This is a genomic window from Pseudomonas sp. 7P_10.2_Bac1, assembly GCF_025465935.1.
In the GTDB taxonomy this organism is placed as follows: Bacteria; Pseudomonadota; Gammaproteobacteria; order Pseudomonadales; family Pseudomonadaceae; genus Aquipseudomonas.
On sequence record NZ_JANLNV010000023.1, the window covers coordinates 57,672 to 115,225 of the forward strand.

Sequence of the window (57,554 nt, forward strand, 5' to 3'; positions counted from 1 at the left end):
AAAGCGGAGTGACGTATGGACACGTCACTCCGCTTCTTCATCGAATTATCTGCGCGCTTTTAGTGGACACACTAAAGCTGTAGCTTACAGAAAAAGGCTTTTTGGGTCTACCGCTAAAGAGCCGAAAAGGCAGAGGAATGCGACAGGTCATCGCTTAGCGGTTGAAAATTGGACTGTTGCAGACTCAACAGTCCAATTTTACTGAAGAAGGCTCAACGCAGATCGAGCACATCCTGCATGTCATACAGACCAGGCTCACGCCCGTCGAGCCACTGGGCTGCGCGAACAGCGCCCTTGGCAAAGGTCATTCGGCTGGAAGCCTTGTGGGTAATTTCCAGACGCTCACCCTCCGTTGCAAACAGCACCGTATGATCACCGACCACATCACCGCCACGAACGGTCGCAAAACCAATCGTCTCGTGCTCACGTGCGCCGGTATGACCTTCACGGCCATACACCGCGACCTTTTGAAGATCTCGGCCTAGCGCATCGGCAATCACTTCACCCATGCGCATGGCCGTGCCCGACGGCGCATCAACCTTGTGGCGATGATGCGCTTCGATGATTTCAATATCCGCATCATCACCCATCACTCTCGCCGCCATGTCCAGCAGCTTGAACGACAGGTTGACCCCGACACTGAAATTCGCGGCAAATACAATCGGTATGTCTTTAGCCGCCTCAACCAGTAACTGCTTTTGTGCAGCATTCAAACCCGTGGTGCCGATCACCATGGCCTTGCCTGCCTTACGGCAAACAGCCAGGTTGGCGAGCATGACCTCAGGCAGCGTGAAGTCGATCAACACATCGAATTCATCCGCCACGTTTTCGAGGCTAGCAGACAGCGGAACACCAATACGCCCAAGCGACACCAGCTCACCCGCATCAGCTCCCACCAGCGAACTGCCCGGACGAACAATCGCCGCTGTCAGCCCACACACCGGCGAACGCTGCTGAACCGCAGTAATCAGCGTTTTGCCCATGCGCCCGGCAGCACCCATCACAGCTATACGCCGCATGCCCAGCTCCTTATAAGTCGCCGAAGAAACGCTTCACGCCTTCGAACCAACCGGTTGCGTTTGGCGAATGGCAGCTATCGCCTTCCAGTGTCGAGCGGAACTCTTCCATCAGCTCGCGCTGACGACGGCTCAACTTCACCGGCGTCTCAACCACCACACGGCACATCAGGTCCCCGACGCCACCACCACGCACAGGGGCAACGCCCTTGCCACGCAGGCGGAATTGCTTGCCGGTTTGTGTCCCTTCAGGGACTTTTAGCTTGACCCGGCCATCCAGGGTCGGCACTTCAAGCTCCGCACCCAACGCGGCGTCTGCAAAGCTGATAGGCACTTCGCAGAACAGATGCTTGCCATCGCGCTGGAAAATCGCGTGCTCGCGCACCTCGATCACCACGTACAGGTCGCCCGCCGGGCCACCCTGTACACCCGCCTCGCCCTCACCAGACAGACGGATACGATCGCCAGTATCAACACCCGCTGGCACTTTCACAGAAAGGGTTTTGTATTCTTCTACGCGGCCTTCGCCATGGCAGCTTTCGCACGGATCAGAAATGATCTTGCCCTGACCATGGCAACGCGGGCAGGTCTGCTGGACAGAGAAGAACCCCTGCTGCATGCGCACCTGGCCTATACCACCGCAGGTGGTGCAAGTCACAGGCGAGGAGCCCTTCTTGGCACCCGAACCGTCGCATGGTTTGCAATTAACCAGCGTCGGTACACGAATATTGACCGTGGTACCGCGCACAGCCTCTTCCAGGTTCAGCTCCAGCGTGTAGCGCAAATCGCTACCGCGCTGCGCGCCGCCCCGGGAGCCGCCACGACCACCGCCAAAGAAATCACTGAACACATCCCCAAAAATATCGGAGAAGTTCTGGCCACCAAAACCAGCACCGCCGCCACCCATTTGCGGGTCGACACCCGCATGACCGTACTGGTCATAAGCAGCACGCTTGCTGGAATCAGACAGCACTTCATAAGCTTCGTTAGCCTCTTTGAACAGCTCTTCAGAGGCCTTGTCGCCCGGGTTACGATCCGGGTGATGCTTCATTGCGAGACGACGATAAGCTTTTTTCAGCTCGACCACAGTGGTGGTTCGTTCGACACCCAATACTTCGTAATAGTCGCGCTTTGCCATAATTCTTTGCACTCTCAAGGACGTTTGGAAGAACCCTCCCGAGCCTCACCAAACCCGCTAAGCCTGAACAAACAAGGCTCAACTCACGTCTTTTCAACGATATTGGTTTCTGATTAATAGCCAATGCACTGGCCGACAAGAGCGGTTACCTCGGGCAGAAAAACAAATAAGTTCCCGCCTCAACCGCAAGCATCCGAGCTTGTCGCATGCTGTAAAAATTCCCTTGCTCCAGACACGCCAACGCGGGAGCAAGCTCCCGCGCGGCGACATCCTACCAGTCACCGCCTATGCACGGTTAACCGGCCGACCAACAAGCGATTACTTGTTGTCTTTAACTTCTTCGAACTCAGCGTCGACAACGTCGTCCGCTTTTTCAGCCGAATCAGCTGGCTTGGCCGCAGCGTCTGCCGGATTCGCTTGTTCTGCATACATTTTCTGTGCCACTGGAGCAGACACTTTCGACAGTTCTTCAACCTTGGCTTCGATAGCCGCTTTATCATCGCCTTTCACAGCGGCTTCAAGAGCAACCACAGCAGCTTCGATTGCAGTTTTCTCTTCCTCGGTCACCTTGTCGCCAGCATCGGCAACCATTTTACGAGTCGAGTGCACCAGTGCGTCGCCCTGGTTGCGTGCAGCCGCCAGCTCTTCGAACTTACGGTCTTCTTCAGCGTTGACTTCAGCGTCACGCACCATCTGAGCAATTTCGTCCTCGGACAGACCCGAGTTCGCCTTGATCACGATGGACTGGGACTTGCCAGTCGCCTTGTCTTTCGCGCTAACGTTCAAGATACCGTTAGCGTCGATGTCGAAGGTTACTTCGATCTGAGGCACGCCACGTGGAGCAGGTGGAATGTCAGCCAGGTCAAACTTGCCCAACGACTTGTTCTGCGCTGCTTGCTTACGCTCACCTTGCAGCACGTGAATGGTCACAGCGCCTTGGTTGTCGTCAGCCGTCGAGAACACTTGCGATTTCTTGGTAGGAATCGTGGTGTTTTTCTCGATCAGTGGAGTCATCACGCCACCCATGGTTTCGATACCCAGGGTCAGCGGGCTTACGTCCAGCAGCAGAACGTCTTTAACATCACCGGCCAGTACCGCGCCCTGGATAGCAGCACCCATTGCTACGGCTTCGTCCGGGTTCACGTCTTTACGTGCTTCTTTACCGAAGAACTCGCTCACTTGCTTCTGAACCAGAGGCATACGAGTCTGACCACCAACCAGGATCACGTCGTTGATCGCGCCAACGTCGATACCCGCGTCTTTCAGAGCCAGACGGCAAGGCTCGATGGTGCGTTGAACCAGGTCTTCAACCAGCGATTCCAGCTTGGCGCGCGAGATTTTCACGTTCAAGTGCTTAGGACCGGTGGCATCTGCAGTGATGTACGGCAGGTTCACGTCAGTCGACTGGCTCGAAGACAGCTCGATTTTTGCTTTTTCAGCAGCTTCTTTCAGACGCTGCATTGCCAGCGGGTCACCTTTGAGGTTCATGCCGGTTTCTTTCTTGAACTCGTCAACCAGGTAGTCGATCAGACGGATGTCAAAGTCTTCACCACCCAAGAAGGTGTCACCGTTGGTTGCCAGCACTTCAAACTGGTGCTCGCCATCAACTTCAGCAATTTCGATCACAGACACGTCGAAAGTACCGCCACCCAAGTCATAAACGATGACAGTGTGGTCGCCTTTCGCTTTGTCCATACCGTAGGCCAGAGCCGCTGCGGTGGGTTCGTTGATGATACGTTTTACGTCCAGACCCGCGATGCGGCCGGCGTCTTTGGTCGCCTGACGCTGGCTGTCGTTGAAGTAGGCAGGAACGGTAATCACCGCCTCAGTCACTGCCTCGCCGAGGTAATCTTCGGCGGTTTTCTTCATCTTCTTCAGAATTTCAGCCGAGATTTGCGGCGGAGCCATTTTCTGGCCGTTTACTTCTACCCACGCATCGCCATTGTCAGCCTTGACGATTTTGTAAGGGACCATCTGAATGTCTTTTTGTACAACTTCTTCGTCAAAACGACGACCGATCAGACGCTTCACCGCGTACAGGGTGTTATGCGGATTGGTCACTGCCTGACGCTTGGCCGACTGGCCAACCAGAATTTCGCCATCGTTGGCGTATGCAACGATCGAAGGCGTGGTACGCGCGCCTTCGGCGTTTTCAATAACTTTAGCCTTACCGTTTTCCAGAACCGAAACACACGAGTTGGTGGTCCCGAGGTCAATACCGATAATCTTGCCCATGTTCACTCTCCCTAAATTTAAATTTTGTTGCCGCAGCAGTGATGACTAACTACGGCACTGCTTAACGCTTGACATCTAAATGGGGGCCTTGCGGCCGATTTCAAGCCTGCTCGTCAATCGATGGCGAAACCGGTGCTGGCGCCTTGCTGACTACGACCATAGCCGGGCGCAGTAAGCGGCCATTGAGCTGATAACCCTTTTGAAACACCTTGAGCACGCTGTTGGGCTCCAGATCAGCGCTTTCCTGCATGGCCATCGCCTGGTGGTGCTCGGCATTGAAGGGTTCACCGTGCGGATCGATCGCTTCCAGGTGATAACGCTTCAGGGTGTCCTGGAACATTTTCAGCGTCAGCTCGATCCCTTCACGCATTGGGCGAATGTTCTCGTCATCCGGATTGGACAGCTCAAGGCCGCGCTCCAGGCTGTCGATTACCGGCAACAGATCGCCGGCGAATTTTTCCAATGCGAACTTGTGTGCTTTTTCAACGTCCTGTTCGGCACGACGGCGAACGTTCTGCACATCAGCAGCCACACGCAGAGCTTGATCATTAGCCGTAGCCAGTTGCTCTTCGAGCTCCTGCACACGAGCCGCCAGATCAACGCCTGCCACATCAGCAGCCTGATTGGCGTCTTGGTTCTGCGTATCCATAGTCTGTTCGTCTGCCATAGATTTCTCCTTTCAAACTTCGTCCGCGAGTTCGACTCGCGCTTCTGCCTCGGTATATGGGGTCGCAATTTTCAGGTTCAAGAGCCAAAAAGCACTAACAATCGCCTTTTAATTCCTCAACTCACCCCGCCCGTCCATTCAAAACAGCTTAAAAAAGCCTTGAAGCCAAGCAAATAGAACTAAGCACAGCCATTGTCAGCGCGAAACAAAACACTGTATAAATAACCAGACATTACGTTTTGGAGCAGCTCCTATGCTGGTGCACCTGTCCGTACACAACTACGCCATCGTTGAACATCTCGATCTAGAGCTGGATCGCGGTATGAGTGTAATCACTGGTGAGACCGGCGCAGGGAAATCGATCATGCTGGATGCACTGGGCCTGACATTGGGTGACCGTGCAGACCATGGCGTGGTTCGCCCCGGAGCCGAAAAAGCCGACATCCTGGCCACCTTCGACCTCCAGGACATTCCTGAAGCCCAGGCCTGGCTGGCCGAACGCGATCTTGAGTCCGATGGCCCGTGCATCCTGCGCCGCGTAATCACCGCCGAAGGGCGCTCGCGCGGCTACATCAATGGCACGCCATGCCCACAGGGTGATCTCAAGGCTCTGGGTGAACTGCTGATCGACATTCACAGCCAGCACGAACACCAATCACTGCTCAAGCCAGACACTCACCGCCGCCTGCTGGACGAATACGCCGGGGCTACCGATCTGGCGCGCCAGGTGCAATTGGCCGCCCAACGCTGGCGCCAGACCCGCCAGGCGCTTGAGCATCTGTCCAATTCCGGAGATGAGCAGCGCGCTCGCCATCAATTGCTGAGCTACCAGATCGAAGAGCTCGAAACCCTGTCGCTGGGCGAAAACGAGCTGGAAGAGCTGGAGCAGGAACACAAAAACCTGACCAACGCCGAAACCTTGCTGACCATCTGTCGGCAAGTGGTCGAACAATGCAGCGAAAACGACTCCGGCAACGTGCTCAATGCGCTGACCGTCAGCCTTAATCGACTGGCGAGCATTCATAACAATTCTGGCTCATTGAACGAAGCAACCGATCTGCTGGCCAGCGCTCAAATCCAGGTGGAAGAAGCCGTGGGCGAACTCAATCGCTTCATCGACCACTTTGATGCCGACCCGGGCCGCCTGCAGTACCTCGAAGAGCGGCTCGACACCATTTATTCCCTGGCACGTAAACACCGGGTACAGCCGACAGAAGTTGCCGCCCTGCAACAAAACCTGCTCGACGAGCTTGAAACCCTGAACGCCAACGATGAAAACATCGAGCGCATGACCCACGAGCTGACGTCTTATGCTCGCCACTACCAAGAGTGCGCCCGCGAACTGAGCAACCTGCGCAGCCATGCGGCGATCCGGCTAAGCGGCGCCGTAGAAGAAGAAATCCAGCGCCTGGGGATGCCTGGCGGCCGCTTTGTGATCGAACTGCGCCCCCACACCGGCAACGACCCGATGCCACATGGCCTGGAACAGGTAGAACTGCTGGTCAGCGCCAACCCAGGCCAACCGTTGAAGGCACTTGCCAAAGTGGCCTCTGGCGGCGAACTGTCACGGATCAGCCTGGCGATCCAGGTCATCACCGCACAGACTTCACGGGTTCCCACCTTGGTATTCGACGAAGTGGACGTGGGCATTGGCGGCCCCACAGCCGAGATCGTAGGCCAGCTACTGCGTCGCCTGGGTGAGCGCGGCCAGGTGCTGACAGTGACTCACTTGCCGCAAGTGGCAGCGCAGTGCCATCAACACCTGTTCGTGCACAAGGTCCGCGAAAGCGAGACAACCCGTACAGCCGTCGCAAAGCTCAGCAAAAAAGAACGTGTCGAAGAAGTGGCCCGCATGCTTGGCGGTATCGACCTGACCAAGGAATCGTTGGCTCATGCCAAAAAAATGGTCGTCACCACAAAGAATTTGGCCGCTTAACGACGAACGGTCATAAAAAATTACACTTTAGAAAGCACGAAGGCGACTCAGAGGTCGCCTTCGATCGTTTCGCGAACCGAAATCCGCGTGACATGCTTATTTAGCTGACTTGCGTACGTACAGTACCAAGTTGTGATCCACCAGCTCAAAGCCATGCTTGGTGGCAATGGCGTGCTGCAGCTTTTCGATCTCTTCGTCGAAGAATTCAATCACTTCGCCACTGTCCACGTTGACCATATGGTCGTGGTGGCCGCCGTCGGCATCAGCCAGTTCAAAAACCGCATGACCACCATCAAAATTGTGGCGGATCACCAGCCCTGCTGACTCAAACTGGGTCAACACACGGTAAACCGTGGCCAGACCGACGTCCTCGCCAGCCTGCATAAGAGCCTTGTAAACATCCTCGGCGCTCATGTGACGCTGCTCGGCAGAATCAAGCATTTGTAGAATTTTGACTCGTGGCAGAGTCACCTTAAGTCCGGCCTTACGTAGTTCGCTATTTTCAACCATGGTTAGCTTTCTCGCGGAAGCGGCTTCGCAGCTTCTCTTAATACGGGTATGATCGGCGTTTACGTTGTCCCAGCCAAGATAGTGGAAGTCGCCCACCGATGCAAAACACCAAGCTCTTGCTAACCAGTTTCACCTTTGTGGGACTGCTCGCACTCGCCGGTTGTTCATTCCCCGGGGTTTACAAAATCGACATCCAACAGGGCAATGTCGTCACGCAGGACATGATAAACCAGTTGCGCCCGGGAATGACCCGTCGCCAAGTGAAGTTTATTATGGGTAACGCCCTGCTGACCGATACATTCCACCCTGATCGCTGGGATTATTTGTATAGCCTGCAGCCCGGCGGCGGTGAACGCCAACAAGAACGCATCAGCGTTTTCTTCAACCAGAACGACCAGCTCGTCAGCCTGTCAGGTGATTTCAAGCCTGGCGTAAGCCGTGATGAAGCGATTCTGGGCAAGGAAGGTCCAACAGAGGTGATCACACCGAAGGACCCAGAACCAGCCCCAGCCGAGAAGAGCGAGGTTCCTGCAAAACCAGGATCGTTGCTCGATCAAATCCAGAAGGACGTCGACGGTGTCGAAACAGTACCCGTCCCGACACCCACCCCTCTGGAGACCCGCGACCAATAATCGGTCGCCGCAAAAAAGCCCGGCATGCCGGGCTTTTTGCTGTTTGCGCTAAAAAAGCAACCTATACGCCACTCAACCGCTTGGCCTCTGCCGCTTTGGCTGCGCGTTGGCGTCGGATCTCTTTAGGATCCGCCAGCAACGGGCGATAGAGCTCAATACGGTCGCCGGGCTGCACAACGCGCACCTGCGGGTCCATGACCTGCTTGCCAAAGATCCCCACCGGGCAATGTTCGGCATCCAGCTCAGGAAATACTCGGCTAATGCCTGACGCCAGCACCGCTGCCCGCAGCGTAGTGCCCTCAGGCACTGTCAACGCCAGCAACTGCTGGCGATCAACCGCGGCATACACCACCTCAATCGCAATCACGGGCTCAGCCATACAGCTGCTTGGCGCGCTGGCAAAAGGCATCGACCAACGTATTGGCCGCCTGATTGAACAAAGGCCCCAAGGTCGCCTTGACGATCGCCCCGGCGTAATCAAAGGTCATGTCCAGGCTGATCTTGCAGGCCTTCTCGCCCAACGGCTTGAATACCCACAGACCGTGCAGCTTGGTAAACGGCCCTTCTTCCAGGTTCATCTCAATCGACTGCCCCGGCGTTAGCGTATTGCGCGTAACAAAATGCTGGCTCAAGCCACCTTTGGCGACGCCCAGGCTGGCGCGCATCAGCGACTCAGTGCTTTCGATGATCTCGGCCGATGAGCACCACGGCAAAAAATCCGGATAACGCGCCACGTCGTTAACCAGGTCATACAAAGCCTGCGCCGGATACGGCAACAAGGCAGATCGTTGGATATGGGTAGTCATGTCAGCGTTACTTCCACAGCTGGGCGGCAAACACCATCAGGATGCCGAGTGGCGCCACATAGCGCATCAAGAAAAGAATCAGGACGGACAAGGGCAGCATGATACGCGAGGTAAGAAATTTCCGTCCAAGCACAAAAAATGAGCGTCTATTGTCCGGGAATCAAACTACGTGCTCAAGCACACAGCTTGACCGTAGCCGACTCGCTCGCAACTGCCTATAATGCCGCCCCTATGGCTAAACAGAAGAAGCACCCCACAGGGACCATCGCGCAGAATAAAAAGGCGCGACACGATTACTTCATCGAACATCGGTTCGAGGCTGGTCTGGTCCTGGCCGGCTGGGAAGTAAAAAGTCTGCGCGCAGGCAAAGCACAGCTGGTCGACAGCTACGTGCTCCTAAAAGATGGTGAGGCCTGGTTGCTCGGCAGCCACTTCACGCCTTTGACGACAGCCAGCACGCACGTTATCGCAGACCCGACGCGCAGCCGCAAATTGCTGCTCAACAAGCGCGAGATTGAAAAACTGTCTGCCTCCGTGCAGCAGAAGGGTTACGCGTGCGTCTGCCTCTCGCTTTACTGGAGCAAGCACTTGATCAAGTGTGAAATTGCCCTGGGTAAAGGCAAGAAGGAATACGACAAACGCCATACCGAGCGTGAGCGCGACTCTGATCGCGAGCTGCAACGTGCGGTGCGCAACAAGGGCAAGGAAGACTAAGTCCAAGCCCTGTACGTGCAGGAGCGAGCTTGCCTCGCGATCTTTTGATGTTTAAAAGATCGCGAGGCAAGCTCGTTCCTACAGGTCATTTACAACCCATTACGCCGCTCGGCCCGCGCCACGCGCTGAACTTCCTGACGCACTTCCTCCAATACTTCCTGCACATACGTGATATGGCGGCTTGCAACGCCGCGCGCATCTTCAGCCCGACCTTCAATGATCGCCAGATACAACTCGCGATGCTGACCAATCAGCATGTCGCGCGTTTCACTGCGCTGCTTATACATGCCACCGATGTTGGTCACCACGTTGCCCCTGAGCAAATCAAACAGCCCCCGGATCGTGTGCAGAAGCACCGCATTATGGCTCGCCTCGGCAATTGCCAGGTGAAAGCTGGCATCGGCCTCGCCCTCCTCGGCCCGACTGACTTCATCAGCCCGCGCATAACAATCCTGCAAGCGCTCAAACGCAATGCGCAGCCGCTCACGGTCCATCTCGGTGGCCCGCAAGGCCGCGTAATACGCACAAGACGCCTCGAGGGTATGACGAAATTCCAATAAATCGCGCTGTGCGTCGGGATTGCTCTCCAACAATTGCAGCAGCGGATCACTGAACGTCGACCCCAGCGAAGTCGCCACATAATTTCCACCGCCCTGGCGGCTGACCAACAACCCTTTGGCCGCCAGCTTTTGAATCGCCTCACGCAACGAAGGGCGCGACACACCAAATTGTTCCGCCAGCGCACGCTCAGCCGGCAAGCGCTCACCTGCTTTCAACGTGCCCTCAAGGATCATGCCCTCGAGCTGCTCGACAATATCGTCCGACAAGCGGCGCTGACGAATCTGATCAAACCCCATAACCACTCTCCACACACCCGACCACACGGCGGGCCCTCTATTCTCGCCGATCGACGTTCGCCACACACCTATCAGAAAAACCGCCTTTTACCCCATCAGTTGCGCGCCCCCCTCAACAGATCGACTAAAGATTTAGGGGCGGCAAATTGACACACACCACACAAGGCTTTTAACCTAGCCCACAGCGATTGTAAATTGGTAATACCAATTATCCAAATACACTCAGCCGCATTGACCAATAACAATTAGGGGCCACCCCATATGCAAACCTGGCAACAGCTTTACAGCCCGCTCGGCAGCCTCGGCTTGTCCGCACTCGCGGCCGTTATCCCTATCGTATTTTTCTTCCTGGCCTTGGCTGTGTTCCGTCTTAAAGGGCACGTTGCTGGCAGCATTACGCTTGCCTTGTCGATTCTGGTAGCGATCTTCGCTTTCCAGATGCCTGTCGACATGGCCATTGCCGCCGCAGGTTATGGATTTGCTTATGGCCTCTGGCCAATTGCCTGGATCATCGTTGCCGCGGTGTTCCTCTACAAGCTGACCGTCAAAAGCGGCCAATTCGAAATCATCCGCAGCTCCGTTTTGTCCATTACCGATGACCAGCGCCTGCAAGTGCTGCTGATTGGCTTCTGCTTTGGCGCGTTCCTCGAAGGCGCTGCTGGTTTTGGTGCTCCAGTCGCGATTACCGCCGCCCTGCTAGTAGGCCTGGGCTTTAACCCGCTGTACGCAGCCGGCCTGTGCCTGATCGCCAACACCGCCCCGGTGGCATTCGGCGCCCTGGGTATTCCGATCATCGTTGCAGGCCAGGTCACCGGTATCGACGCCTTCAAGATCGGCGCCATGGCCGGGCGCCAACTGCCGTTGCTGTCGTTGTTCGTGCCGTTCTGGCTGGTATTCATGATGGACGGCCTTCGCGGCGTGCGTGAAACCTGGCCGGCAGCCTTGGTAGCGGGCTTGAGCTTCGCAGTCACTCAGTACTTCACCTCAAACTTCATTGGCCCCGAACTGCCAGACATCACCTCGGCACTGGCCAGTCTCGTGAGCCTGACCCTGTTCCTGAAAGTCTGGCAGCCAAAACGTACCGCCGGCGCGCAGATTCCAGGCGTGACCTCTGACGTTATCGTGACCGCCAGCGCAGGCGGCTTCGGCAAACCGACCAACCTCATGGTTTCGCCTTACAGCCTGATGCAGATCCTCAAAGCCTGGTCGCCGTTCCTGATTCTGACCGTACTGGTCACCATCTGGACCCTCAAGCCATTCAAGGCCCTGTTCTCACCGGGCGGTTCGATGTACAGCTGGGTGTTCAACTTTGCGATCCCGCACCTTGATCAATTGGTGATCAAGACTGCACCGATCGTCAACACCCCGACGGCGATTGCTGCCGTATTCAAACTAGACCCAATTTCGGCCACCGGCACCGCGATTTTCTTCTCGGCACTGATCTCGATGCTGATCCTCAAAATCGACATCAAAACCGGTCTGACCACGTTCAAAGAGACCCTCTACGAACTGCGCTGGCCGATCCTGTCCATCGGCATGGTGCTGGCCTTCGCCTTCGTCACCAACTACTCGGGCATGTCCTCGACAATGGCCTTGGTGTTGGCGGGCACGGGCGCTGCGTTCCCGTTCTTCTCGCCGTTCCTGGGCTGGCTGGGCGTGTTCCTGACAGGCTCCGATACTTCATCGAACGCTCTGTTCAGCTCGTTGCAAGCCACCACCGCGCACCAGATCGGCGTCAGCGACACCCTCATGGTGGCCGCCAACACCAGCGGTGGCGTGACCGGCAAAATGATCTCGCCACAATCCATCGCCGTCGCCTGTGCGGCAACCGGCCTGGTAGGCAAAGAGTCCGACCTGTTCCGTTTCACCCTCAAACACAGCCTGTTCTTTGCCACCCTCGTTGGCCTGATCACCCTCGCACAGGCCTACTGGTTCACCGGCATGCTGGTGCACTAACAAATAGGGCTATGGTTACACCGTTGAAAACGCCGGGGCACGTCCCCGGCGCCACACCTTTACTACCCGGTCTGCCTTGCGGCTGAAGAGGGTTTCAGCCACAAGCGTGGATCTATAACCGGGACCACCCGGAGACGCCTGATGAGCGAGCTTTTTTACAATGCCGTGCCCAACGCGACCCGTGTCGCTGCGCCCCTTCCTGTCCCGCGCCACTACCCGGTGCAAAAACCGCGCAAGGTCTATCTGTTCGGCACCTGTGTCGTCGATCTGTTCTTTCCCGAAGCCGGGATGGACGCCATTCACCTGATCGAACGCGAAGGTATCGAGGTGGACTACCCGCAAGGCCAAAGCTGCTGCGGCCAACCGGCCTACACCTCGGGCTACACCGACCAGGCCCGCGCCGTGGCCCGCGCACAATTGGCGCTGTTTGCCGACGATTACCCCGTGGTCGTGCCTTCCGGCTCCTGCGCCGGCATGCTGCGCGAACACTACGAAGACCTGTTCAAAGACGAGCCGCACACCTTGAAAAAGGTCCACGCCCTGTCCGAACGCACCTATGAACTCACCGAGTTCCTGCTGTTCGTGTGCAAGGTACAGTTCAAGGACCACGGCGCCCCGATCAAAGTCGCCTTGCACACGTCCTGCTCTGCCCGCCGTGAAATGAACACCCACCTGCACGGTCGCGAAATGCTCGCGCAACTGGGCAATGTCGAGCGCATCGACCACAGTCATGAAAGCGAATGCTGTGGTTTCGGTGGGACGTTCAGCGTGCGCATGCCAGATATTTCTGGCGCCATGGTCATCGACAAGACCCGCGCCCTGATTGAAACCGGCGCGCACCAAGTCCTGACCGCCGACTGCGGCTGCCTGATGAACATCAACGGCTCGCTCGAAAAACAGCAAAAAGCCCTGCGCGGCCAACATCTGGCCAGTTTCCTGTGGCAGCGCACAGGAGGTGGGCGATGAGCGCCAGCACACTGATACCGGCCGTCGCCATTGAAGAAGACTTCCGCGAGCGCGCCCATGAGGCCCTGGCAGACAAACAACTGCGAAACAACTTTCGCACCGCCATGGACTCGCTGATGACCAAGCGCGCGGTGTCCTTTAGCAATGCTCACGAACGCGAGCATTTACGCGCCCTGGGCAACGCAATCCGCGCGCGCGCCCTGTCCAAACTCCCTGATCTGCTCGAACGCCTCGAAGCCAACCTGACCCGCAAAGGGGTACAAGTGCACTGGGCTGAAACCGTCGAGCAGGCCAACGACATCGTACTGTCGATTGCCCGCCGCCGCGCCGCCAAGCAAGTCATCAAAGGCAAATCGATGGTCAGCGAAGAGATGGAGATGAACCACGTGCTCGGCGCACAAGGCATCGAATGCCTTGAGTCCGACATGGGCGAGTACATCGTTCAACTCGACAACGAAAAACCGTCCCACATCATCATGCCCGCAATCCACAAGAACGCCGGGCAAGTGGCTGACCTGTTTCACGACAAGTTGGGCGTGGAATACACCAAAGACGTTGACCAACTGATCCAGATCGGTCGTCGCGTGCTGCGCCAGAAATTCTTTGAAGCGGACATCGGCGTGTCCGGCGTCAACTTCGCCGTGGCCGAGACCGGCACCTTGCTGCTGGTCGAAAACGAAGGCAACGGCCGGATGTCGACCACCGTGCCACCCGTGCACATCGCCGTCACCGGGATCGAAAAGGTTGTGGAAAACCTGCGCGACGTAGTGCCACTGGTGTCATTGCTGACCCGCTCGGCCCTCGGCCAGCCGATCACCACCTACGTCAACATGATCTCCAGCCCGCGCAAGCCCGACGAACTCGACGGCCCCGAAGAAGTGCACCTGGTCTTGCTCGACAACGGCCGTAGCCAAGCGTTTGCTGACAGCGAACTGCGCCAGACCCTCAACTGCATTCGCTGCGGTGCCTGCATGAACCACTGCCCGGTCTACACCCGCGTCGGCGGTCATACCTACGGCGAGGTGTACCCCGGCCCGATTGGCGCAATCATCACCCCGCACATGGTCGGCCTGGGCAAAGTCCCGGATCACCCCAGCGCGTCGTCGCTATGCGGTGCCTGTGGCGAAGTGTGCCCGGTAAAAATTCCGATCCCGGCGTTGTTGCGTCGCCTACGCGAAGAGAACGTTAAGTCGCCTGACTCCGTGCCCCGCATCATGCGCGGCCAAGGCAGCAAGTACTCACGCAAAGAGCGCCTCCTCTGGAACATGTGGGCCAAGCTCAACAGCTCGCCCGCGCTCTACCGCGTGTTCATCAAAGCCGCTACCCGCCTGCGCGGGCTGACGCCTAACAACGTAGGCCCGTGGACACAAAACCACAGCGCCCCCAAACCCGCCGCCCGTTCGCTGCACGACATGGCCCGCGAACACATGGCGAAAAAGTCGGGAGGCTCGCAATGAGCGCCAAGCAAAATATCCTCAATAAACTGCGTCACAGTCTGACAGGCACCACACCCGTGCCTGACAACTTCGACGAAGTACTGGTGACCGAGCCGTGGACTTACCCCCCGGAACAACGCATTGCGCAACTGCGCACGTTGATGGAAGCCGTGCACACCGAAATCCACCTCACCACCGAACACGATTGGCCCGCCCTGTTGGCACAATTAGTCAGTGATCGCCAATTACCAAGCCTGTTGATTGCCCCCACTACGCCGCATGGGCAGAGAGTGACGGCACATTGGGCACAAAACCCCACGCTGCCCACCCTCAAAGCCTACGATCGCCCGGTAGAGGAATGGAAAGCCGAACTGTTCAACGACACCCCGGCCAGCTTCACCACAACCTTGGGTGCAATTGCTGCGACCGGCAGCCTGATCATGTGGCCCACCCCTGAAGAACCACGCCTCATGAGCCTGGTGCCGCCGGTACATTTCGCGCTGCTCAAGGCCAGCCAGATCCGCGACAACTTCTATCAAGTACAACGCGAAATGAACTGGGCCGCCGGCATGCCGACCAACGCCCTGCTGGTTTCCGGCCCGTCCAAGACAGCCGACATTGAACAAGTATTGGCCTATGGCGCCCACGGTCCGAAAGACCTGGTGGTATTGATTCTGGAGGATGCATGAGCCTGCCTGTCGCGTTTACCCGTGATGCCGAACGGTTGATACCCCAAGACCGTCGCTTCACCGACCCACTCTCCACCCTGGCCTTCGGCACCGACGCCAGCTTTTATCGACTGATCCCCAAGCTGGTGATCCGTGTCGAATCCGAAGACGAAGTGGTCGAACTGCTGCGCATGGCCCGTCGCGACCAAGTGCCCGTCACCTTCCGCGCGGCGGGCACCAGCCTGTCGGGCCAAGCCATCAGCGATTCAGTGCTGATCGTGCTCGGTGACAACTGGAACGGCAAAGTCATTCGCGAACAAGGTGCGCAAATCCGCCTGCAACCGGGCGTGATCGGCGCCCAGGCCAACGCCTGGCTGGCGCCGTTCGGGCGCAAGATCGGCCCCGACCCGGCCTCGATCAACGCCTGCAAAATCGGCGGCATCGTCGCCAACAACGCCAGCGGCATGTGCTGCGGCACGGCGCAAAACACCTACCACACCCTGGCCGGTATCCGCGTGGTCCTGGCTGACGGCACCCGGGTGGACACCGAAGACACGGCCAACATCGCCGCCTTCCGTCAAAGCCACGGCCCCATGTTGGAACAACTGGCGACATTGGCCCGCGAGACCCGCGCCAATGCTGAACTGGCTGCAAAAATCCGCCACAAATACCGTCTGAAAAACACCACCGGCTTGTCGCTCAACGCCCTGGTCGATTTTGATGACCCGCTGGATATCCTCAGCCACCTGCTGGTCGGCAGTGAAGGCACACTGGGCTTTATCAGCTCGGTGACCTACGACACCGTGGTCGACCACCCCAACAAAGCCTCGGCGCTGATCGTCTTCCCTGACGTAGAAACCTGCTGCAACGCGGTTACCGTGCTTAAAAGCCAACCCGTGTCCGCCGTTGAACTGCTCGATCGCCGCAGCCTGCGCTCAGTGCAAGACAAACCCGGCATGCCCGCGTTCGTCAAAGAACTGTCTGACAATGCCTGCGCCCTGTTGATCGAATCCCGCGCGGCCAGCCAAACCCTGCTGCACGAACAACTGGCGCAGATCATGGCGTCGCTCGCAGACTTTGCGGTCGAGAAGCAAGTCGACTTCACCGAAAACCCCGGTGAAAACGCCAAGCTCTGGGCCATTCGTAAAGACACTTTCCCGGCTGTTGGCGCGGTGCGTAAAACCGGGACCACCGTCATCATCGAAGACGTAACGTTCCCGGTCGAGCAACTGGCCATCGGAGTAAACCGCCTGATCGAGCTGTTTGACAAACACCACTACGACGAAGCGATCCTGTTCGGCCACGCCCTGGAAGGCAACCTGCACTTTGTCTTCACCCAAGGCTTCAACAACCCCGAAGAAGTCGCCCGCTACGAAGCCTTTATGGACGACGTGGCGCAACTGATCGCCGTGGAATTTGGCGGCTCGCTCAAAGCCGAACACGGCACCGGTCGCAACATGGCACCCTTTGTTGAGCTGGAATGGGGCAGCGACGCCTACCAGTTAATGTGGAAACTCAAGCGTTTGCTGGACCCGCAAGGCATTCTCAACCCCGACGTGGTACTCAGCGAAGACCCGCACATCCACCTCAAACACCTCAAGCCGATGCCGGCCGCCGACGAGATTGTGGATAAGTGCATCGAGTGCGGTTTTTGTGAGCCCGTATGCCCATCAAAAGGCCTGACGCTCAGCCCGCGGCAACGGATCGTGATCTGGCGTGACATCCAGGCCAGAAAACGCGCCGGGGTCGACACCCGCGAACTGGAAAAAGCCTACGCCTACCAAGGCATCGACACCTGCGCCGCCACCGGCTTGTGCGCCCAACGGTGCCCGGTGGGCATCAACACCGGCGAACTGGTGAAAAAACTGCGTGCGCAAAACGCCACTCACGTCAAAGCCGCCGACCTGCTGGGCAACCACTTTGCAACCACGCTGCAAGGCGCGCGCTTCACCCTGCATGTAGCCAATGGTGCGCGCATCCTGCTGGGCGCGCCGCGCCTGGGCAAAATGTCCGCCGCGTTGACCAAAGCCAGCAAAGGCCGCGTGCCGCTCTGGACCAACGCCATGCCGCAACCCGAGCGCGCAATTCGCTTCAGCCCGCCAGTCAAAGATGCACGCCCGCGCGTGGTCTATCTGGCGGCTTGCGTGTCACGCGTCATGGGCCCGGCTGCGGGCGACAAAGAACAAACCTCACTGCTCGACAAAACCCGCAATCTGCTGGAAAAAGCCGGTTACCAAGTGGTCTTCCCCGAGAACATGGACAGCCTGTGCTGTGGCCAGCCGTTTGCCTCCAAAGGCTATAACGAACAAGCCGAACACAAACGCCAGGAACTCATCGGCGCCTTGCTGCACGCCAGCCGTGGCGGGATCGACCCGATTTACTGCGACACCAGCCCCTGCACCCTGCGCCTGGTCCAGGACCTGGGCGAAACCCGCCTCGACCTCTACGACCCGGTGCGCTTCATCCGCACCCACCTTGTGGATAAGTTGAACTTCACCCCACAAACCGCCCCCATCGCCGTGCACGTCACCTGCAGCACACAGCACTTGGGCGAAAGCCAGGCGCTGATCGACATTGCACGATTGTGCAGCACCCAAGTAGTGATACCCGAAGGGATACATTGCTGCGGCTTTGCGGGTGACAAAGGCTTTACCACCCCCGAACTGAACGCCCATTCACTGCGCACCTTAAAAGACGCCGTGCAGTATTGCAGCGAAGGAATATCGACCAGCCGCACGTGTGAAATCGGCCTGAGCCAGCATGGCGGTATCGACTATCACGGCCTCGTCTACCTGGTAGACCGCGTCAGCACCGCCCGTAATCTTTGACCTACCAAAATCGCGATCCCGCGTAGGGGCTGCCGCAGACTGCGATGTGTCTCGGCAGCAACTTAGGCTGAAGGAGCAAGCTTGCCTCGCGATCTTTTGACGTTAATCTTCAAACCTGAAAACGCGCCTGCTTGCACTCAGGCGCGTGCTGCTCTAGTGCGTCGTCAACCCATCCAGCGACTTATCCACATACGCCTTGGCCAGCTCCACCAAGTGCATGCTCGACAACACCAAACTGCGCGCATGCCCGCTTAAACCATTCCCCGCCTCACTCGCCGAAGCACCCGCGCAGCGCAACAAGTCTGACGCTTGGGCCAAAGCCGCTTCTAAATTGACACTGTCCGGGATGGCATACGTGGCCTGATCCACGTGCCGTGGAGACTTATGGTCTTGCAAGTAGTAATTGAGGGCGCGTTCGGTGGCTGCACGGTCCAACGACACGGCATCACACTGAGCAGCAACAAGCGGGGTTAAAACAGGCGGATCAGGGACAATCTTGTTCATGAGCACAACTCCAATTTCATTAAAGGAGCTGTCACCTGTCGCTACTAAACGATGGGGTGGCAGCCGTACGCAGGTTAGTAGACCGGTGAATTTGGCAAAACCGGCGCGCTCGAAGGCGCCCTGCGCACGGCCACCATAAAACGCAGGCCGTAAAAAAGCGCCTTGCGGAGGTGGCGCCTTGCGCCAAATTCACATCGTCGGGCTACTAAACCCAACCGCTGTTTTGCAGCGATGGGCCGAGACTATGCCCCGGACTGGACAGGCGCAAGCGAACGAGAGTTTCTAGGAAGTTTCATAAGAATGAAAGGGATCGGGCCTACGAACCGGCTAAAAACGCCCTCTTTTTGGGCACAAAAAAAATCCTTCAATACTGGCTAAATACAGGCAGAACTTCAGAGCACGGCTATAGTCAATTGGCTTAACGTCCTTACGTTCGGGCATAAAACCGAGCCCGGAGCCACCGGGCCTAACTGTGCACAAGGAGCTTTCCCCTATGAAACGTACCGCTCTGGCTGGTCTGATTGTTTGCGCTTCGCTGTTGGCCTCCCCTGTGTTTGCGGCAGAAGACCTCTGCCAGATCAACCTTCAAAAAATCGACGACACGATGGCAACCCTGGTTGCCACCAGCGAGAACACAGACACCAACCTGAAAGATGAGATCCAAAAGGCCAAAACTGAACAGGCTGCTGGCAAAACTGAAGATTGCATCGCGACGACCACCCAAGTCTTGCAGCGGCTACAAGACCTCACCAAGGGCGGCGAAGGTAAGTAAGCCCTTGAGGTTGGCCTTCTGCGCCGAATTGGCGTAGACTGCGCAGCTTGCTGGTTAAGGCCAGCAAGCATCGGGGCCGTTTAGGATTCGACGCTGGTTGCGAAACTCTAGGTGCATGCCGAGTTGGTAACAGAACTCGTAAATCCACTGTTGCAACTACTTATAGTTGCCAATGACGAAACCTACGAGGGTCAAGCTCTCGCAGCGTAAGCTGCCTTAGCCATCCTCCTGGTACCTTCGGGTCCAGCAATCACTAGGGGATGCCTGTAAACCTGAAGTGATTGTCATATAGAACAGGATCGCCGTGCAGTACGTTGTGGACGAAGCGGCTAAAACTTACACAACTCGCCCAAAGCACCCTGCCCTTCGGGTCGCTGAGGGTTAACTTAATAGAAACGGCTAAGCATGTAGTACCGACAGCGGAGTACTGGCGGACGGGGGTTCAAATCCCCCCGGCTCCACCAAATGTAAATCCAGAAAGCCCCGGAATCGTTAGAGATTCCGGGGCTTTCTGGTTTAAGGCCAACCACACCGTCCCACACTTCGTCCCACACTGCACATTCCTCTTTCAAGCCACAGCTTTCCTCTTCGACCGCTCACCCCATCTCACGATCTCGCCCCCAAGCTCGTATCAGCATCGATGCGGAAGCCCGACCTCCTGAGTTCACCGGCTCACTCTTCTGGGCGGCGTGCCCCTTTCTAGGATTCGTCCCTTCTGACGCACATCTCCATCGGAGATGCGGCAGGCTTAGCAGTGCCCAGGATCACCTGATCTAGCGAAGAACCGTGATAGGCTCAAAGCTAGGATGAGCAGATCCAAAGCGGCCTCATAGGAAGTGACAATGGATAATGACAATCGACCGAATTCAACCATCCAGCGATACATGGATTTCTTCAAACTGGAATCGTTATTAAGAACAAAAAGTCTCTATGTCCCCAAAATGAGCGAGTTCCCAGACAAACTTGAAGGAGGGTTGAGTGCTGGCGATTACCTTGAACTTACGAACGATGCGGCTTTGATAGACCTGGCACTCAATGGAGCGTGGCCTTCAGCCGCACCCAACCAAGGTAATCCTAATGACACTTCTGAAACTCTGAGCGCCATACGCACCCGCGAATTCAAAAGTATCTTTGGCGACGTCTATAATGACGAAGCAGTCAAGTTCTTTAAAAATGCTCGCGAATGGATATATGTAAATTGTTGGCACGCATCACCCCATGAATGCGTTGCCATGTGGCAATTGTTTGGAGGGAAAAACTCTGTCTGTGTGGTAAGTTCGATTTCGAAACTAGAGGCAGTAGGAAAATTTGATTCCAACGAGGCGTCTCATGCCATCGTTTCCAACGTCGATTATATTGATCACTTTACAACAACAACGCCGGGACTGGAATTAACACCCTTTATTTCAAAAGCTAGGCCATATAGCTTTGAGCGTGAAGTCCGACTAATCGCATGGGATCGAAGCAGCAAGCCACTGTTAGCCGACCACAACCCGAAAAAATTCATACATACCCTACCATTTGAACTTGAAGAGCTTATTGAAAAAATAATCATATCTCCGACTGCCGATGATGAGTTCAGGGAAAAAGCAATACGCATATGCCAAGAGTATAAAGTAGGCCACCTTATTACTCCCTCGGCATTAGAAGATGAGCCTATATTGGATATTTATGCTGCAATGGCGCGTTTGTATCCCGAAAGATGAACAACTTCCGGAGGGTCAAGGACATAACCGCAGGCCGCAGCCGAGGCGTAGCGAAGGATCGGGCGAGGATTATGGCGAAGCGCATCCTTGACGCATGATTACTCGTAAACTATGCGAAGGGGGGTGAGGTTTCCTCACAACCCCTTCGCCTCCAGGGCGAGTCCTGGGCGGGGCGTCCGAAGGGGCGCGACTTCGATGCGCCATCGCATGGCGCGAGCGAACGTAACATTGGAACAATGTGTAGTGAGTTACACATCTCAACATGTTATTGCATGCCAATACACTCCATCCGCATAATATATTTATATGCTGTCAAAAAAGGAGTGTTCCGCAATGAAATATCTGAGCAAACATCAATCCGACCTGTGGGCACAAGCGGGCAATGAATTTACGCCTGCAAGATTAAAGGAAGAAGTTAGCGAAATAATAAAGTGGGCACCTGGCTTACAACCCTGTGGTGAATACTATTTAATTCATCGAGATAAATTTTCCGAAACATCTTGGCAGGCAATGTTAGAGATAGAAGATTGGGGAATGGCCAAGAGAAAAAATTATGATAAAGACGCCTTACAAGTAGACGCCTCGCTTTTAGACTTGATAATGCAAACAATTAAACTCGTGCTCGAAATCCTGCTTAGCACGACGATCAACCGCAGCGCATCCAAGAAACCCAGAACCCCGCACGACAACCAAATGAGTTTAGAGCCATGTACTCTATAATCCGCACAAAAAAGCTAAAGAGTTTTGGCGCAATCTCCAGATCATCCAGGCATACTTTTAGAGAACAACCCACACCTAATGCTAACCCACAGATGTCACAACGGAACAGGATTGTAGGAGCCAAAACAACTGACGAATTACTGGTAGCCTTCAAAAATTCCCTGCCAGAAAAACGACGCACTGATGCAGTTCTATGTATCGAATATATGATTACTGCTTCTCCTGAAGCCTTTAAGCGGCACGGCGGCAATCTAAACGATCTCGGCAATGGATATTTTCGGGACGCTCTATCATGGCTGCACCAACGACATGGCGCAGCTAATGTTTTATGTTCAGTGGTACATTTAGACGAGTCAACTCCGCACCTTGTAGCGTATGTGGTTCCTCTGACGAAAGAAGGAAAACTCAGCGCCAGAGAGTTTTTGGGTGGGCCCAAGGTTTTACGAAGCCTGCAAGATAGTTTTCACGCAGCCTGTGGCGCTCCAAGGGGCCTGTTGAGAGGCATTCAGGGTTCGAAAGCAAAACATGACAAGGTTTCAGCATTCTACACGGCACTAACCAGAGCAGGCGAAGCTCCAAAACTAACTTCCTTAGACTACGTCTCAAAGGCCTTGGGCCATGAAACTGAGGCTTGGTCACAAGCAATGACACTCGCGGAGGCAAATACTCTAGGACTCACTCTAGAGCGCCGAAAGAGGAAGTCTATGGATGCAAAGGGAAAGGCGTTAAGGCAACGTGAAACGGACATTGTCGAAGCCGAACAAGCGCTAAAGCGCAGGGATGAGGCTCTGCAGGATCGTGAGCATCGTGTTGCGGAAAGCTGGCTAAACAACGCCAACCTCCTTTCAAAGCTAGAAGCTGAAAAAGCAAGGGCGGACGGAATGCAGAGAATTATCGACCGCCATGTTTTTTCCAACCATGAGCGGTCAATAAGAGAATCGTACATCACAGGGAAAGACGCTGCCCCGTCACCGAGCTTCGCAAGGTAGTAAGTTCCACTTTTCTACGGCGAACATTGCCAACTCATGGAGGGCACTGTCCGTCCAACCTGGGTACTTGCGGAGGCCAAGCATTTTGATGAACAGGCTTTTGTTATTTCCATCCAAGCTTTCATAACCACCCAAGCTAACCTTCCAATATTCCGTGCCCCAATACCACGACGCATAGGCTTTGGAGAACCAATGCGAAGCTCCACCGTCCGCAGCGATAAATACCTTGATCTCAGCCAAAGCTTCTTCAAAAGTTTGCGACATATCTCATATCCTTACACTACTTGGCTAACGTCAAGATTTCGGCTTGATATAGAAGGACAGCGCGCCCGCCCTTCTCGGAACTATATTAATAACTGTAACCGCCTACAGTTATGCTTTCTCAACCTGGTACCGCCCCATTGTTCTGATAACTTCCCCTCCGATTCGCAACCCGACAGGTCGGCAAACCTCTTCCCCGAAAACGTTCAAGCTTTTCTCTTTAATCACCATAAGCGGCGCATCCCCATCCACCCTAGTAATCAAGTCAAGATTCTCGAGCAAGAACTTCAGCCCTGTTTCGTTCCGCCAAATATGCTTTTCCACTATTCTCCCCAAAGCACCATGTAACGCTTGCAACTCTTCTTTTTTAATCTTATTAATTGCGCGAATCAGCGAAAGGACTTTCTTCACGCCAAACACTTGATACTGGCGTATCCGCATCGCTTGTAATGCCGCCCTAACTCTTTCCCCATTTCTTACTGAGGCAAGATCGGAGGATTCTCGCATTTCATCCTCAAGAACCACATTCTCGCCAACTTGTTCTCCAATCACAGCAGAATCGAATCCTTTGGCGAGGTATTTGAAAATGTAACTGGAAGCGCGGCCGATAGCGGGGTCTCCACGTACAACCTTCATCTGGCCATAGGTTGCGAACTGCTCTTCACTGGTCGAAACAAAACACTCCATCACATCAGACATAATGAAAACCAACATATGCCAATGTACCGCTCCATCCTTATGGGTTTCCGCAATTCGAATTCCAAAATAACTTTCAATACCTGTCTTAATACCGCGCTTGCTTAGCAACGCCCTGACTCTCGACCAACCTGACGCGATGTATAGGTGGCTCGCTTTTACACCCAAATCCGGATTGTAACTACACTTCCCCTTCAGTGGATTTGGATGATATTCGGGAGGTGCAGTGTAGGTTACAAACAACCAACCCATCCCACGCTCTTCCGCAATTGCTTCAAAGTTTTTAGAAATCCAGTAAAGTTCGTTGAAACGATTTGCCGCTGCCTTATTAGCGAGGTCATACATCGAAATTTTCTGCCCTGTGAGGATATTGACCACAGCTTTTCCAGATAGAAATTTTTCGGTTTCGGCGGCTTTTGCGCGTGCCCTTGAAACTGTAGAATTAGAAGCGTAATTCTCGGCATTTGAATTACCACCGCCTACAATTCGATGTTTAGCTTCGTAATTCAATCTGGCAATATCAGCGTGCTGCTGAAGCCGACGCCTCCAGAAGCTCCGCGCTCTAGATTTTGCATCAACGATTGCGGTCGTCTTCCCCCTGATAACCACATTATAAAAGCCGGTGATCAACTCGACGAACTCACCACAAACTTTGTAATTGCGAATAGGGCGTCCGATGAAATATGCCGCCAGATTAATAGCCAGAAGTGAAATTTGCTTTATTGAGAGCACATGAAGTGGTGGCAAATCACATTGTCGAGCCTCAAGATCTGACTCTCCCTTTGAATCAACTTCGACAAGCAAGTTAATATTATCGAGCACAGGAAATCCTTGTAGTTCTACTTTTCCTCCGTGACTACTTGATGGGCAGGCTATATACCGTCGTGGTATTGCCGCTAGAAGCCAAGGCTGTGATCGCCCTAGCAGAGTGAAGCAATGTACTTAGCGGAGACCACCACGATGGCGGATGAAAGCCTCGACCTCTTCATCCATCCACCGACTCGCCCTTCCAATCTTGATTGGGGCAGGGAATTCTCCATCCTTGATCATTTTGTAGAGCTTTGTTTTTCCTGCCTGAAGCCTCGAGGAGACATCTCGCATACGCAAAAGTGAAGCCATCAATCTTTCTCCTTGTGGGCGCCACACATCGGCGGGAGGCATTCTCAAAAAAAAACCTCCCCACGTAAAGAATTACTTGACAAGAGTATTCGCAGAGGATACCGATAAAATCGGAAAACCAATCAAATACCCTTGAATTTGGCCGATTTACCGTTCGTCTGAAATATTAGGCAGATTTCATGGAGAGTCGCTAGGGGCGCTAGGCTCGGCGCTCTGCGCTTTGACCCCCGTTAGATAGTCGCTCCACAGCTGCATTGCCTCCCTACGTCTTGATAGTAAATTGCCCCGCCTGTATGCAGCCTCAACATTGCTCTCGATGGCATGCGCCAACGCCATTTCTCGCACCTCCCTTGCGACCGTATGCTCTTCGCTCAGATAGTCTGTGAATGTCGACCTAAAACCATGAACGGTTGCCTCCCCTCGCCCCATTCGCACGAGTAACGCTTTCATGGTTCTTCCTGACAATGGCTTGCCGGGTTTGATACCTGGGAAAATGTAGTCTGCGTCTAGGCCTCTTACGCGAGCGAGCACTCCAAGTGCCTCAGCGGTTAGCGGCACGACATGTATGCGTTTTAGCTTCGTTCTGGTAGCCGGAATCGTCCAAGTTGCCTCGGCCATATCGATTTCTGCCCACAAGGCGCCGAGCGTTTCGTTCGTCCTTACAGCTGTATGAATCGTGAACTCCAGCGCTCTCGCGCTCAAAGCCGTTTGCGTTGCCACCCTAGCGATAAAAGCGGGCATATCTCTGAAGGGCATAGCCGGGTGATGCACGACCCGCTCACTCTTCGGTACAGCCGGCAAAATCGTTGCTAGGTGGCCTCGCCAGCGAGCAGGATTTTCCCCGGCGCGGTAACCGCGAGCCTTGGCATAATCCAGAATGTTTTCCATCCTGCTTCTCACCCGAGTTGCCGTCTCTGTTTTAGTTTTCCAGATCGGCTGTAGGATCTGCAGGATCTGGTCTGTATCTACAGCATCAACATCTTTGTCACCGATTATCGGAAACGCAAAACGCTCTAGGGTGTCCGACCACTGCCACGCGTGCTTAGCGTTCTTCCACATGTGCTTTCGACCGTCGATGAACGCGATTGCACACTCCTTGAAGGTACGACCGCCCGCTGCGCGCTGAGCCGCTTGCCTAGCTTCTTCCTTTCGGTTCATTACTGGATCGATGCCACTCCGAGCAAGACGCTTTTGCTCGAGAGCCATTTCGCGCGCTTCCTTAAGCCCTACTGCTGGGTATCCACCTAGACCAAGATCTTTACGCATGCCTCCGACTTGATAGCGAAGCACCCAAGACTTTGAGCCGCTCTCCCTAACCACCAATCGCAACCCATCCCCATCCTCATAAGAGCCTTTTTCAGTAAGCTTCTTAACCTTCAGCGCTGTCAGCTTGGCCACTCACACCTCCTTTGCACCACATTTAGTCCCACACTAAAACGCGGATTGAAACATACCATGGCGAACGTCAGCGACCTAACACATCAGTAAAACCTAATAAAAACAATAGGTTGAGAACAATATAGAACATAAGAGAACTCATATTCGCATCCCCCCGGCTCCACCAACTTTACATCTAAAGACGTCCACGGACGTCTTTTTTTGTGCCTGAAATTCAGCAAAATCAAGGGTTTAAGCGCTATTGGGCTCCGTAGAGGTTTTCTGAGTTCCAGCCGTTTGGGTATTCCAAATGGTATTCCAAATGGTATTCCAAGCCATCCGGTGCTATTTTTTGGAATACCAAAACGGTGTCAGAGAAAGCTCTCATGCCTGCTCCAGCCCTTCGCCTCTCCGACCGCCAGCTCAAGGCAGTCAAGGCAAAAGACAAGGATTACGTCCTTAGCGATGGTGACGGCCTTCAGCTCCGAGTCAGGAGCAATGGCTCGATGCTGTGGAACTTCAACTACCGCGAGCCGGTAACCAAAAACCGTATCAATATGGGGCTGGGCACGTACCCAGAGCTCTCATTAGCGAACGCAAGCATCAAGCGGATCACCCGCTGCCTGATCGAATGGCAACTGCACACCATGACCCGCCCTGCCGAAGCGGCTACCACTCGATGGGCAGACATCGACTTCGACAAACGCATCTGGACCATCCCGCCGGAGCGCATGAAGAAGCGTCGTCCGCACACCATCCCGCTGACCGAACAGGCACTCGCCTTACTGGAGGCGCTCAAGCCCCACAGTGGCCACAGGGAATACGTGTTCCCGGCAGATAGAAACCCGCGCACCCACGCCAACAGTCAGACTGCCAACATGGCGTTGAAACGCATGGGCTTCCAGGACCGCTTGGTCAGCCACGGCATGCGCTCCATGGCCAGCACCATTCTCAATGAACACGGCGACTGGGATGCCGAATTGATCGAAGTAGCACTTGCTCACGTCGACAAGGATGAGGTGCGCAGCGCCTACAACCAAGCGGATTACATTGAGCGCAGACGGCCCATGATGAACTGGTGGAGCGACCACATTCAACAAGCCGCCACTGGTAGCCTGTCCGTCTCGGCGGTTCAAGCAAACCGTGGCTTGAAAGTCGTATCGATACGCTAGCCGACCACCAACTTAAGCAGAGGCCTCAACTGTGTTGCCACTGACCGAAAATTGACCCAGTAAAGGCTTGTTCTTTGACCAACACAATCACTCCCTCTTAGAAGATCAATTGCAGTTCCTACCTGTACGTAAGCCACCAAAATTTTCAATGAATCAAGGGCAATTCAACGCCACCTCTTAGATACAATGAAACCATCTTTTAAACTGCTGATAATTCAATTTATATCAGGACTTTTTTTCATCAAACACAGTAAGATGATTTCTATTAAACTGTTCAATCCCATAACGCCTTAACCTTTCCAACCACTCTTCCGCCACTGTTCTGGACACACCCAGCTCCATGGCAGCCTCGCGCAGCAGTGAAAATTCGGTTCGTAAGGTAGTTGGCATAATTCCCGGATCATCGGTATTGACCAATACTCTCACCGGTCCGCGCCGCAAGCCAAATAGGTTAAATCTGCCGCCATTTTCCAGCAGCGATTCATTTGGCGGACTCCAGCGGAAAATCGGGTGCTCTTTATGGTTTTCCAACCGCGCGATGTAGACATTCGACGTAGGATTAGTCTCGATGATCAGTCCCATCTGGTCATATTGATCAAGTAAGTAATCCTGCAGGGCGTGCATGAAATCTAATTCTGGACGAGTATCTACGTCATCGATAATTCCACGCACCGGCTTAGCATGCCCTGCATACAGCGCCTGACCGTCCCACTCAGAACCCATTCTCACCATAACCAATGGCAGCTTGCTCTGTGCCGCCATGTGCGCGTGACGGTAACGGTAAATGCGAGCTGCTGTGTCTGACGGATGGTTAATCACTGCGGCATCAGGTACTGCACACCGCTCGCGTTCGCTTCTTGGTTGATCGCCATAAAGCTTTTGCCAAAGATAATGACAGTTACGGCGCAAGCACCAAGCCCGATGTAATTCTGAGGGAGACACTGATACTAACCCAGGCAGTGGCTTAGCATTGCCATCGCCTTCCTGGTGATCTATGTCCAGCTCAGGTGGCTCAAGCCAAAGGGTGAAGGGAAAAATGCGCGCAATACGTCGTTCAATGATGGGCAGCACCTGTTGCGCCAACGGCAAACGGCCACTCAGCGTCGTTGCGTAATGCCAAAGCCAAACCAGATTATCCAGATGCTCATCCAGAGGGACGATCATCTCGCCCTGCCGCTCCACCCACTGTGCGGGTTCGATCCCCAAGGCCAGAGCATGTCCCAGGCGATCACCATCGCGCATTTCACAGAAGCGCACCGTTTCGTCAATATGACGCATGCCGGACACGGGATGAGCATAGTCCTCGCCCGCGTGGATACTTAGATGAAAACCGCTGCCGGCCTGTTCTCCGTCAGGACGCGATACAAAACCCTGACGCAGCCAACGTAACATGGGAGAAAACCACTCGATACGCAGGTCGTTTTCATCGCCTGCCACGTCCAGTCCGCGAAACCAGAGCGCCGGCTGGAAATGAAAGTGCTGATTGAGATGGCCGCCCAGAAATTCCGGCAGACTCCAGCCACTCTGCCGCGACAGACCTGCAAACAAATCGTCGGCACTTTTCCAGAGCTTCTCCATATCTGCCCTGGGTTCTTTGCCATATGCACGTTTTTTCTTTTGCGAGCGTGAAAAATGGCCACAAAACTGCCAACGCTCCAACGATTGCAGATATTGCCCAGCAGCCCCCTGGAAACTAACTTCATGTTCTCCGAAAATATAAGGCGGTACTACCCCGTGCTGCTTACTTTGCCTCGCAACTGCCGCAACGAATGTAGTTACAAACTTCGGCGAAAACGTACCTGGCCCTGACTTCACTTCGACCACATCGCCCTTATCCACCAGTAATCGGCGCACGTTATCCTGCAAGGCACCCTTGCTACCACTCCGCAAAGGCCCCTGAAAGTAACGTTCAACGAAACGGGTCAAGCCCTGACCATCCATTATCAGCCGTCGGCGTACATCATTAAGCATCTGCAGCCAGCACAATATGGCAACACGCGACTGCGGGATAACCTTGGCATCACGATACAAGCAGCATAGGTAGAGCATCAGCCAAAGCCATCGGTTGGCACAACCACGCATCATCGCCTGGGCAAACTGGCGACATACCCACAATGCAGAACCTACTGGCTCTTCTGCATGTCTTGCTGCTAGCAACCCCCAGTCCGGCAGCTTTTCTTTGATAGCCATAGGGTCATTCAGCCGCGTTGTAATATCCTGCTCAACAACAGAGAGTTCCAGCAGTTGAATCAGCAAATGCCGCATACGTTTCAGCAGCTGGTTTAGATGCTGCTTCTCCTGCTTGAGCCAATCTGCATCCCTATCACCTTCCTTTACCCCGCTAAAACCATCGGCATTCAACAGATAGTCACCCAAAATGACACTGTCGGCCGCAACCCCCCCTAGGTGGACATGTCCCTCGGCATGCGGTAAAGCTGGGTTGGGTGGTGGCGCAAAGAATGGTGCCTGCGCCAACACTACACGGCAGATATCCAGCTCCTGTGGCTGAGGATTCTCGTTCAGCCAGACACTCAAATGCCAGGCCACCAGCAGTGTCGGGTCCAGTTCCGCCGCTAGTCGCGCATAGGCTTGCACCTCGGTCTCGCGGTAGCAGACTAAATCACCATTGCGTAGGAGCAACTGGTCGATCAAGTAATCCAACCAAGGCAACTCAGGCCCGACAAACAGCTTGGCATCGCACAACCGGTCCATCAGTCGGTGTACATCGTTCAGGCGATAGCGGCGTGGGTACCGCGCGTCCAAAGTATCAGCTAGCAACTGGTAGCAGTCATCCTGCAAAGCATGCCACCTATCTTGTGCTATGCCCTTCGGTGGACTGAGCAACTCAGTCCACAATCGTGCCGCGAGCCGATCGCTGCCATAAAAGCAGCCAGTGGCGTGCTCTGAAAGTGAACGGTTCAGCATCAGCTGAAGCTAGCCAATAGTCTTTGGTTTGCCTTAACCAGTGTCCTCAACTCACTAGCTTTAGGGTATAGCTGAGTCATTTCAGTAATTATTTCCTGGCGATTTTCTTCCGAGCGACGACTCAACTCACTCTCCAAGAAGTTCTGGGTCAAGCGATCTGGCGCAGTGACACCAAGCAGGTCACATAGCCACTCCTTCGCGCTCAATTTTTTGACTACTTTGGGCCACGCAATGACTGACACCTCATCTAGCCAAAGCCTAATAGGATGATCTGCTAGGAAGAAGCTGGCCGTACGGGTGCCGGCACCATACTGGCGTTTAGCAAGTGAGTCGGGAGTGTCTTGACCTCGTTGACCTTTGGTTGGCGCAAATGGCAAGACGTTCACCTTAAAATGGTCATTCTGCTCAAAATTGTGAGGCGAATTGAGATTGACTGTAGCCACCACATCCGGAAGGCCAAACAGTAGGCCTTTTTCAAAGCTGCCAAAGGCCGACCAGGTGGCATAGAACACCATACTCACTTTATCCAGTGCAGAACCTACCTCCTTCATGCCGTTTGGCACATTCTTAAATCCAGCGACCTGGCTGAATACCTTGTTGAATACCTTGTAAACCAGCCAGGGTGAGAACCGAACATGATCGAGTTTATGGCGGGCACGCCAATCCTCAATTTCTGCCTGCAACTGTTCTAGCTGTGGATTTACTTCCCCCGATACCTCATTCAACCCGTTCTCGATAGGCTCATCATCCTCATCAAAGCCCAAACTGAGGGTTTTAGTGGGCGCTAAGGCGCTAGTGGAGTGGAACGGCGCCTCCTGTACGATACCTTGCAAGGTTTGCAGGCTGACCTTGCCGATAAGGCTGGCAATCAGCAGCTCGAATACACGACCAATATTTAGCATCATGCTGCGTTTGGCATTGGTGTAATAGTTGTGTTGGGTCAGTAGCGACAACAAGAAACCAGCCTTGTTTTTCACTTCACTAGATGTATGGGCACCGGAAATCACCTCCCAATACTTCCAATCTTTGGCCGAGTTCACCCCGACCTCAGCCACTGGATAGGGCAGCAAGGTTTTGTGTGCATCCAATCTAGATAGCCAGCTATATGGCAATTTATCTTTCAAACGCTCTTGCCACTCTGAAAAATCGACCTGCTTAACAAACTGTTCCAGCCTAGCTGCATCGTGCTGTAGTGGTTGGAACAGAGGAGTATCGAAAATGCTACCTTCGCGTTCTTCTTCACTGCTATTCGCCAATCCCTGCCAGTACTGATAGGCCTGCAGCACCAGATACACCGCCCCAGCGTGAGGCTCATACTGGAAATAATCACTCAGAGTGCGCTCCCAGTTGCTAATCGCTGCCTGATCCAACGAGCCGCCGGCTATAGGACCAGCCTGTTCGTGGGGCTGCTGTGCAAACTGCCTGTATGCCGGGCCGAACTCCCGTTTCTTTTCTTTGTTTAGTCTTTGATGTTCGGCATGAAACGCCTTGATGATATCTGGCGAAATAGTTGGCATCTGCCAGGCACGCATGACCTGCAAAGGGTTTTCTGCCGAACGGATAGCTTGCGGCAAGTCAGGAATAAGGTCCGAACAACTATTAACCAGTTGGGTCAAAGCACGTAACGAGGGAATAGGTAGAGTTAGATCGCTGCCTTCGCGGCCATTGACCGGTCCAGCAAGAAAAATTTTCAGCCAAGCATGGAAGTTAGGTAACGAAATCATGGCTGGCAGACCCAGTGTAATATCCCGATCATTCAGGTAATTACTCACTGGCGGCATAACCAGCCGGCGTGGCAGCGGAAGTACCTTGCGCTGGTACTCATTGGCCAGCCCAATGGCAGTAACGTATGCCTGCTCCAAGTTATACTTTGAGTCTTCGCTCAAACGACCATGAAAATCACGCCAGGTCACCTCGCTGTAAAGTTCTCGATCACCGCTGACGATCGGCAGTACATAAGGGGTGGTCAGGTAGCGGCGTACAATTTCTAAATTCTCGAAAGCGCGATTGAGCGAAGTATCCACATCATCAATGGGCAACACCAACAGCTTTTTACCCAGTAATTGTAATACCGCCCTGAAAAAATCATGCACCCGGTCGGCCAGATGTTTGTTGCCAAACAGCGCACGCAGCTTGTCCATGCCGCGCTCATCGTTCTGCACCTCTATGCACTCCAGCGCATGAGCGAGCTTGTCTAGCGCCTGATTCAGCTGTTTGTAACCTTCGGGATTGGTGCCCTGCAACTTTTTGGCATCCTCATCCGACAGCACCGCCGCCACGATTACATGCAGGAAAAGGGACTCATTCTCTTCCAGCAAGGTCGGGTCAACCGGCTCAAGAATATGGATATCCTTCAAGATATCTTCATGCGCACTTTTCAGATATTTATGCAAATTTACCAGTACTGACGTCTTACCGGTTCCGCGCTCGCCATCAATTGATACGGCATTATGACTACGAACCTCATTAACCTTAGTGCTACCAGTCAGCGTACTGGCGGTGTGTAGGGCCTTTTCGATGAATCTGGCAAGGTCCTGATACACCGCCAACGGTAACAGGGTTCTTTCATCCGCTAGGTTCGCGGTTTCGGGAGCATTGAGCGGAATGTAGCGGGTTACTGATGTATGCGTGGACATTTCTTGCCTTACATTTGGCATGAGGTTACGAGTGACTGCTGATAGCTTAGGGCCACTGCAATTTTTACCAACACTACCACAGCGTCACCTTTATGGGTCGCTGCGCTCTGGTGAGCATATTTTATTGCCAGCGAGAGTCTGTAATTTGACGAACTCCAGTTGCTAGTTTTAGGTCCGCTTGGATCGACAAACAGCCACACGGACAAGGCTTTACAGAGGTCGCTATTGGCCGATTTCGGCAGTCGCTCCTCATAGATCAGAACTCGACTAAAAAAATTTCAGTCCTACATCACTGCCATGACATCCACCTCATGGAGCTCAGAACCATGTCATTGCAATGTCCTCTGTGTAACTCCCCCAAGATCGCATCTTTACAAACAGCCATGAAGATTGGCGCAGCTGTTGGAACCGTCGGCGGAGCCGCTCGTGGTGCGAGCGCCGCTCTGACAGCAGCCCAGATGGGCGCTGCTATCGGCGCTATTGCCGGCCCGTTTGGCATCACCCTCGGCACAGTCTCTGGTGCCATCCTCGGTGGGCTCGCTGGAGGTGCAGGCGGCTGCACCCTCGGTGCTCAACTCGGTGAAAAACTCGATCGCCATGTTTTCGCCAACAACCTATGCCTCGCCTGCAATCATCGCTTCAACCTACCAACCTAATCCTCTCACAACATTCTTTCGGCCAGTGCTGCGCGAGCGCAGCATTTATGCCGGCACGCACCCAAAGGAATCACTCCCATGGCTCATCTCGTCGAACAAATGACCTACGTTGGCCCTATGCCGCTCGCGAGTCACCTAAATGTCAGTTGACTGATGGATATGAGGCTACCAAGAAAAGGTTTTGGACCTATCGGTAGGAAACGCTCACGCGCCCTCCCCTACTCTCTCTGAAACGGCTAGTTCCATTGAAGAAAATTTCAGTCCTACATAACAGCGATGACACCACTACTACGAAGGTTCGCCCTATGTCATTGCAGTGCCCTCGCTGTCACTCCCCAAAAGTCGCTTCACTCCATCACACCATGAAAATCGGCGCGACCATCGGCACCGCTGGCGGTGCTGCGCGTGGCATCAGTGTGCGCTGGCTGGCGTTCAGGCTGGTGCGTTTATTGGCGCTATTGCTGGACCTATCGGTATCACACTTTGCTCCGTATCGGGTGCCATCCTCGGTGCCTGACGCTGCAGCAGCTTGCAAACCTCCACATTCACCTCTACAAACGCCTCCCAGCTGAACCGCTGCGCATAGTGCATCTGGTACTGCCGGTCGACCCGGCAGATATCCGGCCGGGTCTCGTAGATCAGGCAGTGCTTGTCGGCATCACTGTAATGCCGGCAGGCCCCATCCCCCCGATCCAGATACTGCGTCTGTTCCGCCAGGTGCACATTGCGGCAACACAGCCCGCACTGCGTACAGGGAAACGCCGGTAGCGTCATACCAGCGAAGCCAGCCAGTTGCGCGTGCTGGCCGCGTTACCCACCTCGAACGGCAACTCGATCCCACGGGCCTCCACAGCCTGCTGCAGTACCGCACTGCGCTGGATCTCGTCATTGCACGTCTCAAGCTCCTGGGTAAACGCCTGCAACTCCTCCACGTCCAGGTTGAACTCCAGCTGGCTCAGCTCCAGCAGGTAACGGTCCAGCTCCGCGTTGATTGCCTGGAACTCGCGCACCGTGCCGGCGTGCGGCGTCAGCGATTCGATGAAGGCCCAGAGCTTGCGCGCCATTACGCTGTGCAGCAGGAAGTAGTTCAGGCCCAGGGTCACCAAGCCTGTCACCAGCGCACCGGCAAACGCGGCCAGCTCGGTGCCGAACGGGAAGCTGAGGAACGGCACCAGTTGGGTGTAAGCCATGGTGCCCACCACCGTGGCAACGCCCACCGACAGCAACGACGTCACCGCCTGGCACTGCTCCACGAAGCTTAGTTGGTCAGGGTTGAACACTATCAGCTTGATGGCCTTGACCAGATGGCCCCACAGCTCGCGGATGATCTTGATCGCCATCGCCTGAGTGGTGGCGAAGATGTTGAACACGGTGGTGGTCAGGCTCCCGAGCACACCGGCAAACACTCCATCCTTGAACACCAACAGAAAGTCATTGAAACGTGCCTGTACCCGCTTCCAGATGCACTTGAGCGAGTTGCTGATGCTGTCGACGAAAGCCTCCAGGCTGAACGTGTGCTTGAGCTTGTCCAGCAGGGCCGGCAGTTGCTCGCGCAGTTCAAACCACACCTCCGCCATCACCAGCCCAAGCATCTGCCGGGTACCCATGGTCAAAGCGGCAGACCCCGCAGCACGCGCGGTCTGGTGCAGGAACTTGCTGCTGGTGTAGTAGGTTGCGTTGATCTGCTGATCGTACAGCGCGCGGGCCTCGGCATCACGCTTGCGCATGCCTTCAAGGTCCACGGCCTTAAGCTCGTTGACCTTGCTTTCGGTCTTGCGGATCTTGTCTTCCAGCGCGCGGGCTTCATGTTGCTGCTGCGGCGTTTCGCGCGGCATTTGCGTCAGGCGCGCGCGGTCGCTCGCCAGCGACTTCTCATGGTTGGAGATCAGGCCCGGCAGCTTGTCCAGGTACTCGTTGATCGGCGTCTGCTTCTTCGACTTGTTGAGCGTCTCGTGGGTGGTCTGCAGGTTGCTGCTCTGGTTGGCCAGCTCCACGCCACTGAGCTCGGCCAGCACCCGCCCGGCATCATCGTGGATTTCCTTGGCGCTGATCACGTGGTCCAGGTTGCGCTGTTCATGGGCAGCCATCACCTTGTTGCGGTACGGGTCCTTCAGCGTGCCTGCCGCCTGGCTGGCCTTGTCTTTCTGGCCAGTGGCGATGTAATTCGCATGTTGGTGGTAGGGCGTGGAATCGTACTCGCCACGCTGCTCAAAACGCTGCTTTTCTGCGTCGGTCGCCCATACGCCGTTGCGCACGTTGTGGATGGTGTCCACCTCGCCGCCCTGCTTGTCCTTGAACAGCAGAAAGTCTAGGCCAAAGCTAGTCGTGAGGCTGGTGATTACGGTTTTTTCGAGCTCTTCGGCCCAGGGGAAGTCTTGCGCTGCGGCGTGCATTGGGGCGTCCATGACGAATGAGAGAAAGGCGAAGCGAAGGCGGGGCCTTTCGGCCCCGCGCAGGCATCAGGCAGGCTCTACTTCTGCCGCCTTGCTCTGGGTCAGGCTGATCTGTTCCTGCAGCTTGGCGTCGTTGAGGATCATCGAGCCATCGGAGTCGGTGGCCATAACCGGCACGTCGTTCTTGTCTTTCACGACGTTGCCGTTCACTTCCTTGACCTTGAACAGCGGCGTGGTGATCAGGTCGACCAGAATGGCCGCCAGCATGAAGCCGTTTTCGACCGAGCGCATGATGGCGCCGCCCAGTTTGTCCAGCTCTGCCTGCGCATCCAGTTTGCGGGAGCGGATGTCTTCGAGGCGGTTGTCCATGAACTTGAGGTGTTCGAAGTACTTGTCGAATTGCGCGTACACCGACTTCAGCACGTCGTTGACACCGAATGCGTAATCTTCAGCCTTGCTGAGCTGCTTTTGGGCCTTTTGCAGCTTGGACACGGCACTGTCCACTTCACGGTCGGCCTTGTGCGCGTTCTTCAGCGCTTCATCGCCATGGCTGTCGTAAGCCCAGCCGGCGATCGCCAGTACCGGGCCTGCCACTGCAGCACCCAGGATTGCAGTACCGCCCGCCATGCCCAAGCCACCGGTGGCGAGCGAACCTCCGCCGATGGCTGCCAGTGTTGCGTTGGTTGCAGCTACACCGGCCAGCGACGAGATCGCCGTGCCGGTGGACGCAGCGCCCAGCGCCATGACACCGCCATACACGGCAAACCCGGCAGCAGCACCGGCAGCACCTGCCCCCGCGGTGGCACCCAGTACGCCAACGGCGGTGTAGCTGTAGCTCTCGATGCTCTGCAGCTTGTGCTTGGGGATGTTGATCTTCAGCTTGTCCTGGCGGCCAGCGTTGAGCTTCAGCAGCAGCTTGTCAGCGAGGGTCTTGAACTCGTCGAATTGCTTGCCGATTTGCAGCTCTTCCTTACCCAGTGCCTCAAGGGCCGCGTTGGTGGCGATTTCCTGTACGTCGAACGCGTCCTTTTTATTGGCATAACGTGCCTTGGCAGCGTTGACGATATCGTCCGCTTCGGAGTGCTTCTGGTAGCCGTCGTAGCCTTTCTTGGCACCGTAGGCAGCACTGACCAGCGCGGCAGCGCCGAGGATGAAGGGAAGAGGCATGGCAATGTCCTTTTAATTGTTGAACGTCAGGCGGGTTGCAGTTGCGGGGTTGCGTGAGTGTTCTGGTATAGCGCCTGCATCGAATTCAGTCGCTCGCGCACTTCGTCTACCCACACATGGGGTGCATGCAGGCGAATGTTTTCATTCAGGGCGAAGATCCACCACAGCGTTTCGCGGTCTAGCGGCACGGTGGCGTGTAGGCGATGCCAGCCCTGCTCGGAAACGCTGCTCAAAGTCTGCTGCTGGCTCAGCGGCGTTTCGTTGAGCAGGGCAGCGATCTGCGGGCGCACATCGGCGATCAACTCGACTTGGGCCTCGGCCTCTCGATAGCTGAAAGCGCCGCTGGCGATGTAGGCATCCACGTCAAAGCTTTCATGTTCGTGACCGGCCTCTCCGAGCACGCTCACTTCGGTCATCCGGTGCAGGGCGAATTGGCGCAGGTCGCTGTAGCCATCCACAGAGGCCAGCAGGTAGCTCACCGCATGGCGCGACACCAGGCCAGCCGGGTGCAGGCGAAAACGCTTGAGCTCACCCTTGCTGCGGCTGTGGTAGACCACTTCCAGCTGCTTGCGCTCCAGCAGGCCGGCCGACACTTGGGCCCAGACGTGCGCGCTGACTTGCGCCGGGAGCAGGGTCTTGCCGTTGGGCAGTGAGCGAACCCGCTTTGCCCAGTCGGCTAAGCCGTTGCCACCCAGGCCACTGAGGAAGCTCCGGGCCCGGCGGAACTGGGGGCTCAGTTGATCCAGAACGCTTTGCGGAAGGATCGGGCTCAAGTGACTTTCTGAAAGGAACAGCGCGAGTGCGGTGGGCGCGTCCATGTCTTCCAGCTTGAGTGGTGCCTCGCGGGTGAAGCTCCAGCGGAAGGGCAGTCCGCTGTCGTCACACTGCAGGGAGAAAGGGATCGATAACCTGCTCAAGTCACGCTGGATCGAGCGCAAGGTGACCGAGAAGCCTCTATCACGGAGCTTTTCGAGCAGGGTTGAGGTTGCAATACGCTGAGGTTCGGTGGGGATCAGGCGTAGCAATGCAAACAGCCTGAGCAGCGTATCCTTCGCTTGGGACATGGTAACTACCTGGTTCTATGTCTCTGCTGAGCGCCAGTAGGCTGGCGTCAAGTTAGCGTGAATCCTACTTAATCGAATGGCTTTATGCCATCATTTATTCAGAGGATGGTAGCTGTTATTTCGCTTTGTTTCAGTCTGCGACAGGCCGCTGCGCATTGCGTTCGCGCTTCATTTCGCTGTATTCGCGGTAGAACGCGTAGCCTTTGGTCAGCACCACGAAGAGTCCGATGGTGGCGAGCAGGTTTTTCATCGTTGAGCCCTCTTGTAGATGTGGGTCATTGTCCGAGCGGGCGCGACAACCTGTGTCGCGCCGCGAAGATTCAGCCGTGTAGCGTCAGGAATTGTTCCAGCCGTATATTGAGCAATTCCTTGGGGGGTAGCCGTTCGACGGTGAAGCGAAGGGGTGTTGCAGGTGGGCAGTGGCTGAACCAGCCGCGGTTCAAGACAAGCACGTCACTGCTTGGGAAGAAGGTCTTCTACCAGGAGCAGTACTCGCAGACGAGGTTAAGGGTGGGGGAGCGATTGGCATGGCGGCACCTAATAATTACCAAGTGCAGTCAGGATGGCATTGAGGGGCGACTTACCCCTCTAGAAAATCACACAATCGAAAATGATGGCAAAACAGCCACACCTCCCCTCAAAAGCGTCAAATCCAAACGTTAACTAATGTCAGCCTTTGACCATATCCAACCCCACCCACCCGTCTACGCTCCAACCCCAAAGCGCCCTGGCGTCGATCACAGCAGCAGTTTCCAACAGAGGAAGAAGGCAGTGGGAAAGCAGTAAATCGCTCGTTTTAAGTGTGCGACGGACCCAGATCGAGGGACACCCAGGGTGCTGATGACCCTGTAAGAACATTCGACGTTCATAAAAGTGTCACACGATTGTTGCAAAGTTCTCGGGCCCGATCTCACACGGAATTTCTTTGATGAAAAGCTTAATGAAGTCTGCTGCACTGGCTGTTGCTGTTTCTCTCTGCGCTACTTCAGCGTCTTTCGCTGCTGAAAGCGTGCGTCTGACAGGTTCCGGTGCCAGTTTCCCGGCTCCGATTTACCTGACCTGGTTTAAAGATTTCAGCAAGAAAACCCCTGGTGTCACCGTGGATTATCAGTCCAAGGGCAGCGGTGCGGGTGTTCAGGACTTCTTGAACAAGACCGTGGATTTCGCCGCCAGCGACTCGGCAATGAGCAAAGAAGATATCGCCAAGGTGCCTGAAGGCGTGCAGTTGCTGCCGATGACCGCCGGTGAAATCGTTCTGGCGTACAACCTGCCAGGCAACCCTAAAGATCTGAAGCTGCCACGCGACGTTTACTCCAACATCTTCCTGGGCAAGATCACCAAGTGGAACGATCCTCAGATCGCCGCTGCCAACCCTGGCCTGAAGCTGCCTGATCTGCCGATCACTGTGGTTGTGCGTGCTGACTCCAGCGGTACCACCGCGGTCTTCACCAAGCACTTGGCAACCATCAACCCTGAGTTTCAGAAAGACCTGGGTGAAGGCAACACCGTTAACTGGCCGGCCAGCGACAAGTTCATCAAATCTCCGAAAAACGATGGTGTGACTGCCACCGTTCGTCAGACTCCTGGCGCGATCGGTTACATCGAATACGGCTTCGCCAAGTTGGCAAAAGTTGACTTCGCTCAACTGCAAAACAAGGCAGGCAAGTATGTTGTACCTAACGCTGAGAGCGGTGCCGAGGCATTGGCTGCGGTGAAGATGCCAGAAGATCTGGTGGCCTGGCTGCCAGATCCAGAAGGTGCCAAGTCTTACCCGATCACCACGTACACCTGGATGATCTTCCGCAAGCACAACGAGAACCCGGCCAAAGCCAAAGCCATGCGTGAAATGGTCGAGTACAGCCTGACTGAAGGTCAGAAGATCTCTGACTCGATGGGCTACATCCCGCTGCCACCATCGGTTGTTGACCAGGTTCGCAAAGCCTCTGCCAACATCCAGTAACGCTCGTGAGGCCTCTCCCGGCAGGCACCTTGGCCTGTCGGGAGAATGTCCCCTCTGCTCCGGAATTAGCCAATGAACACACCATTTGTCGTACCGGTTAATCCGGATTCTGCTTGCCAACCACCTTCCAAGAAGGATTTTTTGGTTGATCGCACCTTCCGTGCACTCGCTCGCATAGGGGTCGTTTTGATTCTGGCATTGGTCTTCGCCTTGGTCTTCGAGGTGGGACGCAAAGCCCTTCCCGGCATGGAAAAGCACGGCTTGGACGTGATTTTCGGCAGTGTCTGGGACGTTAACCAAGGCAAGTACGGCATCCTGCCCGCTATCTGGGGCACGCTTTACAGCGCCTTCATCGCGTTGCTGATCGCAGGTTTTTTCGGCGTCAGCATGGCGATTTTCCTGACTCAGGATTTCCTGCCAGCCCGACTGGCAGCTGTTTTTCGCACCATCGTTGAACTGCTCGCAGCCATCCCGAGTGTGGTGTATGGCCTGTGGGGGATCTACGTGGTGATCCCGGCAATTCGCCCGCTGACGGCGTGGTTGAACACTGAGCTGGGCTGGATTCCTTTCTTCGGCACCTCTTTGAGCGGGCCGGGACTTCTCCCCGCGGCACTGGTACTGGCGATCATGATTCTGCCAACCATTGCAGCTGTTTCGCAGGACGCCCTCACCGCAGTCCCGATGAAAACCAAGCAGGCCGCCTACGGCATGGGTACCACCCACTGGGAAGCGATTCTCAAGGTCATGGTGCCTTCGGCGGCCACCGGTATTTTCGGTTCCCTGGTCCTCGGCCTGGGCCGTGCACTGGGTGAAACCATGGCGCTGGCCATGCTGGTGGGCAATGCAAACAATATTTCACTGTCTCTGTTTGCGCCGGCCAATACACTGGCAGCTTTGCTGGCACTGAACTTCCCTGAAGCCGGGCCCAACGAGATCGAAGTGTTGATGTACGCAGCGCTGGTGCTGATGTTCATCACGCTGCTGGTTAACGTCCTCGGCTCCATGATCATGCTTTACGCCCAGCGGGGTCATAAATAATGACAAACCTCACGTCCCCTACCAAAGCGTTGCCCAGCCTGCAGCGTCGTCTTGAAGGTCGCTCCCTGCGCAGCCTGATCCTCACCACGCTGGTGTGGATTGGCGCGCTGATCGCCAGTGTGCCGCTGATTTCCGTGCTGTACATGCTGATCACCCGTGGCGGCGCCCGCCTGAGCCTTGAGGTGTTCACCGAGTTGCCACCCACCGGTTTCGAGACCGGCGGCGGTTTCGGTAACGCCCTGGCCGGTACGTTTGTCATGGTCGGCATCGCAGCAGCCATCGCGGTGCCGGTCGGCATCATGGCGGCGGTGTTCCTGGCTGAGCTGGGCCCCGAGAGCAAGCTGGCAAACGCCTCGCGCTTTGCCGCCAAAATGCTCACCGGCCTGCCTTCGATTCTGGCCGGTGTATTTGCCTACGCCCTGGTGGTCATGACCACAGGGACCTACTCGGCTCCGGCCGGTGGCGTGGCACTGGCGGTGCTGATGCTGCCTATCGTGGTGCTGACCGCTGAAGAGTCGATGAAAATGGTGCCCAAGATCATGAAAGACGCCGCTTACGGCATGGGCTGCACCCGCTCGCAAGTCATCTGGAAAATCGTCCTGCCAACCGGCCTGCCCGCCATTCTGACCGGCGTGATGCTCGCCGTAGCACGCGCCGCCGGTGAAACCGCGCCGCTGCTGTTTACCGCACTGTTCAGCAACTACTGGATCTACCACGACGGCAGCCTGGCGGTAATGAACCCAACGGCCTCGCTTGCCGTACTGATTTACAACTTCTCTGGCATGCCCTTTGACAACCAACTTGAACTCGCATGGGCGGCTTCGTTGGTGCTGGTGATGATCGTACTGCTCGTGAATATCGTCAGCCGTATTTTCGGCAAGCCCAAGTATTGAGATAGGGAGCATCTGTACCGTGAACGTATCAAACGCGCAAATAGCCGCTCCGTTTGTCACCCAGGCGCCTGTGGTCATGGACTGCAAACTGGACAAGATTTTCTACGGCAACTTCATGGCCGTGCGTGACAGCCATGTGCCGATCGAAAAGAACAAGATCACTGGTTTTATCGGTCCGTCCGGTTGCGGCAAAAGTACCGTGCTGCGTAGCCTCAATCGCATGAACGACCTGGTAAAAGGCTTCCGCTTCGAAGGTCATGTTCACTTCCTCGGTCAAGACGTCTACGGCAAGGGCGTTGACCCTGTGGTGGTACGCCGCTACATCGGCATGGTGTTCCAGCAGCCAAACCCGTTCTCGATGAGCATCTTCGACAACGTTGCTTTCGGCCTGCGTCTGAACCGCTACAAAGGCGATATCGGCGACCGCGTCAAACACGCCCTGCAAGGTGCTGCGCTGTGGGATGAGGTCAAGGACAAGCTCAAGGTCAGCGGTCTGTCGCTGTCCGGCGGTCAACAACAGCGTCTGTGTATCGCCCGCGCCATCGCAACCGAGCCAGAAGTGCTGCTGCTGGACGAACCGTGCTCGGCCCTCGACCCGATCGCTACCCGCCGTGTCGAAGAGCTGATGGTTGAATTGAAGAAGGACTACACCATCGCCCTGGTGACCCACAACATGCAGCAGGCGATTCGTGTGGCCGACACCACGGCGTTTTTCTCGGTGGATATTTCGCAGGGCACGCGTACCGGGTATCTGGTCGAGATGGGCCCGACCACCCAGATTTTCGACAACCCGCGTGAGCAAATGACCGGTGACTACATCACCGGCAAGTTCAGCTGATAACCGCACGTCCGCATTATTAGCGGGCAGCGGATGGTTTTAGCGTGTTGTTTACCGTCTTTCAGGAATGCCAATGTCTGCTACGCGTCGTCTTGATCTGCCAGCAATTGAACACGCTCTGCGCAAGGTGCAGAGCCGCTTTGCCGAGCTCAGCAAACACTTCACGGAGCCGCGTGACCCGCTGACCGACGAAGTGCTGGACAACGTGCTTGAAGGCTATGCCCTGATTGACGATTATGTCGCCCGTGGGGTCGACCTGTTTGACCTTCAGCAACTGAACCTGATGCTGGAGATCAATGCGACCGTTCTGTGTGGGCGTGAGCCAGAACGTCGTCTGGAGTACGCACAGCACCTGGTGGCGACCGAAGAACACTTCTTCAACAACGTTGAAGGAGGCATCAAGGACTTGTTCAATTGGTACGTCGCGCATCGCAACGAATCCGTCTGGAAACGCGCGGCCGGTGTCTATGTTCGTATCCTCAGCGAGCCGCAATTGTTTCTTGAAGGCAATAACCGCAGTGGTTCGCTGATCGTCAGCTATTTGCTGATGCGTGAAGGTCTGCCGCCATTCGTACTGACGCTGGATAACGCCGAAGGCTACTTCAACCCGTCTTCGGTCATACGCAACTCTGCCAAGCATGGGGTCAGGGCGTTGTACGAATTACCCAAGATCAAGAAAAAGTACGCAGCTTTCCTGGAAGAACAGTCGCCTGCGCCTATGAAGTTTTTTCTTAAAGACCAGCCCTTGGCCGTCAATCAAGGAAAGCACTGATGAACAGGGACTCAACACTTGCCAAAGGCCGAACGATCGTCGGCCGACTGAAACAAGCCCTCCAGTCGAGCCTCCCCATGTCGTTGCAAAAACGCCAGCGCGTCCGTATTTCGTTTGATATCGACGACACCCTGGCTTGCCAACTGCACCACTGTGATGTCGAGCAAAGCCGCCTGCCGGACTGTGTGCATCGCTGGTTGGGTGAGCCGCTGCGTTTTGGCACCCGCGCGCTGACCCGCGAACTGCGCCGCCAGGGTTGCAGCATCTGGGTGTACACCTCGTCCGGCCGTAGCCCGTCCTACATCAAGCGCTGGCTGATGCTGTACGGCATCCGTGTTGACGGTGTAGTCAACAGTGATCGTCATAACCACGCCCTGACGGAGCGCGGGCTTTCAAATGCGCCCTCAAAATTGCCGCCGGCCTTCGACATCGACTTGCACGTGGATGACTCTGAAGGCGTGAAGCTCGAAGGTCACGAGCACGGATTCCGCGTGGTTGTGGTTCACCCCGAGGACGAACACTGGGCCCAGCAGGTGCTGGACGCTGTCGCCGTGGTCCAGGCGCAACTGGACTGGCAGCACTCGTTCAAACGCGCAGCCCCTGCACCGCAAGGCGCCAGGGCGTTGTCTTCCTGACACAACGCTGACGAGATACGAAAGCTACACTGCGGGCCGCAGGAGCGCCATTCAAAGGCGCTTCGCGAACCTCGTAGCAGTTCTACGTCCAGCGACGAAACAATCGTAAATCCTTCTCCCCTACTTCCCCCCTTCACAGCTCCCCAAGCTCTGGAAACGCTCCTCAAAGTCGTCCGCCAATTGCTCGAGCGTCACACTGCCCAAGCGTTCAATCAGCAGCGCTTGCGCGGCATCGAATGCGTCGGTGAGCGCCGCATTGACCGCTTGCTCAACCAGACACTCCGGATGGTCTGTGGATAAACCGATGGCAAATAGCGAGGCCGAGCCCAGCGCCTCATGAATATCCAGCAAGGTCATTTCAGACAGTGGTTTAGCCAAAGTCCAGCCACCGCGATGGCCCTTTTCTGATCGCACGTAGCCTTGCTCCTTGAGCAGGGCCATGGTGCGCCGAATGACCACCGGGTTGGTTCTCAGCATGAGCGCCAGGGTGTCGGACGTCGCCGGCTGTTCGTGGCGAGCCATGTGAATAAGGACGTGGAGCATGCGGGACAGGCGGGTGTCGTTTCTCATGGTCGCTTGTGTCAGGGATGGAGGTGCGCTGAGTATCGCTCGATACACCAAAAGTTACGAGACTGTTGACACACCTTAATCACGTAACTTACGTTGTGTCGAGAAATCTTCGAGACGGTCGAAGGTTCAACGCGAGGCTCGATCATGGTTTACGACGTAGTGATTGTGGGTGGCAGCTATGCCGGTCTTTCCGCGGGGCTGCAGTTGGCGCGGGGTCGACGCACGGTATTGGTGATTGATGCGGGGCAGCGTCGCAATCGATTTGCCGAACACTCCCATGGTTTTCTCGGCCAGGACGGTCGCAACCCCGGGGACATAGCCGATGAAGCGCGGGCGCAGTTGCTGGCGTACCCGACAGTGGAATGGCTGCAGCAAGCGGCCCTGAAAGCCGGGCAATGTGGCGAAGGCTTTGCCGTGGTGACGGCTGACGAGCAACGCTTTGAAGCGCGGCGTTTGATCATTGCCTCAGGCATGGTCGATGTCTTGCCGGACATCCCGGGGCTGTCGGAGCGTTGGGGCAAGCACGTTTTTCATTGCCCGTATTGCCACGGGTACGAACTGAACGGCGGGCCAATCGGGGTATTGGCTGCCACACCGATTGCCATGCACCAAGCGCTGATGCTGGCCGACTGGGGCCCGACCACGTTGTTCCTGAACGAGGTGTTCGAACCAGACGCCGAGCAGTTGGCAAGTCTCAAAAAACGCGGTGTAACGCTGGAGCGTGAGCCGGTCGTGTCAATCAACGGGCATGCGGATATCACCTTGGCCAGCGGTCGCGTGGTTGAGCTGGCGGGGCTGTTCACCCAGCCCCACATGCACATGGCCAGCCCGCTGCCCGTTCAGTTGGGCTGCGAGTTTGAAGCCGGGCCGATGGGCGACTTCATCAAGGTCAACGCCACCCGAGAAACCAGCGTGCCGGGCGTGTTTGCCTGCGGTGATGCGGCCGTGGCTGCAGGCAACGTAGCCATCGCCGTAGGGGATGGCGCACGCACCGGTTCTGCGGCGCATCAATCACTGATTTTCCGTTAAGCCATCTCCCCCAGGATTTGACTCAAGAATGACCCCGCGCCCGCGCGACAAATGCACGGGTGCGTTGTTCTTTGGGATGCACCAACACGTCTGTCGGCGTGCCCGATTCGACGATGACGCCGTGGTCCATGAAGGCAACGTGGCTGGCCACTTCTTGCGCAAAACGTAACTCGTGTGTGACCACGATCATCGTCATGCCTTCTGCCGCCAGATCACGCATGACGGCCAACACCTCCCCCACCAATTCCGGGTCAAGCGCACTGGTTGGCTCGTCAAACAGCATCAACGAAGGCTTCATCGCCAGCGCACGCGCAATCGCCACGCGCTGCTGTTGCCCGCCGGACAAGTGGCGCGCATAGGCATCCACTTTGGCCGAAAGCCCCACGCGCTCTAACAGTGCGAGCGCTGCCTCGGTGGCTTCTTCACGACTTTTGCGCTGCACCAGCATGGGCGCCTTGATGATGTTTTCCAGCACGGTCAAATGACCGAACAAGTTGAAACTCTGAAACACCATGCCGGTCTTTTCACGCTGCCGGGCAATGGCGCGCGGCGAAAGACCAAAAAAATGATTGCCCTTGCGGGTGTAACCCACCAGTTCGCCATCCACCTGAATAAATCCGCTGTCTGGGGTTTCAAGCTGGTTGATGCAACGCAAAAAAGTTGACTTGCCAGACCCCGAAGGGCCGATCAGGCACAACACATCGCCGCGCCGGACAGTCAGGCTGATGCCCTTCAATACCTCGTTCTGGCCATAACGTTTATGAATGCGCTGAGCGCTCAGTACCGGGACGCCGGCATGTTGACTGGACGTTTTCATCGCACCGCGATCCCTTTTCCAAAACGACGTTCAACCAGACGCTGCACGCCAGATAAGACCGTGGTTGCTACCAGGTACCAAAAGCAGGCGACCAACAGCAAAGGAATGGTCTGATAGTTTCGTGAGTAAATTAGCTGCACCGAATAGAGCAGATCCGACAGCGCAATCACGCTCACCAACGAGGTCATCTTGAGCATGCCGATCAGTTGATTACCGATCGGAGGAATGATCGAGGGCATCACCTGCGGCAGCACCACGTGCATGAATTTTTGCCACCCAGTCATCCCCAGTGCATCCGCTGCATGCCGTTGGCCTTTGTCGAACGAGAGCAATCCGCCGCGTACGATCTCGGCCATGTACGCCGCTTCATGCAGGCACAGTCCTAAAATCGCAGCCACATAGGGTGTAATGACTGCGTTGGTATTGGCGCTGAACAGCGTAGGACCAAATGGAATACTGATCGACAACGTCGGAAACAGCGACGCCAGGTTGTACAGAATGATGAGCTGAACCAGCAGCGGCGTGCCTCGAAAAAACCACACATACAGACCCGACATGCCCGAGATGAACAGGTTCGAGGACATGCGCATAGTCGCCAGGGCAATGCCGATCACCAGCCCCAGAAACGTCGTGACCAGCGTCAGCCAGCAAGTCAGCAATAGCCCATCCAGAATCGCCGGGTGAAACAAATACTGCCCGACCACATCCCAGGACATTCTCGGGTTGGTGACCACCGCCCACCCTACCGTCCCCAGTACCACCAGCATGAAGGCGATAAAGACCCATTGCCCATACCGTCGGGCAGGCACATAAATCACTTCGCCCGGTGGCTCCTGAAGATGGCTAAACGAATCGTCTTCTCGCCTGGTTTTCAACTCACCCACACTCATACCTCATTGTTCCTGCAACGCACCGAGGTTGATGCCGGGCGCAGGTAAAGCCATGGTTTCAACGTTCCACTTTTTCAGAATCGTGTCGTAGGTCCCATCGGCCTGAATGGCTTTGAGGCCGGCCAGAATCGCCTCCCCCAACTGCGTTCGGTCCTTGAGGTAGGCAATGCCAATCAGGTTCTTGGGAAATACATCGCCGGTCACCACCTGAACCGGGCGCGGGGCTTTGGCACTCACGTCACCGGCAATCGAGGTCGCGGCCACGATAAAGTCTGCACGCCCCGAGTAGAGCGAAAGATACACGGCATCGGCTGAGGCAAACTCCAGTCTTTTAGGCACCGGCTTGCCCAGCGAGGTGCAATACCTGGAAAAATCCTTTTCGATAAAGTCGACAAAGTTGGTACCCGATTGCAGCCCCACGGTCTTGTCACACAAAGAGCTCAGTTCCACGGGCGTGTCTTTGCTATCGACCAGCACGAAAGCGCCTTGGGTGAGGTAGGCATAGTCAACAAAGCTCAACGTCTTGCGTCGCTCTGGCGTGTCCGAAACCGCCATCATGGCGATGTCATATCGATTGGCCTGAACACCGGGGATCATCCCTGAGAACTCAATCGAGGTCTGGTTGATGCCCACACCCAGTTTTTCGCCAATGGCTTGCAGGATATCGACCTCAAAACCTTGCAGGGTTTTGCCGTCTTCACCGACAAAAGTAAACGGCGGCCACTTGGCATCGGTGACCACGTTAATGACGTTGGTCTTTTTGATCTCATCGGGCAGCAAGTCATGCAGCGACACGGGGTTGGCGAAAGCCCCCAGCGAGGCACCCAAAGACGCCACCAGGGCTGACGACACCGCGAGTTTCCTGGCAAACGATGCAACGCGAAGCGAACTCATCATGCTCATGATTTTTTCCTGTTGGCGCAGACTGCTCTGCGCCACGTAATTAGGGGCAATGGGTAGTTACAGCGCGGCAGTTTTGGCGGGCTCGTTAATTACGCCCACATCGTCGCCAGCGACAAAGATCGGCGGTAGTTCTTCATTCAGCAGGTAGTCGCCAATCACGCGGGCCTTGTACAAATGCGGGTTATGCGACGACAGCGCACGGGCATTGCGCCAGTGCCGATCCAGGCCGCCTTTGGCGTCGATGGCAGTGGCGCCAAGCGTGTCGAAAAGCTCTGTCGCAGCGGTCAGTACCAGCGGGATCAAGGTCACTTGTGCCGCCGAAATTTCCAGATCAGCGTTCACATAGGCGGCGTCGGTGGCGGCCGATTGCTCGCCCTCCACGTTCCAGACATGCCAGGCATCCTCAAGCGCCTGGGCCGCGCCGAGCACAATAGAGCGCGCGGAGCTTGCGGCGGCGCCGATCTTGCCGACCTGCATCTGGATAATCGGATCATGACGCGGCAATCCACCCGGCCCCGTGTAGTAAACCCGCTGACGGGCCGCGACTTTTTCAGACACATCCCGTGCAATCGCCCTTGCGACCCCGGCGAGGGTTGCCAGGTGCACCAGTTGCGCAAAACCACTGCCAGCGCGGAGCGTGGATTTGATATGCGGCGAAATTTCATCGGCGTAGACCACCACATCTTCAAAAATCGACGAACCGGTCGCGGTCAGGCGCTGCCCGAAACCATCCCAGTCATCCAGCAGGGTCACGCCTTTCCTGTCAGAGGGCACTGTGATGATCACGCGATTGCCATGCTCATCCACACCAATCACTGGAATCCATTGAGAGTAAAGGCTTCCAGTCCCGTAGGCTTTTTTGCCATTCAGCCGGAAGTTGCCGTCAGCATGCGGCAGCACCTGAGTGCGAATTTCACCAATCGGCGTTCCCGGTGGCTCGGTGGTAGCGTTACCGAACAGCTCGCCGCGCACCACCCGGTCGATCCACACGGCTTGTTTTTCCAACTGATCGCCGATCATCAAGCGCTCCACCCGGGAAAAATGCAGTCGCAGCGCTTGAGGGATGTTGGAGTCCGCCGCTGCCAGCTCAATCAACAGGTCAAACAATTGAACGATGGAGGCGCCGAAACCGCCCTGTTCGACCGGAATCCGGAGAGCACCAAAACGTGCTTCACGCAGCCAGCCGATTTGTTCAAATAACAATGTGCGGCTGCGCTCTCGGGCCGAGGCGTCTTTGCGAATCTTGTCAAAGATGGGCTTGAACCGTTCGTGCAGTTCAGCCGAACTGTATTGCTTGGATGTCGCGCTCATGCTGTTAATCCTTTTGGTGTTTCACGTCTAAAAACGTGCGTGTTTAACGGGCCGCGTAACGAAACTGCCGACCGTAGTGGCGCCCGCAAAGCTGCGCAGCGTCTGTGCCAAACAACTTCTCGCGCCAAGTCCCTTCGGCGTACTCTTGTTTGAAAACGCCGCGCTGCTGTAACTCCGGGACTACAAAATCCACAAAGTCCTCATAACTGCCGGGGGTCACAACCCGCATCAGGTTGAAGCCATCAATGCCGGTATCACGGGCAAAATCCGCTAACTGATCGGCCACCTGCGAGCCTGACCCCACGATGGGCAGCGTGCGGGTCCCCAGTTTCATTTCGTCCAGCAAACGCCGAACGGTCCAGGGGGCGCCGGAGTTGTAGCGGGTAATGGAATCGAGAATGGCGCCCATGGCTTGGGTGTTTTGCAGGGTGATCGGCTCATCAAGGCCATAGCGCGAAAGGTCTTCGCCAATCGACGCGCTGAAGTGCGTCAGACCGCCCGCCGCACTGGCGTAGCGTTGGTATTCGCGTAGTTTCTCGTTGGCCAGCGCCTCGGTCTTGTCGGTGACCACCACCACGCCAACAAAAATCTTGATGTCATCGCAAGCCCGCCCGTTGGCCACGGCCCGATTGCGCAGGTCTTGGACAATGCTCTTGGTGACGTCGACGTTTTGATTGTGCGACGACATGAAGATGCACTCGGCATGACGCGCCGCAAACTCGCGCCCCCGCGATGACGTACCGGCCTGAAACAATACTGGCGTGCGCTGTGGCGAGGGTTCGCACAGGTGAATCGCATCGAGCTGATAAAACGGCCCGTCATGCTTTATCCGGTGCACTTTGGCCGGGTCGGTAAAGCGCCCGGTCTGACGGTTGCGCTCCACGGCGTCGTCTTCCCAACTGCCCTCCCACAGTTTGTAGACGAGGTCCATATAGTCATCTGCCATGTCATAACGGTTGTCATGGCGGATCTGCTCGGTGAGCCCCATCGCCCGCGCAGCACTGTCCAGGTAGCCGGTCACGATGTTCCAGCCCACGCGCCCATTGGTTAAATGGTCGAGGGTGGAAAAACGCCGTGCCAACAAATAAGGCTTTTCATACGTCAGGTTGGCCGTGACGTTAAAACTCAAGTGTTGAGTCGCGTGGGCCATGGCCGACAGAGGGATGACGGGATCGTTAATCGGCACTTGCACCGCCCCGTGCAACGCCGCATCGGGAGAGCCACCATGCACGTCGTTAGTACCAATCACATCGGCCAAGAACAACCCGTCGAACTTGCCGCGCTCAAGGGTTTTGGCCAACTTGACCCAGTAATCCAGACTTGAATAGTCAATTGAGTTATCGCTGGGATGCGTCCACATCCCATGGGAGATATGGCCAACGCTGTTCATGTTGAACGCGTTCAGCATTATTTTTTTATTGAAGCCCATCACTCACTCCAGACGGTAGAAGCCCTTGAACACAGGCCTCTCTCTGTTTCAGATTTAGCGTTTAACGGCCCTGCAACTCAGTGTCAGTAGCCGTCTCGGGCCAGCGAAACTGCACCGTTTGATCGTGCGCAATGTCGTGGCCCAAGCTGCGCTCCCACGAGAGGTAATCGCGAAAGATCTGCTCGCGGTTCTCTTTGGCGCGCATCGTCGAGCCCCAGTCATCGTCAAAAGGTGACAACAGCTGTTGCGGCGCAAACTCGACTTCGAGGGGCAACCCCGCCGCCCGCCAGGCCTGCGTACCGCCTTTGAGTGCATAGGCTTCAACACCAAAGTCACGGCTGACTTGAGCCGCGGCATACGCCGCATTCACGCCATCCGGGGAGGTGAACACCAGAGGGCCAGGGGATCGGGTTTCAAGCCACGCGGCCAGCGACGGCCGCAATACGAACTTCGCGCCCGGAAGGTGGCCCAACTCGTAGTCCAGGCTCGGTCCGACATCCAGCACCGCATACCCGGCGTCCAGATGCTGTTGAACGGCTTGCGGGGCCAACCACTGAACCGTGTCCGGGAGCACATCGGCAGCGGTCTCAGTCACCTGCATCACGCCCGGCTCATCCAGAGCAAGCAGATGGATTTCTGCGTTATTGAAATGCGACAACCAAAACGCACTCACCGCCGCACGCTTTAAATGGCCATCGTCCACCAGCACGACACGTGCATTGCGCACAGGTACATGAGCGTCGTACGTCATCAACAATTGACCACCCGGCACAGACACCGCTTGCGCAAGGTGCCCGGCGCGATAGTCCGCCTCGGGGCGAACATCAAACACATAGAGCGTTCGATCGTCCTGCTCTTCAATCAAGCGCTGCAAGTGAGCGTAATCAATCACACTAAGGCCATGACGCCGCACGAGCGTTTCAGCTTGCTCGCGCAAAATCCCGCCCGGCTTGAACTGACCCGGCGCCGGCAACCCATTGTCTCCGGGGCCTGTGGGCAATCCATAGAGGAAGGACGCCATCACCCCGTCCTCCAGAAAAGCCACGTTCGACACACCGTCAAGCAGGGCCAGGGTGGTGGCCGCGACGATCCCGCGAGTGCGGCTGAAGCAACTGATCACATACAAATGATCGGCCTCATCTGTCCGGTTCAAGTTGTGAAGCGCCAGCTCAACCCCCGGCACATTAAAGGCCCGGCCAACGGTGGTTTTTTGGTATTCATGCTCGGGCCGGCAATCAATGAGCGTGGTGGCCTGCCCGCGTTCAAAGCGAGCCTGAAGGTGTTCCGGTGTGAGCGTGGGCGTTGCGTAGTGCGCATGGGCCAAATCGGCAAATGCTTTGACCAGCGTGTTGTAACCGGTGCCCAACGAATACCCACTGACTTGCCATGCCTTAATACCACCGTCGAGCACCCGTATATGGGTAAAAGACAGTTCAGTTAATACAGAAACTGCACGCTCTGCCGCCCCGCCTACAGCCCCGGCATCATCCACAACAATCAGAGAAACATGCTTATTGGGAATAGCGCGCAGTACCTGATATTCAAGACTGCTCAATGCAAAGTGCGCTGAAAGATTAATATGGCCTTGCGCATAAAACCGGGCTTCACGCACATCAACAACAGCAACTTCAGCGTCACTCATCAATGTTACATAAAGATCATTGGCAGATATTAAAGGGATTGATTGAAGCCGCGTCATACGCTGTCGCCCAGAAGAAGTTGTACTCATCGTTAATCATTTTTATAGGCAATGGCGCTCGCGTAGCAACTCGAATAATCTGTTCTCAGGCATCGGAAATTCTGTTGGGCGACGCTTTCACACGGCCCCGCAGGTGCAAGCTCCCACGCCGCGGGCGCCAAGGGTTTAACTTTTTTTGATGGTCGCCTCCTTATTCCTTTAAGGAATAAAACTATCGCTCAACAGCCTTTCTATAAAATATGGCGACTTCTTATAATCCCTCGTTAATTCGTCCTCCGGCCATGATGCCGGCGACTCATTCAGCGGTGAGAACCCCATGCTACGCAACCTACCGAGGGCTTTGCCTGGGTCTGTAATACACAGAGGCCGTCATGGCGTTTAAGTATTCGCTTAAACAACTGCGCTACCTCGTCACGACCATTGAATGCGGCAGCATCTCTGAGGCTTCACGACGCCTTAATATTTCCAACCCGGCTATTTCATCGGCCATCAAAGACCTCGAAAGTCGGTTTAACCTGCAAATATTTATTCGCCATAAATCCAACGGATTAATCCTGACGCCGGAAGGCTCCAGTTTTTTTGAGCGCGCAATAAGTTTACTTCGTGACGCACGCGAATTTGAGCAACACGTCAACGGTGACAGTGGAAAAATCAGCGGTGAAATAGTACTTGCCTGCTATGACCCTATTGCCTCGTGTTATCTACCTGAACTTCTGGCCTCCTTCAAAGAGCGTTTTCCTGCAGTCAAAATTACACTTCACGTGGTACATCAGAACAAAATAGCCGAAGGATTAAGATCCGGCGCCTATGACTTGGCACTGACCTACTCGGCGGGTTTAAGAGAAACCCATAAATATATTCCCCTACTGCCCGACTTATACCCGCGTGCGGTGCTGCCGGCAGGGCACCGACTGGCCACACTGCGTGAAGTTTCGTTATCGATGATTGCTGATGAGCCGCTGATCCTGCTGGACATCTGGCCGAGTAACCAATACTTCCTGGGGCAGTTTGAAGAGGCTGGTCTACAGCCCAACATCGCCTACAAAGTGCCCTCGATTGAACTGGTCACCGCCTTCGTTGGGCAAGGGCTCGGTGTGTCCATCATGGTGACCTTGCCCGAACAAATTCAGACAGCCAACGGTAATAAAGTCGTCACCCTGCCCATCACCGACCCACAGGTTGCCTCGCGAACTGTGGTGGCATGGAACCGCGACAAAGACCTCACACGCCTCTGCACCGAGTTTGTGAACCACTGCAAAAACGAGATCAAGTTGCCCAGGCATATGCGGCCGAGGGCCCAGGAACTGATTGCCTATTGAAGCGACTCAGCCCTTCTTTTCACCCCTGAACACCAGCAACGCGGCGAACACGGCTCCCACCGCGCCGACACACAGCATCAGCCCCTGATCACTCAGATACGTGGCCGTGGCCCCGGTGGCGATGGGGCCGAGTACGCCGCCCACGGTGTAGAACAACGCAATCGCGGTCATGGCAGTCGATACCTGGTGCTTGGCCACACGGTCTCCGGCCTCTATCACGGCCAGGGTGTTCATGCCGCCAATCGCGCCGCCCCACACAAACACCACCAGCACCGCCAACCACGGAAATGGCTGGCTGAAGGGGATGGCCAGGGTGCCCAGCAGGAGCATCAGCCCGCAGGCCAGTTGGCCGGCTTTGTAGGAACTGCGATCGGCCATCCAGCCAATGGGCAGTTGCAGTAAGGTGCCGCCCAGCCCGAACACGGATATCAGCAGTGTCGCGGCTGTCAGCGAGTACCCCGAGGCCACGCTGTAAGGTGCAAGGAACGATACGGTGGAGGTTTCAGCGAAGCCGGCAATAAAGGCGCCGCCCAGGGCCACGGGAATGAGCCCGTAGAATTTGCCATGGGCTTTTTCTTGCGGTGTTTGCGGCTGCGAATCGTGTGAGGTGAGCGTCAGGGCTAAAGCACCTGATATCAACACGATCACCGCACAGGCGTAGTACGGCAGCGCTCCGTCGACGCCGAACACCACCAGCAGCAACGGCCCCATCGCAATGCCGAGGCCCATCAGGGTTTCATGCACGCCAATAGCGCGGCCGCGGCCATCGCTTGAAGACACGGCAACGATCCAGGTGTCACAGGCGATCCAGCGCAAGATCAACCCAATGCCCAGCACAAAATTCAGGCCGAACATCAACACCAGATGCTCGGTAATGGTCATGCCCAACAGGGCAAAGATCGTGAGCACGGCACTCAGCACATTCGCCTTCACCAGCCCGAGAACACCTAAGACCCGCGGGACGATTTTGTACAACAGTAAAATCGCGATCCACGAAGCGCTGACAATCATGCCGATTTTTGCCGAGCTGACACCCCGCTGTTCCAGCGACATGGACAGCAATGGCGTGATGGTGCCGATCTGCACAATCTGCGACAACACCGACACTGCGTTGATTTTGGTTAGCACGACCCAGCGTTGCCGGTCGGCGTATTCAGCACTCGGCACTTGCATGCACGAAACCCTTCCCTGGAGAACCGCACAACAGTGGCGGCACGCGCAATCATGCGCTTTTTTTACGAATTTGCCGGGCCTTTTCGGACAAGCTCGCGATTGAGTGTTCAGCGGTGAACACCTCTCTTTTCCAAGGGAGGCCTGAGAATCAAATCACCGAACACATATATCTTTATTGAATATTCAAATACTAATTAAGACTTTTTTGGTCTATTTAAATATCGTGCATCATTCACCCACGCTCTGCGCTTGAGGAACAACACCCGTTGCTGAAATCGGACGGTGCCGCCTGCAAGCCCGCTTCTACAGGGGTGTGAGAAGAACATTTTTTTAACGGAGTCAGTCAATGGGTAAAGTCCAAACCGCAGGCGCTGTGCCGGACGCGTTATGGCGCCAGGCACCGATCGGCGACTTGCTTGATCTGGGCCGCGCCTATCGCGAACCGCTGGCGCTTGGGCGCCTGCAAAGTACACCCAAGCGTATTTTGAGCCGCCCGGAAGCGGTGTTGATCGGGGTGTTTGCGCTGGCGCTGCACGGCGCCGTGATTTATTGGATCAGCCAGAATCCGGCGCCGGTGTTGCCGATCGTGCCGCCTGAAGTGCCGCCGATGACCATTGAATTTTCACAACCGGCGCCCGTGGTCGAAACGCCGCCACCACCGCCCGAGCCGATTGTGCAGCCGGTCGCTGAGCCACCTCCGCCCGTCGAAGACGAGTTGGCCGTCAAGCCTCCACCGCCGCCCAAGCCCAAGCCAAAACCGGTGGTCAAACCAGCGCCCAAACCTGTTCCCAAACCGGTTGAGCAACCTCCGGCGCCGCCCGCACCGCCAGTGGCCGCACCCGCGCCACCGGCACCACCCGCGCCCAAACCGATTACCCCGGCGTCGGCCAATGCTGGCTACTTGCATAACCCGGCGCCGGAATACCCGTCGCTGGCCATGCGCCGAGGCTGGGAAGGCACTGTGTTGCTGCGTGTGCACGTGTTGGCCAGCGGTAAACCGGGCGAGATCCAGATACAAAAAAGCAGCGGCCGTACCCAGCTCGATGATGCCGCTCTGGCGGCCGTCAAACGCTGGAGTTTTGTCCCGGCCAAACAGGGCGACGTGGCCCAGGACGGCTGGGTCAGCGTACCCATCGACTTCAAAATCAAATAACTGAACCCAATCACTGATAGCGGGCTACCTGACAAAAGGCGCATCGCACGACTGACTTAATGCCTTGTTGGAGAGCCACACCATGAACCTGATCGCTTCCCCTTTTGAATCCATAGAACATGCGGTCATCTGGCTGCTGATTATTTTCTCGGTCGCCACCTGGGGCCTGTTCCTGCTCAAAGGCGTGCAATTCAACCGCCTGAAAGGCCAGGACCGCCGCTTCCTTAAACAATTCTGGGCCGCCACCAGCCTCGACTCGGCCGCCGAACTGGCCAGCACCGCGCCGGGCGCTGCCGCCCGCGTAGCCCAGGCCGGTTATGCCGCCATTCAAGTGAGCGACGGGCCACAAGCCAATGACCTGGCCCACACCATCAACCATCAGGACCGTCTGGAGCGCTCGCTGCGTCAACAAATCGTACGTGAGCGCCGCTCGCTGGAAACCGGCCTGGCGATCCTCGCCAGTATCGGCAGCACCTCGCCGTTTATCGGTCTGTTCGGCACCGTGTGGGGCATCATGTCGGCCCTCAAAGGCATCAGCGCCGCCGGTTCCGCCAGCCTTGAAACCGTGGCCGGCCCGATTGGTGCGGCACTGGTTGCGACCGG

Annotated in this window: 50 protein-coding genes, 1 other RNA gene and 1 pseudogene (1 of these 52 only partly in view); 25 read left to right on the forward strand and 27 right to left on the reverse strand. The window is 55.9% G+C overall.

Annotated elements, in window-relative coordinates:
• Positions 1-212 precede the first annotated feature (212 nt).
• From dapB to grpE, 4 genes are all read right to left on the reverse strand, one after another.
• The gene (gene dapB / locus NTD86_RS04720) at positions 213-1,019 is read right to left on the reverse strand and encodes a 4-hydroxy-tetrahydrodipicolinate reductase (protein WP_262201010.1); all 807 of its coding nucleotides are present in this window, start codon (positions 1,017-1,019) and stop codon (positions 213-215) included.
• Between the two features lie 10 nt (positions 1,020-1,029).
• Positions 1,030-2,154: a molecular chaperone DnaJ gene (gene dnaJ, locus NTD86_RS04725; protein WP_262201011.1), complete on the reverse strand. Its 1,125-nt coding sequence runs from the start codon at positions 2,152-2,154 to the stop codon at positions 1,030-1,032.
• Positions 2,155-2,472: 318 nt separating this feature from the next.
• Positions 2,473-4,389 (reverse strand): molecular chaperone DnaK, encoded by a 1,917-nt coding sequence (gene dnaK, locus NTD86_RS04730; RefSeq protein ID WP_262201012.1) that lies wholly within the window; start codon positions 4,387-4,389, stop codon positions 2,473-2,475.
• 100 nt (positions 4,390-4,489) lie between these two features.
• A complete protein-coding gene (grpE, locus tag NTD86_RS04735; protein WP_262201013.1) occupies positions 4,490-5,056 on the reverse strand; it encodes a nucleotide exchange factor GrpE in 567 nt (188 codons plus the stop codon).
• 253 nt (positions 5,057-5,309) lie between these two features.
• On the opposite strand from grpE, the gene recN reads away from it, so the two are divergent.
• Positions 5,310-6,992, forward strand: a complete 1,683-nt coding sequence (recN, locus tag NTD86_RS04740) for a DNA repair protein RecN (RefSeq protein WP_262201015.1) — start codon at positions 5,310-5,312, stop codon at positions 6,990-6,992.
• A 96-nt stretch (positions 6,993-7,088) separates the two neighbouring features.
• Here recN and fur read toward each other — a convergent pair whose 3' ends face one another.
• Positions 7,089-7,502 carry a ferric iron uptake transcriptional regulator gene (fur, locus tag NTD86_RS04745; RefSeq protein ID WP_262201016.1) on the reverse strand — a complete coding sequence of 138 codons (414 nt, stop codon included), beginning with the start codon at positions 7,500-7,502 and terminating at the stop codon, positions 7,089-7,091.
• Between the two features lie 98 nt (positions 7,503-7,600).
• On the opposite strand from fur, the gene NTD86_RS04750 reads away from it, so the two are divergent.
• Entirely contained in the window at positions 7,601-8,134 is a 534-nt protein-coding gene (locus NTD86_RS04750) for an outer membrane protein assembly factor BamE (RefSeq protein WP_262201018.1), read from the forward strand.
• Between the two features lie 61 nt (positions 8,135-8,195).
• On the opposite strand, the gene NTD86_RS04755 is transcribed toward NTD86_RS04750, so the two are convergent.
• Both NTD86_RS04755 and NTD86_RS04760 read right to left on the reverse strand, forming a co-directional pair.
• Complete coding sequence (locus tag NTD86_RS04755) at positions 8,196-8,513, reverse strand: RnfH family protein (RefSeq protein ID WP_262201020.1); 318 nt, start codon at positions 8,511-8,513, stop codon at positions 8,196-8,198.
• Positions 8,506-8,940, reverse strand: coding sequence for a type II toxin-antitoxin system RatA family toxin (locus NTD86_RS04760; protein WP_262201021.1), 435 nt, complete (start codon positions 8,938-8,940; stop codon positions 8,506-8,508). Before NTD86_RS04760 ends, NTD86_RS04755 begins: the two co-directional genes overlap by 8 nt.
• A 231-nt stretch (positions 8,941-9,171) precedes the next feature.
• On the opposite strand from NTD86_RS04760, the gene smpB reads away from it, so the two are divergent.
• Positions 9,172-9,654 carry an SsrA-binding protein SmpB gene (gene smpB, locus NTD86_RS04765; RefSeq protein ID WP_262201085.1) on the forward strand — a complete coding sequence of 161 codons (483 nt, stop codon included), beginning with the start codon at positions 9,172-9,174 and terminating at the stop codon, positions 9,652-9,654.
• 89 nt (positions 9,655-9,743) lie between these two features.
• On the opposite strand, the gene NTD86_RS04770 is transcribed toward smpB, so the two are convergent.
• Positions 9,744-10,511 (reverse strand): GntR family transcriptional regulator, encoded by a 768-nt coding sequence (locus tag NTD86_RS04770; RefSeq protein ID WP_262201022.1) that lies wholly within the window; start codon positions 10,509-10,511, stop codon positions 9,744-9,746.
• 261 nt (positions 10,512-10,772) lie between these two features.
• Between NTD86_RS04770 and NTD86_RS04775 the strand changes: the two genes are divergently transcribed.
• From NTD86_RS04775 to NTD86_RS04795, 5 genes are all read left to right on the forward strand, one after another.
• Complete coding sequence (locus NTD86_RS04775; protein WP_262201023.1) at positions 10,773-12,467, forward strand: lactate permease LctP family transporter; 1,695 nt, start codon at positions 10,773-10,775, stop codon at positions 12,465-12,467.
• A gap of 141 nt (positions 12,468-12,608) precedes the next feature.
• Positions 12,609-13,433 carry a (Fe-S)-binding protein gene (locus tag NTD86_RS04780; RefSeq protein WP_262201024.1) on the forward strand — a complete coding sequence of 275 codons (825 nt, stop codon included), beginning with the start codon at positions 12,609-12,611 and terminating at the stop codon, positions 13,431-13,433.
• Positions 13,430-14,890, forward strand: a complete 1,461-nt coding sequence (locus tag NTD86_RS04785; protein WP_262201025.1) for a LutB/LldF family L-lactate oxidation iron-sulfur protein — start codon at positions 13,430-13,432, stop codon at positions 14,888-14,890. Before NTD86_RS04780 ends, NTD86_RS04785 begins: the two co-directional genes overlap by 4 nt.
• On the forward strand, positions 14,887-15,558 hold the full coding sequence (locus NTD86_RS04790) for a lactate utilization protein C (RefSeq protein WP_262201026.1): 672 nt from the start codon (positions 14,887-14,889) through the stop codon (positions 15,556-15,558). The genes NTD86_RS04785 and NTD86_RS04790 overlap by 4 nt, the downstream gene beginning before the upstream one ends.
• Complete coding sequence (locus NTD86_RS04795) at positions 15,555-18,365, forward strand: FAD-binding and (Fe-S)-binding domain-containing protein (RefSeq protein WP_262201028.1); 2,811 nt, start codon at positions 15,555-15,557, stop codon at positions 18,363-18,365. The genes NTD86_RS04790 and NTD86_RS04795 overlap by 4 nt, the downstream gene beginning before the upstream one ends.
• Before the next feature lie 153 nt (positions 18,366-18,518).
• Here the strand turns inward: NTD86_RS04795 and NTD86_RS04800 are convergent, their stop codons facing one another.
• Positions 18,519-18,869, reverse strand: coding sequence for a DUF6124 family protein (locus NTD86_RS04800; protein ID WP_262201029.1), 351 nt, complete (start codon positions 18,867-18,869; stop codon positions 18,519-18,521).
• A 493-nt stretch (positions 18,870-19,362) separates the two neighbouring features.
• Here NTD86_RS04800 and NTD86_RS04805 point away from each other — a divergent pair, with 493 nt between their 5' ends.
• The 5 genes from NTD86_RS04805 to mobV all read left to right on the forward strand — a co-directional run bounded on the left by NTD86_RS04805 (position 19,363) and on the right by mobV (position 23,056).
• The gene (locus NTD86_RS04805) at positions 19,363-19,641 is read left to right on the forward strand and encodes a hypothetical protein (protein ID WP_262201030.1); all 279 of its coding nucleotides are present in this window, start codon (positions 19,363-19,365) and stop codon (positions 19,639-19,641) included.
• 72 nt (positions 19,642-19,713) lie between these two features.
• Positions 19,714-20,105, forward strand: a transfer-messenger RNA (tmRNA) gene (ssrA, locus tag NTD86_RS04810).
• 378 nt (positions 20,106-20,483) lie between these two features.
• Positions 20,484-21,347 carry a hypothetical protein gene (locus tag NTD86_RS04815; RefSeq protein ID WP_262201031.1) on the forward strand — a complete coding sequence of 288 codons (864 nt, stop codon included), beginning with the start codon at positions 20,484-20,486 and terminating at the stop codon, positions 21,345-21,347.
• 333 nt (positions 21,348-21,680) lie between these two features.
• Positions 21,681-22,067 (forward strand): hypothetical protein, encoded by a 387-nt coding sequence (locus NTD86_RS04820; RefSeq protein WP_262201032.1) that lies wholly within the window; start codon positions 21,681-21,683, stop codon positions 22,065-22,067.
• Complete coding sequence (gene mobV / locus NTD86_RS04825) at positions 22,055-23,056, forward strand: MobV family relaxase (RefSeq protein WP_262201033.1); 1,002 nt, start codon at positions 22,055-22,057, stop codon at positions 23,054-23,056. The genes NTD86_RS04820 and mobV overlap by 13 nt, the downstream gene beginning before the upstream one ends.
• Here mobV and NTD86_RS04830 read toward each other — a convergent pair.
• The 4 genes from NTD86_RS04830 to NTD86_RS04840 form a co-directional block, all read right to left on the reverse strand.
• Positions 23,036-23,320, reverse strand: a complete 285-nt coding sequence (locus tag NTD86_RS04830) for a hypothetical protein (RefSeq protein ID WP_262201034.1) — start codon at positions 23,318-23,320, stop codon at positions 23,036-23,038. The two genes, mobV and NTD86_RS04830, sit on opposite strands and share 21 nt — an antisense overlap.
• A 108-nt stretch (positions 23,321-23,428) precedes the next feature.
• Positions 23,429-24,835, reverse strand: coding sequence for a replication endonuclease (locus tag NTD86_RS04835; RefSeq protein ID WP_262201035.1), 1,407 nt, complete (start codon positions 24,833-24,835; stop codon positions 23,429-23,431).
• Positions 24,836-24,955: 120 nt separating this feature from the next.
• Positions 24,956-25,174, reverse strand: coding sequence for a helix-turn-helix transcriptional regulator (locus NTD86_RS24310; protein ID WP_410016950.1), 219 nt, complete (start codon positions 25,172-25,174; stop codon positions 24,956-24,958).
• 135 nt (positions 25,175-25,309) lie between these two features.
• Positions 25,310-26,530, reverse strand: a complete 1,221-nt coding sequence (locus NTD86_RS04840) for a tyrosine-type recombinase/integrase (RefSeq protein WP_262201037.1) — start codon at positions 26,528-26,530, stop codon at positions 25,310-25,312.
• 365 nt (positions 26,531-26,895) lie between these two features.
• Between NTD86_RS04840 and NTD86_RS04845 the strand changes: the two genes are divergently transcribed.
• Positions 26,896-27,681 carry a tyrosine-type recombinase/integrase gene (locus NTD86_RS04845; protein WP_262201038.1) on the forward strand — a complete coding sequence of 262 codons (786 nt, stop codon included), beginning with the start codon at positions 26,896-26,898 and terminating at the stop codon, positions 27,679-27,681.
• A gap of 225 nt (positions 27,682-27,906) precedes the next feature.
• On the opposite strand, the gene rdrB is transcribed toward NTD86_RS04845, so the two are convergent.
• Positions 27,907-30,606 carry an antiviral RADAR system adenosine deaminase RdrB gene (rdrB, locus tag NTD86_RS04850; RefSeq protein WP_262201039.1) on the reverse strand — a complete coding sequence of 900 codons (2,700 nt, stop codon included), beginning with the start codon at positions 30,604-30,606 and terminating at the stop codon, positions 27,907-27,909.
• Complete coding sequence (gene rdrA, locus NTD86_RS04855; RefSeq protein WP_262201040.1) at positions 30,606-33,242, reverse strand: antiviral RADAR system adenosine triphosphatase RdrA; 2,637 nt, start codon at positions 33,240-33,242, stop codon at positions 30,606-30,608. Before rdrA ends, rdrB begins: the two co-directional genes overlap by 1 nt.
• Before the next feature lie 326 nt (positions 33,243-33,568).
• Between rdrA and NTD86_RS04860 the strand changes: the two genes are divergently transcribed.
• A complete protein-coding gene (locus tag NTD86_RS04860) occupies positions 33,569-33,898 on the forward strand; it encodes a hypothetical protein (protein WP_262201041.1) in 330 nt (109 codons plus the stop codon).
• A gap of 642 nt (positions 33,899-34,540) precedes the next feature.
• Here the strand turns inward: NTD86_RS04860 and NTD86_RS24315 are convergent.
• From NTD86_RS24315 to NTD86_RS04875, 4 genes and pseudogenes are all read right to left on the reverse strand, one after another.
• A pseudogene (locus tag NTD86_RS24315) lies at positions 34,541-34,672 on the reverse strand (YkgJ family cysteine cluster protein); the annotation flags it as partial.
• Positions 34,669-36,291 (reverse strand): hypothetical protein, encoded by a 1,623-nt coding sequence (locus NTD86_RS04865; RefSeq protein WP_262201042.1) that lies wholly within the window; start codon positions 36,289-36,291, stop codon positions 34,669-34,671. The pseudogene NTD86_RS24315 and the gene NTD86_RS04865, both read right to left, overlap by 4 nt.
• A gap of 66 nt (positions 36,292-36,357) precedes the next feature.
• On the reverse strand, positions 36,358-37,458 hold the full coding sequence (locus tag NTD86_RS04870) for a hypothetical protein (RefSeq protein ID WP_262201043.1): 1,101 nt from the start codon (positions 37,456-37,458) through the stop codon (positions 36,358-36,360).
• Positions 37,459-37,484: 26 nt separating this feature from the next.
• Positions 37,485-38,522, reverse strand: a complete 1,038-nt coding sequence (locus tag NTD86_RS04875; RefSeq protein ID WP_262201044.1) for a helix-turn-helix transcriptional regulator — start codon at positions 38,520-38,522, stop codon at positions 37,485-37,487.
• A gap of 928 nt (positions 38,523-39,450) precedes the next feature.
• Between NTD86_RS04875 and pstS the strand changes: the two genes are divergently transcribed.
• The 6 genes from pstS to NTD86_RS04905 all read left to right on the forward strand — a co-directional run bounded on the left by pstS (position 39,451) and on the right by NTD86_RS04905 (position 44,658).
• Complete coding sequence (gene pstS, locus NTD86_RS04880) at positions 39,451-40,482, forward strand: phosphate ABC transporter substrate-binding protein PstS (protein WP_262201045.1); 1,032 nt, start codon at positions 39,451-39,453, stop codon at positions 40,480-40,482.
• 72 nt (positions 40,483-40,554) lie between these two features.
• Positions 40,555-41,520: a phosphate ABC transporter permease subunit PstC gene (gene pstC, locus NTD86_RS04885; protein ID WP_262201046.1), complete on the forward strand. Its 966-nt coding sequence runs from the start codon at positions 40,555-40,557 to the stop codon at positions 41,518-41,520.
• The gene (gene pstA, locus NTD86_RS04890; protein ID WP_262201047.1) at positions 41,520-42,413 is read left to right on the forward strand and encodes a phosphate ABC transporter permease PstA; all 894 of its coding nucleotides are present in this window, start codon (positions 41,520-41,522) and stop codon (positions 42,411-42,413) included. Before pstC ends, pstA begins: the two co-directional genes overlap by 1 nt.
• A 76-nt stretch (positions 42,414-42,489) precedes the next feature.
• Positions 42,490-43,251 (forward strand): phosphate ABC transporter ATP-binding protein PstB, encoded by a 762-nt coding sequence (gene pstB, locus NTD86_RS04895; RefSeq protein ID WP_241492797.1) that lies wholly within the window; start codon positions 42,490-42,492, stop codon positions 43,249-43,251.
• Positions 43,252-43,324: 73 nt separating this feature from the next.
• Positions 43,325-44,023 carry a hypothetical protein gene (locus tag NTD86_RS04900; RefSeq protein WP_262201048.1) on the forward strand — a complete coding sequence of 233 codons (699 nt, stop codon included), beginning with the start codon at positions 43,325-43,327 and terminating at the stop codon, positions 44,021-44,023.
• Positions 44,023-44,658 (forward strand): hypothetical protein, encoded by a 636-nt coding sequence (locus NTD86_RS04905; protein WP_262201049.1) that lies wholly within the window; start codon positions 44,023-44,025, stop codon positions 44,656-44,658. Before NTD86_RS04900 ends, NTD86_RS04905 begins: the two co-directional genes overlap by 1 nt.
• 120 nt (positions 44,659-44,778) lie before the next feature.
• Here the strand turns inward: NTD86_RS04905 and NTD86_RS04910 are convergent, their stop codons facing one another.
• Positions 44,779-45,228 carry an Rrf2 family transcriptional regulator gene (locus tag NTD86_RS04910; protein WP_262201050.1) on the reverse strand — a complete coding sequence of 150 codons (450 nt, stop codon included), beginning with the start codon at positions 45,226-45,228 and terminating at the stop codon, positions 44,779-44,781.
• A gap of 144 nt (positions 45,229-45,372) precedes the next feature.
• Between NTD86_RS04910 and NTD86_RS04915 the strand changes: the two genes are divergently transcribed.
• Positions 45,373-46,257, forward strand: a complete 885-nt coding sequence (locus NTD86_RS04915; RefSeq protein WP_262201051.1) for an NAD(P)/FAD-dependent oxidoreductase — start codon at positions 45,373-45,375, stop codon at positions 46,255-46,257.
• 22 nt (positions 46,258-46,279) lie between these two features.
• On the opposite strand, the gene NTD86_RS04920 is transcribed toward NTD86_RS04915, so the two are convergent.
• The 6 genes from NTD86_RS04920 to NTD86_RS04945 all read right to left on the reverse strand — a co-directional run bounded on the left by NTD86_RS04920 (position 46,280) and on the right by NTD86_RS04945 (position 53,249).
• Positions 46,280-47,074 carry an amino acid ABC transporter ATP-binding protein gene (locus tag NTD86_RS04920; RefSeq protein ID WP_262201052.1) on the reverse strand — a complete coding sequence of 265 codons (795 nt, stop codon included), beginning with the start codon at positions 47,072-47,074 and terminating at the stop codon, positions 46,280-46,282.
• A complete protein-coding gene (locus tag NTD86_RS04925; protein WP_262201053.1) occupies positions 47,071-47,964 on the reverse strand; it encodes an amino acid ABC transporter permease in 894 nt (297 codons plus the stop codon). Before NTD86_RS04925 ends, NTD86_RS04920 begins: the two co-directional genes overlap by 4 nt.
• 3 nt (positions 47,965-47,967) lie before the next feature.
• Positions 47,968-48,867 (reverse strand): ABC transporter substrate-binding protein, encoded by a 900-nt coding sequence (locus NTD86_RS04930; protein WP_262201054.1) that lies wholly within the window; start codon positions 48,865-48,867, stop codon positions 47,968-47,970.
• Positions 48,868-48,924: 57 nt separating this feature from the next.
• Positions 48,925-50,178: an acyl-CoA dehydrogenase family protein gene (locus NTD86_RS04935; RefSeq protein ID WP_262201055.1), complete on the reverse strand. Its 1,254-nt coding sequence runs from the start codon at positions 50,176-50,178 to the stop codon at positions 48,925-48,927.
• Positions 50,179-50,221: 43 nt separating this feature from the next.
• A complete protein-coding gene (locus NTD86_RS04940) occupies positions 50,222-51,607 on the reverse strand; it encodes an LLM class flavin-dependent oxidoreductase (protein WP_262201056.1) in 1,386 nt (461 codons plus the stop codon).
• A gap of 61 nt (positions 51,608-51,668) precedes the next feature.
• Positions 51,669-53,249: a rhodanese-like domain-containing protein gene (locus NTD86_RS04945; RefSeq protein ID WP_262201057.1), complete on the reverse strand. Its 1,581-nt coding sequence runs from the start codon at positions 53,247-53,249 to the stop codon at positions 51,669-51,671.
• A 428-nt stretch (positions 53,250-53,677) separates the two neighbouring features.
• Between NTD86_RS04945 and NTD86_RS04950 the strand changes: the two genes are divergently transcribed.
• Positions 53,678-54,625: a LysR substrate-binding domain-containing protein gene (locus NTD86_RS04950; protein ID WP_262201058.1), complete on the forward strand. Its 948-nt coding sequence runs from the start codon at positions 53,678-53,680 to the stop codon at positions 54,623-54,625.
• 6 nt (positions 54,626-54,631) lie between these two features.
• Here NTD86_RS04950 and NTD86_RS04955 read toward each other — a convergent pair whose 3' ends face one another.
• Entirely contained in the window at positions 54,632-55,798 is a 1,167-nt protein-coding gene (locus NTD86_RS04955) for an MFS transporter (RefSeq protein ID WP_262201059.1), read from the reverse strand.
• 346 nt (positions 55,799-56,144) lie between these two features.
• Between NTD86_RS04955 and NTD86_RS04960 the strand changes: the two genes are divergently transcribed.
• Both NTD86_RS04960 and NTD86_RS04965 read left to right on the forward strand, forming a co-directional pair.
• A complete protein-coding gene (locus tag NTD86_RS04960; protein WP_262201060.1) occupies positions 56,145-56,951 on the forward strand; it encodes an energy transducer TonB in 807 nt (268 codons plus the stop codon).
• 82 nt (positions 56,952-57,033) lie between these two features.
• Positions 57,034-57,554, forward strand: partial view of a MotA/TolQ/ExbB proton channel family protein gene (locus NTD86_RS04965; protein ID WP_262201061.1) — the 5' portion only. Its footprint extends 199 nt past the window's final position; only the first 521 of its 720 coding nucleotides appear in the window; it begins with the start codon at positions 57,034-57,036; its stop codon lies off the right edge, out of view.

What these genes read in the sequence shown, in the direction of transcription:
- dapB (WP_262201010.1), bottom strand. Translation starts at nt 1,019, where the DNA reads ATGCGGCGTATAGCTGTGATGGGTGCTGCCGGGCGCATGGGCAAAACG.
- dnaJ (WP_262201011.1), bottom strand. Translation starts at nt 2,154, where the DNA reads ATGGCAAAGCGCGACTATTACGAAGTATTGGGTGTCGAACGAACCACC.
- dnaK (WP_262201012.1), bottom strand. Translation starts at nt 4,389, where the DNA reads ATGGGCAAGATTATCGGTATTGACCTCGGGACCACCAACTCGTGTGTT.
- grpE (WP_262201013.1), bottom strand. Translation starts at nt 5,056, where the DNA reads ATGGCAGACGAACAGACTATGGATACGCAGAACCAAGACGCCAATCAG.
- recN (WP_262201015.1), top strand. Translation starts at nt 5,310, where the DNA reads ATGCTGGTGCACCTGTCCGTACACAACTACGCCATCGTTGAACATCTC.
- fur (WP_262201016.1), bottom strand. Translation starts at nt 7,502, where the DNA reads ATGGTTGAAAATAGCGAACTACGTAAGGCCGGACTTAAGGTGACTCTG.
- NTD86_RS04750 (WP_262201018.1), top strand. Translation starts at nt 7,601, where the DNA reads ATGCAAAACACCAAGCTCTTGCTAACCAGTTTCACCTTTGTGGGACTG.
- NTD86_RS04755 (WP_262201020.1), bottom strand. Translation starts at nt 8,513, where the DNA reads ATGGCTGAGCCCGTGATTGCGATTGAGGTGGTGTATGCCGCGGTTGAT.
- NTD86_RS04760 (WP_262201021.1), bottom strand. Translation starts at nt 8,940, where the DNA reads ATGACTACCCATATCCAACGATCTGCCTTGTTGCCGTATCCGGCGCAG.
- smpB (WP_262201085.1), top strand. Translation starts at nt 9,172, where the DNA reads ATGGCTAAACAGAAGAAGCACCCCACAGGGACCATCGCGCAGAATAAA.
- NTD86_RS04770 (WP_262201022.1), bottom strand. Translation starts at nt 10,511, where the DNA reads ATGGGGTTTGATCAGATTCGTCAGCGCCGCTTGTCGGACGATATTGTC.
- NTD86_RS04775 (WP_262201023.1), top strand. Translation starts at nt 10,773, where the DNA reads ATGCAAACCTGGCAACAGCTTTACAGCCCGCTCGGCAGCCTCGGCTTG.
- NTD86_RS04780 (WP_262201024.1), top strand. Translation starts at nt 12,609, where the DNA reads ATGAGCGAGCTTTTTTACAATGCCGTGCCCAACGCGACCCGTGTCGCT.
- NTD86_RS04785 (WP_262201025.1), top strand. Translation starts at nt 13,430, where the DNA reads ATGAGCGCCAGCACACTGATACCGGCCGTCGCCATTGAAGAAGACTTC.
- NTD86_RS04790 (WP_262201026.1), top strand. Translation starts at nt 14,887, where the DNA reads ATGAGCGCCAAGCAAAATATCCTCAATAAACTGCGTCACAGTCTGACA.
- NTD86_RS04795 (WP_262201028.1), top strand. Translation starts at nt 15,555, where the DNA reads ATGAGCCTGCCTGTCGCGTTTACCCGTGATGCCGAACGGTTGATACCC.
- NTD86_RS04800 (WP_262201029.1), bottom strand. Translation starts at nt 18,869, where the DNA reads ATGAACAAGATTGTCCCTGATCCGCCTGTTTTAACCCCGCTTGTTGCT.
- NTD86_RS04805 (WP_262201030.1), top strand. Translation starts at nt 19,363, where the DNA reads ATGAAACGTACCGCTCTGGCTGGTCTGATTGTTTGCGCTTCGCTGTTG.
- NTD86_RS04815 (WP_262201031.1), top strand. Translation starts at nt 20,484, where the DNA reads ATGGATAATGACAATCGACCGAATTCAACCATCCAGCGATACATGGAT.
- NTD86_RS04820 (WP_262201032.1), top strand. Translation starts at nt 21,681, where the DNA reads ATGAAATATCTGAGCAAACATCAATCCGACCTGTGGGCACAAGCGGGC.
- mobV (WP_262201033.1), top strand. Translation starts at nt 22,055, where the DNA reads ATGTACTCTATAATCCGCACAAAAAAGCTAAAGAGTTTTGGCGCAATC.
- NTD86_RS04830 (WP_262201034.1), bottom strand. Translation starts at nt 23,320, where the DNA reads ATGTCGCAAACTTTTGAAGAAGCTTTGGCTGAGATCAAGGTATTTATC.
- NTD86_RS24310 (WP_410016950.1), bottom strand. Translation starts at nt 25,174, where the DNA reads ATGCCTCCCGCCGATGTGTGGCGCCCACAAGGAGAAAGATTGATGGCT.
- NTD86_RS04845 (WP_262201038.1), top strand. Translation starts at nt 26,896, where the DNA reads ATGCCTGCTCCAGCCCTTCGCCTCTCCGACCGCCAGCTCAAGGCAGTC.
- rdrB (WP_262201039.1), bottom strand. Translation starts at nt 30,606, where the DNA reads ATGCTGAACCGTTCACTTTCAGAGCACGCCACTGGCTGCTTTTATGGC.
- rdrA (WP_262201040.1), bottom strand. Translation starts at nt 33,242, where the DNA reads ATGTCCACGCATACATCAGTAACCCGCTACATTCCGCTCAATGCTCCC.
- NTD86_RS04860 (WP_262201041.1), top strand. Translation starts at nt 33,569, where the DNA reads ATGTCATTGCAATGTCCTCTGTGTAACTCCCCCAAGATCGCATCTTTA.
- NTD86_RS04865 (WP_262201042.1), bottom strand. Translation starts at nt 36,291, where the DNA reads ATGCACGCCGCAGCGCAAGACTTCCCCTGGGCCGAAGAGCTCGAAAAA.
- NTD86_RS04870 (WP_262201043.1), bottom strand. Translation starts at nt 37,458, where the DNA reads ATGCCTCTTCCCTTCATCCTCGGCGCTGCCGCGCTGGTCAGTGCTGCC.
- NTD86_RS04875 (WP_262201044.1), bottom strand. Translation starts at nt 38,522, where the DNA reads ATGTCCCAAGCGAAGGATACGCTGCTCAGGCTGTTTGCATTGCTACGC.
- pstS (WP_262201045.1), top strand. Translation starts at nt 39,451, where the DNA reads ATGAAAAGCTTAATGAAGTCTGCTGCACTGGCTGTTGCTGTTTCTCTC.
- pstC (WP_262201046.1), top strand. Translation starts at nt 40,555, where the DNA reads ATGAACACACCATTTGTCGTACCGGTTAATCCGGATTCTGCTTGCCAA.
- pstA (WP_262201047.1), top strand. Translation starts at nt 41,520, where the DNA reads ATGACAAACCTCACGTCCCCTACCAAAGCGTTGCCCAGCCTGCAGCGT.
- pstB (WP_241492797.1), top strand. Translation starts at nt 42,490, where the DNA reads ATGGACTGCAAACTGGACAAGATTTTCTACGGCAACTTCATGGCCGTG.
- NTD86_RS04900 (WP_262201048.1), top strand. Translation starts at nt 43,325, where the DNA reads ATGTCTGCTACGCGTCGTCTTGATCTGCCAGCAATTGAACACGCTCTG.
- NTD86_RS04905 (WP_262201049.1), top strand. Translation starts at nt 44,023, where the DNA reads ATGAACAGGGACTCAACACTTGCCAAAGGCCGAACGATCGTCGGCCGA.
- NTD86_RS04910 (WP_262201050.1), bottom strand. Translation starts at nt 45,228, where the DNA reads ATGAGAAACGACACCCGCCTGTCCCGCATGCTCCACGTCCTTATTCAC.
- NTD86_RS04915 (WP_262201051.1), top strand. Translation starts at nt 45,373, where the DNA reads ATGGTTTACGACGTAGTGATTGTGGGTGGCAGCTATGCCGGTCTTTCC.
- NTD86_RS04920 (WP_262201052.1), bottom strand. Translation starts at nt 47,074, where the DNA reads ATGAAAACGTCCAGTCAACATGCCGGCGTCCCGGTACTGAGCGCTCAG.
- NTD86_RS04925 (WP_262201053.1), bottom strand. Translation starts at nt 47,964, where the DNA reads ATGAGTGTGGGTGAGTTGAAAACCAGGCGAGAAGACGATTCGTTTAGC.
- NTD86_RS04930 (WP_262201054.1), bottom strand. Translation starts at nt 48,867, where the DNA reads ATGAGCATGATGAGTTCGCTTCGCGTTGCATCGTTTGCCAGGAAACTC.
- NTD86_RS04935 (WP_262201055.1), bottom strand. Translation starts at nt 50,178, where the DNA reads ATGAGCGCGACATCCAAGCAATACAGTTCGGCTGAACTGCACGAACGG.
- NTD86_RS04940 (WP_262201056.1), bottom strand. Translation starts at nt 51,607, where the DNA reads ATGGGCTTCAATAAAAAAATAATGCTGAACGCGTTCAACATGAACAGC.
- NTD86_RS04945 (WP_262201057.1), bottom strand. Translation starts at nt 53,249, where the DNA reads ATGAGTGACGCTGAAGTTGCTGTTGTTGATGTGCGTGAAGCCCGGTTT.
- NTD86_RS04950 (WP_262201058.1), top strand. Translation starts at nt 53,678, where the DNA reads ATGGCGTTTAAGTATTCGCTTAAACAACTGCGCTACCTCGTCACGACC.
- NTD86_RS04955 (WP_262201059.1), bottom strand. Translation starts at nt 55,798, where the DNA reads ATGCAAGTGCCGAGTGCTGAATACGCCGACCGGCAACGCTGGGTCGTG.
- NTD86_RS04960 (WP_262201060.1), top strand. Translation starts at nt 56,145, where the DNA reads ATGGGTAAAGTCCAAACCGCAGGCGCTGTGCCGGACGCGTTATGGCGC.